This is a genomic window from Shewanella sp. ZOR0012 (assembly GCF_000798835.1).
Classification (GTDB): Bacteria; Pseudomonadota; Gammaproteobacteria; order Enterobacterales; family Shewanellaceae; genus Shewanella; species Shewanella xiamenensis.
Genome location: NZ_JTLE01000094.1, coordinates 4471701 through 4529371, shown reverse-complemented (window position 1 = coordinate 4529371; position 57671 = coordinate 4471701). Strand labels below are relative to the sequence as shown.

Here is a 57671-nt window from a genome sequence, read left to right as displayed (position 1 = left end):
AATGCACGCCCGCATAAGGAACGAGATCCCCAAAGCCAAGATTAATGGGATGGTAATAGGTAATATCAGCCTGAAAACCATTATAAACATTTGTCACATCGTGTTGGAATTTGGTTGATAGCGTACCCACACCTAAATGAATGTCGGCGTTTAACCCTAAATCGCCGCTGAATTTGCGATCCTTCATGCCAGTTAAAATATCGGCATCATCGGCATCAAACCCTGGGTTAGCAACCGCAAATACGCTGAAATTGATAGCACTATCATTTGTTCCTAAAAAGCGATAGTTAATACCGGACAGATCGGCGTTGAAGTCCTCACCATGGTAGCCTCCATTGAGGTAGGCACCCGTTTGGTGATCTTGTCCTTTGTAAAACTTGCTGCCAGTTGCGACACCAACTCCTGCAAAAAACTGATTTTGATGACTATAGACATTACCGTTACGAATGTAAGTATTGCTTTCTGCAAAAGCATGGCTGGAGATCAAAATACTTGTGATGACAATGCAGAATTTTTTCATTTTCTATCCTTAAAATAGCTGTCTAGTGACTGTGGGGTCACTATATTTCAGTTCTTAAAAGGACTTTGTATCCGAATGTAACCTAGGATTGGGGATTGCGTTGAGGGTGTGGCTTGGGAGGTTAATGACGCAGCGTCAGTGAGAGAGGAATAAGGTTTCAATTAAGCTATATCCAGATAGGTACAGCGAGAAAAGGAATGCATAACGGCTTAGAGTCTATTGCTATTAAATCAATGGCATCAGGTGTATTTACCTGATGCCATCGTTCCATTATTTAACCCGCTTATCGACTAAGGGCAAGGTAATCTAAATTGATCGGATAGTTGGTTTAGTCGTACGAGTAACTCGGGCGATAGGGTGACTTTTAAGCTGTCGATATTTTCTTTCAGTTGGTATAAATCTGTTGCACCAATAATGTTTGAGCCAACAAATTTACGTGAATTAACAAAGGCTAGCGCCATTTGCGCGGGGGATAAATTAAACTCGCGGGCTAAGTCTACGTAGGCCGCTGTGGCATCGAGTGCCATTTGCGAACCAGTATAACGGGCGAAGCGTTTAAACAGGGTTAAGCGCGCGCCTTCGGGCCATTGGTTGTTACAATATTTGCCGCTCAGGGCGCCAAAGGCTAAGGGCGAGTAGGCCAGTAGTGGTAACTCTTCGCGGTGGCTGATTTCACTCATGCCCACCTCAAAACTGCGGTTGAGCAGGTTATAGGGATTTTGCACTGTGACTATGCGCGGCAGGCCGTGCTTTTCCGCCAGTTGCAGATACTTCATCAGTCCCCAAGGGGTTTCGTTCGACACGCCGATATAGCGCACTTTACCTTGGCGAATGACTTCGGCGAGGGCTTCGAGGGTTTCGAGGATCGGCGTTTGCTGCTCAATCTCTTGCTCGTCGTAAAATAATTCCCCGAAAAAGTTGGTATTGCGATCCGGCCAATGAACTTGATAGAGATCGATAGTATCGATTTGCAGGCGTTCGAGCGAGGCATCAACTGCTTGGTGAATGTTGTTCCAGTCTAGCGCCATATTTTTGCGAATATAGTCACTCTTGCCACCTGGCGCGGCAATCTTAGTGGCGATCACTAGGTCATCACGGTTGCCACGGGCCTTGATATATTGGCCCAAAATGCGTTCGGTTTCGCCTTGGGTTTCCGGCTTTGGCGGCACAGGGTACATTTCCGCAGTATCAATAAAGTTGATGCCACTGCCTATGGCGTAGTCTAGCTGTGCAAAGGCCTCGGCTTGGGTATTTTGTTCGCCCCAAGTCATGGTGCCTAAACAGATTTTGCTCACCTCGAGATTAGAATGCGGTATGCGTCTGTATTCCATCTATTTCTCCTACGGAAACTATCTTAGTTCGAGGCTATCAAGCTTTTGCTGTAAAGCAAAGGTTAATGCGGCGCTAAGAATGTTAGTGGGTTAAAAATAACCAATGCCTTGTGGGGATTTTGCTAGGTTTATTGCGACATATTGTGCACTAACTCGCCACTGACTCTGGGTTTTGTGCCTTTGCCCCGATTCGGGGTCTAAGAGGGGGATTTTTGTCTGTTTTTATATAGTTAAGTTATTTCTAAAACAGTTATGACGTAATTATTAATTATTTGTTATAAAACTACATTTGAAGTTTTTGTTCAGAATCTGACTCGATCTTCATCACAAAATAATGCAATTTTACGTATATTACTTACGAAATTGCGGCGGAATGTGACGCCACTATCGGATTATCTGTTAACAAACATCTACCCTAAATTTATCTAAAAATTTTCATGGTTGATATTTGTGATGGCAGATTTTTCAAACCAAGTTATAACGATCAAAAAAGGCCTCGACTTGCCGATTTCGGGTGAGCCTAGGCCGATCATCGAACCCGGTAATAGGCCATCCCAAGTGGCCCTGTTGGGTGAGGAGTATGCTGGCTTAAAACCGACGATGTTGGTGGAAGTCGGCGATAAGGTCAAAAAAGGCCAACCTTTGTTTGAAGATAAAAAAACAAAGGGCGTGCTGTTTACCGCTCCCGCCAGTGGCGAGATTGTGGCGATTAACCGTGGCGAGCGTCGAGTCTTACAATCCGTGGTGATCCGCTGCAATGGCTTAGACGCCGATGAGCAGATCCGTTTCGATATCCACACCGATTTACAGGCACTTTCTGCCGAGGTGGTTCAGGCGCAATTGGTTAACAGTGGTCTGTGGACTGCGCTGCGTACCCGTCCTTTCTCCCGTGTTCCCGCGTTAGATAGCAAACCCGCAGGTATTTTCGTGACGGCTATGGATACCAATCCACTCGCTGCCGATCCTAGGTTGATTATTGCCGAGCAGCGCGATGCCTTTAAGGCAGGCTTAGCGGTACTGAGTCATTTAACTGAGGGCAAGGTTTACCTTTGCCAAGATAAGGGCGAAGCCTTAGTCGGTACTGATTTACCAAAGGTTGAAGTGCGCCGTTTTGCTGGCGTGCATCCAGCCGGATTAGCCGGAACTCATATCCACTTTACCTTGCCCGTGAGCATTGAGCGTCAGGTATGGCACATCGGCTATCAAGATGTGATCGCTTACGGCAAGCTGTTCCAAACAGGTGAACTCTATACCGACCGCGTGGTGGCTTTAGGTGGTCCAAGTGTGCTTAATCCACGTTTACTGCGCACTCAGTTAGGGGCAGAGCTGAGCGCCTTAGTGGCCGATGAGATTAAACCCGGTAATAACCGTGTGGTGTCAGGCTCAGTGTTATCGGGCCATACCGCCCAAGGCGTACATGACTTTTTAGGCCGCTTCCACAACCAGGTATCGGTTCTCGCCGAAGATGCACAGCACCAAGTATTGCCTTGGGTGCGTGGCGGTTCGGACAAATTCTCTATCACCCGTGCGGTAACCTCCCGTTTATTTGGCCTGACTAAATCCTTCGAATTTACCACCCATCAGGGCGGCTCTCAGCGCGCCATGATGGCCTTTGGTCAGCTCGATCGCGTAATGCCATTAGATATTTTACCCACTCTGCTAGTGCGTGACTTAGTGGTGCGAGATACCGATGAGGCGCAGGCGTTAGGCGCATTGGAGTTAGATGAAGAAGATTTGGCCCTGTGTACCTTTGTGTGCCCTGGCAAGTATGACTTCGGTAAAGAGCTACGTGCTTGTCTAGATGTTATCGAGAGGGAAGGTTAATGACGACACAACCTAAAAAACCTGATTTACAGGACGACTACTACGCCACGGGTAAATCGATGAAGGGCTTTGTGCGCTCATTGGTGATCGCCAGTGGTCGTAGCACTAAGGGACAAGTGCACGTGCGTGACGCCATTGACGTAAAACGTACCATGACCTTAGTGGGCCTTTGTTTATTACCTGCCATTTTATTTGGCTTATATAACGTAGGCTTACAGGCTCAGCTCGCACTAGCAAGCGGCTTAACTACGCCAGAAACCTGGAAACTCGCGCTGTTTAACGCTTTAAGCGGTGGCTTAAGTGCCGAGACGGGCGTAATTGGTTTATTCCTCTACGGCTTAAGTTTTTATCTGCCGATTTACTTAACTGCATTGCTGACAGGCCTGTTTTGGGAAGTGGTGTTTGCCAAGGTGCGTCGCCAAGAGCTGCACGAAGGCTTCTTCGTCACAGCCTTGTTATTTACGCTGATTTTACCTGTTTCGATTCCGCTTTGGCTGGTGGTAATGGGGATTAGCTTTGGGGTGGTAATTGCCAAAGAGCTGTTTGGTGGTATGGGATATAACTTCCTTAACCCCGCATTAGCTGGCTTGGCCTTTATCTATTTTGCCTATCCCTCAGAAGTCACGACCGTTAAGCAACTGGTTGCCGTGGATGGTTTTTCTGGCGCGACAGCCCTAGCGCAAGCCGCTGCCGGTAAGCTGCAATTTGCCGATTACGCTTGGTACAGTGCCTTTAGCGATCCTAACTGGTGGAATAATTTCTTCGGTTTTACCGTGGGCGCGATTGGTGAAACCAGCACGCTTGCTGTGTTGCTCGGTGGGCTATTACTGCTTATCACCCGTTTAGCCGACTGGCGTATTGTGGTGGGCGTGATGCTAGGCATGATTGCCACTGCAACCTTGTTCAATCTGATCGGTTCGAGCACTAACCAGATGATGGCAATGCCTTGGACATGGCACTTAGTCACGGGTGGTTTTGCTATCGCAATGATGTTTATGGCGACCGATCCTGTCACGACCTCTTATACCCGCCAAGGCAAGTTCGCCTACGGCGCCTTGATTGGTTTTATGACAATCCTTATCCGTGTGGCTAACCCCAAAATGCCAGAAGGCGTGATGTTAGCCATCCTGTTCGCCAACCTGTGGGCGCCGCTGTTCGATTATCTGGTGGCCCGTGCCAACATCAAACGGAGAGTAAAACGTCATGGTATTTAAGAAAGATACTGTGGTGGGGACCATGATCTTCACCATTACGCTCTGCCTTTTGTGCTCCTTTATGATCACCGGCACCGCAGGCGTGTTGAAAGAGCGTAAGCTCGCAAAAAAACGCGATGAGTTACAACGTTATGTGTTGATGGCGGCCGATGTGAATATTGGCCAAGGCAATGAGTTTAGAGAGATTTTTGCTAAATCCGTTAAGCCATTATTGATTAATCTCGACACAGGCAAAGTGGACTCTGATGCCAATGTACTCGACTTTGACGAGCGCATGGCAGCGATTAACCCTGAAACCTCAAGCGCCCCTAAAAAGGATATCGCTAAGATTAAAACCCGTGCCAACGATGCCCGTGTGTTTAAGGTGTTCGATGATAGCGGCAAATTAACCAGCGTCGTAGTGCCTTTCTACGGTAAAGGGCTATGGTCGATGATCTACGGTTACGTGGCCGTTGAGCCTGACTTTAACACCATTAAAGGCATGGTGGTTTACGAGCACGGTGAAACCCCTGGTATCGGTGACTTTGTGACTGACCCACATTGGTTATCCTTGTGGAAGGGTAAACAACTCTTTGATGAAAAAGGCAAGTTTGCGATGCGCCTCGTGAAAGGCGGTGCCAAAGAGGGTGATATCCACGGTGTTGATGCTGTGAGTGGTGCGACCATGACCGGCCGTGGCGTACAGCGCGCAATGGAGTTTTGGTTTGGCGTCGAGGGTTTCCAAACCTTCTTCAACCAATTAAAGGCATCGGCTGAACAAGGTGAGTTGGGAGGTGCAAAATGAGCAACAGTTTATCCATGCGGGACATGCTAGCAGGCCCTGTATTTGCCAATAACCCAGTGGCGATGCAAGTGCTGGGCGTATGTTCGGCGCTGGCGGTGAGTAACTCCATGCAGACGGCCGTGGTGATGACACTGGCGGTGACCTTCGTACTGGTGTTCTCTAACCTGATTATCTCCGCCATTCGCAACTTTATCCCTAACAGTGTGCGGATTATTGCCCAGATGACGGTGATTGCCTCCTTGGTGATTATTGTCGACATGGTATTGCAGGATGTGGCTTACGAGCTATCTAAGCAACTCTCTGTATTCGTTGGGTTAATCATCACTAACTGTATCATCATGGGCCGCGCAGAAGCCTTTGCGATGAAGTATCCACCGCACTTAGCTGTGGTCGATGCCGTGGGTAACGCGGCGGGTTATGGCTTGGTGCTGATCAGTGTGGCCTTTGTGCGCGAGTTGTTAGGCACGGGCAATCTGTTTGGGCATAGCGTGTTGACTACGGTTGAAAACGGCGGCTGGTACTTACCCAATGAGATGTTTAAGTTGCCCCCAAGCGCCTTCTTCCTGATTGGCCTGCTGATCTGGACCATTAACGTGATCCAGCGTAAACGCGGTTAAGGAGCGGATATGGAACACTATATTAATCTGTTTATACAGGCCACTTTCTTAGACAACATGGCGCTGTCGTTCTTCCTCGGTATGTGTACCTTCTTAGCCGTGTCTAAAAAGGTGTCGACCGCTTTCGGCTTAGGCGTTGCGGTTATCGTGGTGATGACCTTAGCCGTGCCCTTAAACCAACTGATCTATGCAAAGGTATTAGCACCGGGCGCATTGGCGTGGGCGGGTATGCCTGGCATCGACTTAAGTTACCTGCAACTGATCACCTTTATCGGTGTGATTGCGGCCTTAGTGCAAATCCTTGAAATGTTTTTAGATAAATACATTCCAAGCCTGTATGACTCCCTCGGGATCTTCCTGCCACTGCTCACCGTAAACTGCGCGATTTTTGCCGGGGTGATTTTTATGGCTAACCGTGATTACAACTTTGCCGAATCGGCGGTGTTTGCCATGGGTTCGGGCACGGGTTGGGCGTTGGCGATTGTGATGCTGGCAGGGCTGCGTGAGCGGATGAAGTTTCATGCGATTCCCGAAGGCTTACAGGGGATTGGTATCACCTTTATTACCACAGGGTTGATGGCACTTGGCTTTATGTCTTTCTCGGGGATCTCGCTGTAACGCGTGGCTGAGAAAGTGAAACCGCATTCTGTTTAGAAAAAGGGTTATCGAATGGAAATGGCAATAGGCATAGGCATGTTCACCCTAGTGGTGTGCCTACTGGTGATAGTAATCCTTATCGCCAAAAAGAAATTAGTGACTACCGGTGAGATCACTATCGGAATTAACGACGATGCTGAGAAAAGCATTAAAGTTGCCGCAGGCGACAAACTGCTTGGCGCCTTAGCGAGCAAGAATATTTTTATTCCCTCGGCCTGTGGCGGCGGCGGTACCTGCGGCCAGTGTCGGGTGAAAGTCAAATCGGGCGGTGGTGATATTCTGCCCACAGAACAAGGGCATATCACTAAAAAAGAAGCCAAAGAAGGTTGTCGTCTCGCCTGCCAAGTCGCGGTGAAAACCGATATGGAACTTGAGCTAGAGGAAGAAATCTTCGGCGTGAAGAAGTGGCAATGTGAGGTGATCTCAAACGATAACAAGGCCACCTTTATCAAAGAGTTACTGCTAAAACTGCCCGAAGGTGAAGACGTGCGCTTTAAGGCGGGGGGCTATATTCAAATTGAAGCGCCTGCCCATGTGGTGAAATACGCCGACTTTGATATTCCGGCTAAGTACCGCGACGATTGGGAAAAATACGGTCTGTTCGACTTAGTCTCCACTGTTAATGAAGATGTGCTGCGCGCCTATTCAATGGCGAACTATCCCGATGAAAAGGGCCGCATTATGCTTAACGTGCGGATTGCCACGCCACCATCGGCCAATGTGCCACCGGGTAAGATGTCTTCTTACATCTTTAACCTTAAGGCGGGGGATAAGGTGACTATTTCTGGCCCATTCGGTGAGTTCTTTGTGAAGGATACTGATGCAGAAATGGTATTTATCGGCGGTGGTGCGGGCATGGCACCGATGCGCTCACATATTTTCGATCAGCTAAAGAGTAAAAAGACCAAGCGTAAGATGAGTTTTTGGTACGGTGCCCGTTCGACCCGTGAGGTGTTTTACCAACATGATTTCGATGCATTAGCGGCTGAGAATGACAACTTTGTTTGGCATGTGGCGCTGTCGGAGCCGTTACCAGAGGATAACTGGACGGGTTACACTGGCTTTATCCATAATGTGATTTACGAAAATTACCTTAAACATCATAAGGCACCAGAGGATTGCGAGTACTACATGTGTGGCCCTCCAATCATGAACTCCTCGGTGATCCGTATGCTTGAAAGCCTAGGGGTCGAGCCTGAAAATATCCTGCTCGATGACTTTGGTGATTAAGCGGTAAGTGGTAAGTGGAATAGAAAATCGCGTTAGGCAAAGCTAGAACAGCGGAGCCTAACGCGATTTTTGTTTATAGGGCTTTTAGTTGGCTTTGATATCTAGCTAAAGGATTTACCGCCATGGTGGCTTAAATAGCTCACCATACGCAGACTTTCAGTGGTATAGCATCCCATGCGAAACTCTCCTTGCCAGTAAGCAATATCGAGCGGACGATACCCCAGCGCATTTGGATGATTCACATCGGCACCCGCATCCACTAATAGTTTGAGCAGTTCAAAAGACTGTAGATCACAGGCATGCAACAGTGCCGTCATCCCATTCTTATCAACGCCTTCAAGATCAGCGCCATTAGCAATAATGCGCTTAACCGCAAGTGTATCCTTGGCTTTAACTGCATGGATAAGTTCAGTGCTCATAGGGATATTTAACCTGTTCCTGTGAAGCAAATTTAAAGGAGATCAATCAGAAACGCCCAAGTGAAGCAATACAACTCCTTTCTTGCCCTCGATAGCAAAATCAACCCATTCCATCTCGTACCATTCATCCGTTATCAATGAAACAGCTAAAACCCTTTTGACCTCTAGCAGCGCATCAAGTTGATCACTTATCTGTTTGATAAATTCGTCTCTAAAGCTTTTTATGGACATTGAAAAGGCGTTATCGACATCCTTAACAGAAGCAAAAGCTGAGCCGCAACCGCTCGGTGTTGTAGGTAGGATATAGGAAAAAAGCCAATCATGAAGTGCTGCATTGATCTCACTACGCCAGTCTATGACTTCACTAAAGCTAACCGTGGCATCCTTATAAAAACCCTTAAGATAATTTTCCGTTGCAATCTCTAATGGTTTTGGTGCATCAATTTTAATGATTTCAAACGTATAGCCGTGATTCGTTTTATTGTTTACATAGGATAGCCCTGTGAGTATCCCGTTTATCGTACCCAATTTATAGTCAAAGTTGTCCATTTCAGTTACTACACGCCTTAGCCATTGAAAACGGCAACCAATAATTCTATCTGCCATTTTAAATCAACAACATAATCTGCTTTCGGCTTCCCCTCAAGCGAATAGTGATTGAGATTGCTTTAAAGACGTGGCAAAAGTGGCTGTTAACATTAGTCAATGTGAATAGGCTCGCCATGGCATTGACTCACCGACACGCAGCAAGTCCGTCCTTGGATGCTCGACCGCCCCGTCTGATGTGAATGGATTCACGAATGCCGCGATGGCATGGATGCCAAAAAGCGGCCATGGGGGCGGACGGTCGTCTCGCTAATCACCATGGCTCACCTGTTTAACATCGGTGTCGCCTGTTTATTTTAAAGCAGATATGTTGCTTGTTTTGGGACAAAGCCTTGTTAGATAATTCACCTTTCTTAGCCAGATTCGGATTAGCTCTTCTAATAGCAACGCTTCGTTTGGCTACAAACCAACCAACACTCGATATCTCCAGTCGAAATAGGCATAACAGGGGCATGAACCAGTATTGATTCATCTTAAAGGAAAAAAACGCCCCAAAATAGCTGCAAATGGCGGCCTAGGACTGGTTTTTGGGGTGGCGTGAATCAGTCTGATGTAGAGTGATTCAAAGATGGATTACGAGCAAACAATTATAAGGAAATTTATGGATAATGCCGAAATCAGCCGCAAATAAAATGTGGATATGTTTTTAAGGTACTTTGTAAAAATAGGCGACGTTGCGAACGTAGTAAGAATACTTTGGTTAACTCTTCTGCTCAAAATAATTGATTTTTTCTATTGAAATCGCGCTTCTTTTTAGCCACATGCATACTACCGCAAACAATAAATTGAATGTATGCCTAGAGCCAAATCCGTCCAGTAAGTTCTTCTCAAAGCTTTTGTCACACTTAGTTCCACCTTGAATAACTATGCTATTCAAAGCTTGTGGAATGCCAGGTTCCGACCTCAAAATTGCCAGCATTCTGTCTTTATTTGCTTCATCATCTAACTTTGCAGAATCTAGATTGTGAGCAAAGTCATTTCGAATAGCCTTGAACTTGTTCAGTTGAGAACGAACACCGACACTAATAATTCCTAACCTATAACACATCTCAATTTTCGATGAAAATGTACCCAATGGAGCACCTCGCCCAGAAAATAATTCATCGTTCTTATTAACTGGACTTAGTAAAAATGCCTTTAGGTTATCTTCCAATGCAGAATCGAGTAAAGATGCAGAAAGAATAACAGCACCACGATCACTTTCTGCAGATAACTTCTCGTGGTTTTCTAGAAATACTTTCTCCGCATCGGGACCTAAAAAATACTCCATAATCTTCCTCTGATAATACTGCTGACAGCATGATTTATTAATAATGAGTTACTTGGCTACAATATGCTTGAACTTATAACGAGTTATAAACACCATGAATAAACCGACTATAAACAAAATTGATCCAGGAGCAGCTTGTGCAATTTTAGACTCAGCACCTAGGAGTTTTATATCCCAGTCAGAAGCTCCGCTAACACCTTGAACAAAGAGATATATACCGCCAATAATAGCTGCCAGACCCAAAAATAAACCCGTAACAGAGTACATTAATTGATATTTAGCTAATGTTGCTTGAGTTTCTGGTGCTGTATTTTTATTCACCTGTGAACCATTGACAACAAAGGTTCGATTATTGTTAGAAGAGTTTGACATGTTGACATTAATTCCTTTCTGCGGGCTTCCCGAATTCAGCTGTGATTTTATCCAAGATGGAGTTTTCGGCATTAAAGCTAAGTTTTCCATCTTTTAAAATAATTTCAGTCTTGGAAATTTCTTCTTCGGTTAGAAATATTGCGAGCTTAGTTTTCGTAGAAGCCAAAATTCCTGATGCTAAGTCGAAGTTTCCTGTTTGTTTGATCGGCATACGACCAGACCTCCTTTACTCGTGATTTTTTAACCTTTAACACACGCCTAATAAAGACAAAAAACTCATCTCTTTTACAAAATAGCACTATCTATGCTTGCACGCAAATGTCATAACTTATTGTATAACAAAAACATATTGCAACATCTTTCGATATTTCATTCGCTCATTATCCAACAGAATTTAACGAGCCACCCATTGTTAAATTTTCTAAAAATTATGGTAAGCGTTACTCGGTTTGCTTTGCATGACGAGCAGGCAGCACTAAAGCTACTGGAGTTCACTATCCCCTAGGAGTTGCCGCAGGGCAGTCGAATCAGGGGGAGCGTCTGATGCGATAACATAAGGGACGCTAAATGCCCAAGGGGTTTTCAACTCCGTCAGGGGCGTCTTGGCTGATGTGAAAACGATAGGCAAGGAGGATAGGACGAGCAGTTCTCTTTGGTCGACTCTTTATTAAAAATCAATGGGGGTGAAGCCCCACGACTTTGACTTTGCTTTTAAAAACTCAATCCATACTTTAATTGCTCATCTCAAACGCCGCAACACTATGAAAACTTATGATAAGCTGGCCGCTTTCTAATCAGGCAATATTTGCTAATTAAGTTAAGGATAACCCATGCGTTTGAGTGTTATCGGCTCCCTGCTATCGGGGTTGTTATTATTCCCAAGTGCCAATAGTGTTGGCGAGTCGTTTGAAACTGCGATTGTGTCGGAAAGCGCGCAAGGCGGTCAGTCAGTTAAGCTTGAAAGCCAAACAGCATCCTCTGTCTCAAAGACTGCGGAGATTAAGAGCTTAATCCAAGCCGCGATCAAGGATTCGCCGCAGCCATTTAGTGGCAGTGTCATTCTGCTTGAAGAGGGGAAACCACTGTTTGAATTGCAAAAGGGTGAAGGTATTAGTAAAGATTCGCGCTTTGTGATGGCATCGCTCTCTAAACAAATCACTGCAACCTTGATATTACAGGCGGTTGATGCGGGGAAACTCGATTTAACTCAAACGCTTAATCATTACCTTTTGGGTGATGCGAAGGGAGATAACAAGGTACTAAAAGCCGTTGTGGCGGGCACAAATTCAAGTGCAAACGCTTTAAATCCCAGTCGATATGATGAGCGGATTACGCTGCATCAACTACTGACGCATACATCGGGCGTCGATAAACTGGGTAAGGCCAATCGATTTGAGCCTGGTCGCCAATTTGAATACTCGAACTTTGGTTATTCACTGCTTGGGCAAGTGCTTGAGAAGGTTAATCACCAATCCTTTGCCGAGCAAGTGGCGCAGTTTGCAACGCGATACCAGCTTCATGGTTTGAGTGCAGAGCTTGGCAGTATTGCGGCTATTCACAGCAAAGTGCCTTCACTCGCTGTAGGTTTACAGGAAAGCGAGGTGATTGCCCCCTCTGATTTAGTGCTTGATGAAGCTTTGTTGCCCGCTGGCGGACTTATTGCCTCGGCGGCCACTTATGCCGACTTTCAGCAGCAATTACATGCTGGCAAGTTGTTGAGTCCAGAGAGTTATCAAAGGATGACCACTGCGTATATCGAGTTGCCATTTTTGTGGCCGAATATGCGTTATGGTTATGGAATAAGGATCAATAAGGACGATGGCCTCGTCGAATACAGTCATACGGGTTATTTAACCGGTTATATGTCGATGACGCTGCATTATCCCGAATTTAATATGGATTTGGTGATGCTGGAAAATCTATCGCTAAATCTCAATGATCGCGCTCGAGTATTTGAACTGCATAATCAGATCCGCCAAATTATCCGTAGCCAGTTGCTGCTTGCAAAAGCTTCTAATGTTTAAGCCTCTGATGTTTAATTAAACCTTAGCTTTCGCCATTATGTTGGCGAATAGACTGCTAAGTCTGCTGATCCGCGGTTAGGCTTAAACTCGAAAGTATAAAGCCCCTTTAAGTGACGATATAAAAGGGGCTTTATCTTGGGTTGCTAGCTAAGGTGCTCACTGCTACCAAAAGCGCTTTCTTAGTGCGGTTTCGATTTCAATTTCTACCCTAAAGTATTGCAAAATTGTCCAAACAGAATCGACTAAGGCTTCGGTAAGTGCGGGATAATCATCCCCGATAACCTTGTTGATTTCATCAACCATTTCATCGAGATAGTCCTGAACCCCTTCTTCAAATTCGGCTTTTGTCGCTTGATTGCGGAAAAAGCTAAAGTTGTCGAGCTTTTCAATCAATAGTTCCACCAGTTCTTTAACCGAGTTTAACTGTTGAGCCGTGATGCTTGGATCGCTGGCTATCGGCTTAAAGAAATGCAGCACTTTGTTTTTGAGATCAAATAGCGTCGGGATTTGGCTTCTATCCACCGCCGCATCACTGACCTCTAATCTGGCTTTATGAGTATGTGCAGGTTTTGGCGCCTCCACATGGGTTGTGCCACATTCAAGCGTAAGCGATGCGACTTCTGGCTTCGCTACGTGATGGTCGATAACTGTGGGGGTGGGGGGTATTTCACGCCCTAGCTTCTGTAATAGCCGACGTTGGAAATAACTTTGTGGCAGGGCTTTACTCAGAGCTTGCTCAAGTTGGGACTCACTGTAGGGGACGATTTGCAGTAGTACTTCGAAAATCTCTTTATATTCCTGCTCCATAGTCACGCTTAGCGGGTTATTACCGATACTATTAGTTACGGTTAAGTCAGCGCCATATTGCTGCAATAGTCTTAAGATCCGCACCGCCGTTGATTCAAAGCGAGGAAACTCATTCGAGCTGCCGCCCATCACGGCGCAAAGGGCGGGGGTGGTGTCTTCGGCATTGATGGCATTGGGGTTGGCGCCATGTTCGAGTAACACCTCAACGCAGGACTGCGCGCCGTAATAGCAGGCGCACATCAGTGGTGTAAATTGTTCATCTACTGAGAATTCTTCAATTTTGGCTCCGTGGCTTAGTAATAGTTCCACTGTATTACGCCGCATCGGGCCAGTAATCTGATCCCACCAGTAGGTCGAAATCGCCTTGTGCAGAATAGGCGAATTATCATGGCCGCAATGGGTAAAAATATCCCCGCCTTGGTTAATCAGCCATTCAAGTACTTGGGTTCGACAGGCGATGGCCGCAGCGGACACATAGTTAGTGTTGTAGATATTGGTGAGACTTAAATCGAGTCCCTTGGTGAGCAGATATTCCATCACTTGGATAAGTGTGGCTTGATCTTCTTTACCCGAACCACGTTGGCAGATAGTCAGCAAGCTTGGTTCATCCACCGCACCAAATTTTTTATTGATATCCATACCATATTTTATGAAGAGGTCGAGAAACTCCGGTAGAAAGGTTTTCTTCTCGACCATTGGATAAACCAATAGTCGCAAGTTCGACCAGGCCAACATTTCGTAGGGTTTACCCGCATTCATAAATACAGAATTGGGATCCGCGCCATATTTGAGCAACAGCTCTAGTACTTGATAGATATATTCCCGTTGATTCACATCGGTAAATTGGGCGTTATTAATAAATTGGTTGAGCACGGGGGAATGGTCGGCGTCAGGCGGTGTCATCCTATAGATGCGATTGATATCGACGGTCGCCTTAATCAATTTTTCGATAATTCTGAGGTCAAATTCTGAGGTCAATGCCGCATAGAGCAAACTTTTAGCGTGGGAGTCGGCTTTGAGCTGCGGATAATGATCTAGCAGATATTCAGTGTATTGTTGTGATTTAGCGTAGACACAGAGTTCGAGTAAATTGGCGTCATCCCAAAAGCTGCTATCGTTGGCCATAATATAACGGGACTTTTTAAACTCAGGATAGCGTTTTACTAATGGCGCGAAGGCTTCAACTCCCCAAAAGTCGCTGGAAAAAATAATCTCTTCAATCAGGCTTAATTGGCCAATGTCCAAATAAAGATCTTTATTAATGAGATGTAAAAAGACATCTTTACTGCGCTCAGCATAAAGGATTTCTAAGGGATGATTTAACTCGCCATTGGTCCAAAAACTTACTGAATGATTGATATCCAGCCCCAGTTCAAGCAAGTGATCGAGCATGATAATCCGCTGATTATCTTGGTAGATATACTGAGGATTTGGATGAAATAAGTAGTTTAACCAGCAGTTATTAAATTGATTTTGATAGTAAACGTTAGCACCAGCCTTGAGGTAGAGCTTTACCAACTCAGGATTATTAAACTCAATTGCTGCGTGCAGGGCACTAAAGCCATTGCATTCAATTTGAGCGCCATTATCCAGCAGATATTGTATCAATTCGAGGTCGGATTCAGGGCTACGAGAAAGCGGGACTAACACATTACAGGGGGAAATATCGGGATCAATAAAATTAATATCACCGCCATTGGCGAGGTACTTATTAATTTTTTGAATTTTCTTGGCTGTAGACAGCTCGTTATTAACACATATTTCCCGCAGGGTGAGATTATTATCACCAAAAATCCAATTTAGCATGGGCTTCCCTATTTAATGCTTTAACAATAATGCAGCAAAATCATTTCAAATAAACATCATTTAACTGAGTGATTTTGTGTGTATTTTAATATGGTTAGCCACTAAAACTCTATGCTAATAAGGAGAATTAAAGACTGATTTTAGTTGAATAAGTGATTAACTGTGTTGGTTGGCATTGATTGCCGCTTATTATCAGGCAGGATGTTTAGCGAAGAATATAGCGGGGATTTACTCGGTTGGCAGACCATCCGTGGCCTGCTAAATGGAATTATTTAGGTTGCAATGGTAATAACATCGGGATCTCACAGGCATCGTGGCCAGTATTTCCTAGTGGTGCGCTCAGAGAGTAAAAACCTAAGTGTTCATAGAGCTTGAGTGCTTCTTTTAATATCGCAGTCGTTTCTAAGTAGCAGCTTTGGTAACCCGTTTGACGGGCAAAGTCGAGAGCGAGTAATGCTAAACGTTTAGCTAAGCCTTTACCGCGGATTTCGGGCATAAAGTACATTTTTTGTAGTTCACAAATGCCTGCATTATTGGCAAGTGGGGCAATGCCTGCACCACCAACGACTCTACCTTCATATTCAACAACCCAATATTGAGCACCCGCTTGCGAATAAATTTGACTTAAACAATCTAAGGTCGGGTCGGCCACGCTATAGCCTTTATCTGCGGTCAAACCATATTCGGCAGATACATCGCGGATAACTTGGGCTATGGCGGCATCATCGGTGGCAGAGGCTGCACGAATAATATAGCCCGATTGCTGTTTGGCTTTATCTATTGCTTGGTTGTACTGCATCAGCGCCTGCTCAATATGGTGTATTTGATCAGGGGTGAGTTGCGCTAATATTTCTTGAAACAGCTGATTTTGTTGGTTATCGAGTTTTGCGAGTAGCTTTTTACCCGCGCTCGTCAGTTGTACGACAAGGCAGCGATTATCCTTTGGATGCATTTGGCTCTGGGCGAGATGCTTATCGATTAAGTGCTTTATTGCTCGGCTAGCATTGGATTTATCAATACTTAGTTTGCAGGCGAGATCTTTAATGGTTTGCGGTTGATTACCGATCTCAAGCAAAGCATGGGCTTGCACGGGGGAGAGAGGTAAATCACCGACTGCTGCGTTAAGCATGCCTAAATGCCTCACCATATAGCGAGAGAGCTGCCGGAGTTGGCTAGATGAGTCTAAATCATTTGCCATAGTTTAATTAAACGCCTTTACGTTATGCAACGTTGAGCCTGACGAGTACTGCAAGCCGGTGGGCTAGCTAGGCTTATATCGCATAATTTAGTTGCAAGTTACAACTAAATTAGCGGGATTTGCGTTGTTTTGCAATATTTTATTAACAAATTTATGGGTAAATCTCGGGATTTAAAAACGGCGCCATCGCGAGGATGATTGCTTGGGTATAATTGCTTTCACGAGTAGCGTGGCCGTGGGTGAGCAGGCCTATTGCGCCACCTTTTTGCTTGATATTAACAGTGTTAAATAATCTATCCATTACATGGCCTAATTCTTCACCCGCTTCAAGTGCTTGATAAACCTGCATCGGCAGCGGTAACAGTGCGCCACGGCCAATGCTTAAGCGTTGCTGGTGAGCAATCGCAATATAGGCAAAGGTTGCTGGGCCAAACTCGAAATGGTCGACGCCGCCTTCCATCGCAAAATAATAATCAGCTTCGGTATGCCGTTGGCAATAGTTAACGCGATTCACTGCACCTTGGCGGGTATCGCTATCTGTCATGGGTTGGGCGGGGACGCCAGAAGGTGCGTCCATGCTGAGGGTTTCAATCTGGGATTCAGGAAACAGCAGCTTCATCGCATTGGTCGCAGCATTCACTTTGACGGGGTTTTTCGACCCAACGATTACCTTGATAATATTTTGTTGCATATAAGTTATTTATTTTGATTTTTAAAGTGGACGCTCATATGGATCATTGCTTAAATGGTCGGAGGTGTCTCGCCTATGGGTTTTCTATTCTGCCATATTCATTGCTATGACTCAGTAAAAACAGCTCAGTAAAAGCAAATGTTTGGGGAGCAAATAGCCATAGCCGAGCATCAGGAAGCGACATGCCATTATTGCTCCTTCAGTAAGTTAGCTGATTTAAGCAGTAAAGCGATGTCATTGAAGGAACCAAAATTAAGAGATAATAATAATGAAATTCAACAAACTCATGATCGCGATGGGGATGGCCTGCGGGGTGATGCTCACAGGCTGTAACGATAGCGAAGATAGTACTCCACCTACCGAACCTGAAACCCAACTGCAAACCTTTGCCCCTAATGGCTTACTCAAAGCCAATATCCGACGAACCACCTACGGCGTACCCCATATCCAAGCCGACAATTTAGAAAGCCTAGGTTTTGGTAGCGGTTACGCACAAGCGCAGGACAACCTCTGTGTACTCGCCGATGGTTTTATTAAGGCGAATTCCCAGCGCTCTATGTACTTCGGCCCCCATGCGTCGATAGATTTCACCACAGGGCTACCTACCGCCGAAGATAATGGCAACTTAATCTCCGACTTTGCCTACAAAGCCTTAAAAATCCGTGCGCAAGCCGAAGCTAAGTGGCCGCAGTTTAGTGAACGCTCTCGTGCATTAATCCAAGGTTTTACCGCGGGTTATAACCAGTATCTTGCGGATGTGGAGGCGGGTAAACAAACAGCAGAACCTTTCTGTGGCGGCCAACCTTGGGTAAAACCTATCGTGCCTGAAGATGTGGTCACTTATTTGTTTTCCATTGCATTGTTACCCGGAGCGGCTAACTTCCTCGATTTGATTTTCTACGCTAATCCTGGGGATGCGCAGGAATATATGCCACGTATCGTGGGGCCTGCGCCAAGCCAAGAGCAGACCGCGTTTGTTAGCGATATGCAGTCTAAATTGATAGCCCGTGCAGCCCGTATTACCACGCCAGAAACCAATCCTCGGGATTTAGGATCTAACGGCTGGGGACTGGGTAAAGATAAGACCGAAAATGGTCGCGGTATGGTGCTGGGCAACCCGCATTTCCCGCACACGGGTAACCTGCGTTTTTGGCAATCCCATATTACCATCCCTGGGCATTTAGATATGATGGGTGGCTCGCTGGTGGGGATGCCTGGCCCGATCAATATAGGTTTTAACAAAGACTTAGCTTGGACTCATACCTTCTCAACTGCTGAGCATTTTGTGATGTACAACCTTGAGTTGGTCTCGGGCGATAGATTGCAATATCTGTTTGATGGTAAGCCCATGCCGATCAATAAAGAGACGGTTTCTATCATAGTGAACGCCGGTCCTGCGGGCATGTTAGTGGCTGAAAAGGATATTTACACCACGGCCAAAGGCCCTATGGTTGAGGCGCCACCTACGCTTGCGCCTTTTGGTTGGGATGATGGCAGTGCCTTTATGATCCAAGATGCCAATATGGCGACAATGGATCCTGTCGATCACTGGCTCGCCATGAACTTAGCGACCAATAAAGATGAATTTCAACAAGCCTTTAAAGATTACGACGGGGTTATTTTCAACAACACTATGTATGCCGATAAAGAGGGTAATGCCTTCTATATCGACGACTCGACAGTACCCGGTTTGTCCGAGTCTGCCGTTGTGCTGTTAAAGACTTCGCCCGATATTAAGGCGGCAAAAGAGAAAGCAGGCTTTACTATTTTGCCGGGTAATACTTCCTTGTTTAGCTTTAGTGGCCCCACGCCCTATGAACGTGCGCCTAAGCTGGAGCGTAGTGACTTTGTGCAAAACTCCAATGACTCCTTCTGGTCAACAAACTTGAATGAGCCCCTGACGTACTTCTCGCCTATGTATGGCCCAGAAGCAGGGCAATTATCACTGCGTACCCGTATGGGATTAACGCTAATGCAGGATGCAGCAGGGAGCGATGGTAAGTTCAATCTCCAAGAGTTGGAGGCTGCCGTATTATCAAATCGTAGTTACTTGGCTGAACTGGTCTTGCCGGCATTAATTGCCCAATGTGAGGCACAAGGCAGTACGCCTGTGGTAGTGTCTGCCAGTTTATCAAAAGATCTCACCTCAGCTTGTGCGGCGTTAAAAGCCTGGAATGGTAAGCAAGATAATGACAGCAAAGGCGGCGCCTTACTGCGCGAATTTGCCCATCAGTTTAATCAAAAGACGATGCTGACCAAGAGATTTGATCCCGCGAATGCGGCGACCACTCCGAATACACTGGCTACCGACGGCAGTGCATTAGTGGCGCTTGCTCATGCGGCGCTGAATTTAGAAGCCGCAGGTTTTGCTTTAGATGCACCGCTAGGTGATGTGCAGTTTGTCGAGAAGTCTCTTCCCGATGGTACTGCCAGCGGAGCGCGTTTGCCTTGGCCAGGGAGTCACAACGCTGAGGGTGGTTTTAACGTGTTTTCAACTAGCTTGTCAGGCGACGATACGTTAATTCCACAACATAAATATGCGCCTCTGATGGACGTCGTTACAGGCAAAGCCATGGGTTCTGGCTTAACGGCGAAGGGATATCAAATACGTTATGGTTCAAGTTGGATGATGGCGGTGAGCTTTACCGATGAGGGCCCTGTTGCGCGCGGCATGCTCACTTATTCTGAGTCGAGCAATTTACTGTCGCCTTCGTTTACCGACCAAAGCAATCTGTATTCCAGCAGTAAGAGTTTCCGTCCTTTACTGTTTAAGGAAGCTGATATTGCGCCAGCCGTAGTCTCAACCACTGAGTTGGTGCTGCAAAAAGCCCAATAATGCTGCGCTAGTCGGGTGGTGATTCATTGGCCCACTTAGGTGGGCCTTTTTATTGGGTGGGCTTTTTATAGGTTGTTCAACGTTACAAAATGTAAAAATTTAACAATGCCGCTAGTGATCTAGTTCAAGTTTTTATAGTGGTTGTTTGAGCTTTGTTGTATTTATCGGTTTTTTGCGATTTAACACGTTTTTGTGGCTTTTATCGACGACAGAGTAATGTCGCCATTTAGGCTTAAGGGTAAATTTACTGTACTTTCTTGGTGATTAATTGTGATCACTTTGATGCGCTATTGAAAATTTATTACATAAATTCATAGATCTAGATCTCAATCCCAGCTTTATTTGAAATTCCATTACTTAAAATGGTTTTAGATCAACTTTTGCTTAAGCTTTTTCGCTATCCTTACGCCGAATTTTTTATGCGGTTTCACCGTAAGGTAATTTTACTATGCAAAAAGATGCGATCAGTGTTTTAGAAACACCTCAAAGCACGCAAGAAAGCACAACAAGACGCTTACCTTGGACGCGCCAAGATACTACTTGGATGCTGAGTTTATTTGGTACCGCTGTGGGGGCGGGCATTCTCTTTCTACCTATCAATGCGGGTATGGGTGGTTTTTGGCCCTTAGTCTTGATGGCCATTATCATCGGACCTATGACCTATTTGGCCCACCGTGGTCTTTCACGCTTTGTTTGTTCATCGAGCATTCCTGGCAGTGACATTACCCAAGTGGTTGAAGAACACTTTGGGATTGGCGCGGGCAAGGCGATTACGCTGCTCTATTTTTTAGCGATCTATCCGATTGTGCTGATCTATGGCGTGGGGATCACCAATACTGTTGATAGTTTTATCGTCAACCAATTGGGCATGGCATCACCGCCGCGTTTTCTGCTTTCTGGTATCTTGATTTTCGGCATGATGGCCGTGATGGTAGCCGGTGAGCAATTTATGTTGAAGGTGACTCAACTGCTGGTGTATCCGCTGGTAGGGATTTTGGCCTTTATGTCTTTGTATCTTATTCCTGAATGGAAAATGGATGCACTGCAAGTTGTGCCTGAAACTGGCGCCTTTTTAGGCACAGTATGGCTAACCATCCCTGTACTGGTGTTTGCCTTTAACCATTCTCCGGCGATTTCGCAATTTTCGGTTTCCCTTAAGCGCGACCATGGCGGCAATGCCGCACGTAAGGCCGATGTGATCCTGCGTAATACGTCGATGATGTTAGTCGGCTTTGTGATGCTATTTGTGTTCTCCTGCGTGTTGTCATTGTCGCCTGAACAATTGGCCGAAGCGAAGGCAAAGAACCTGCCGATTTTGTCCTATTTAGCAAACGTGCATGATAGCGGTTTTGTCAGTTATTTCGGGCCTTTCATTGCCTTTATCGCGATTGTTTCTTCCTTCTTTGGTCACTATATGGGCGCAACTGAAGGTATGAAGGGCATTATTGTTAAGCAATTACGCTCAAGCAATAAGCAAGTCTGTGACAATAAACTGAACAAGTTTATCCTCGTGTTTATGTTTGCCACCATTTGGGGCGTTGCGATTAAAAACCCAAGTATTCTGGGAATGATTGAGGCGCTAGGCGGCCCAGTGATTGCGGCGATTTTGTACTTAATGCCAATGTATGCTGTGTATAAAGTGCCGGCACTAAAAGCTTATCGTCACCGTATCAGCAATGTGTTTGTGGTGATTGCGGGTTTACTGGCGATGACGGCGATTCTATTTGGTCTACTCAGTTAAGACTGAGATACATAAGCGGTTTAAATGAAAGGATCGAGCATTGCTCGATCCTTTTTTATTACTTTTCTTCGTACATTAGATAGTAACTTTGCTTCATCCCTAAGGCTTGGTAGGTTTGCTGGGCTGCGAGGTTTTCCTGCTCGACATATAAACGGAAGCTGGCGGCGCCACCATTGGCCTCGGCCAATTGTTTTACCTCAGCATAGAGCTTGCCATAAATCCCCTGACGGCGATTTTGCGGGCGAATATATACGCTCTGGATCCAGTAGTAATCTTTGGCTCGCCAGTCGCTCCACTCGAAGGTAACCATCAGCGAGCCGACAATTTCGGCATCGATTTCAGCCACCAGATAAAAGCCTTTTTCGGGATGATTAAGTAGGGTATTGACGCCTTTGATAAGCGTGGTTTCATCTAAGGCAAGACCTTCAGTCTCTTGCGCCATTGCCTGATTAAATTGGACTAGGGCGCTAAGATCTTGCACTTTAGCTTTACGGATCAACATTTAACAACTCCTCGGCGGTTAATGGCATTTACCGCTCTTGTGTTTGGGATGACGCTGATGTATCGGGATGAGTTAGGCATACACTGTAGCACGGAACCCCCCATCAGAACGAGTGAGCACAGATCCCTATTGCCCTTTAATTGCGGCTAAATTTTGTACGACTAAAGTCTAATCTGCTAGGCTTGAATAAGGTTTTCACTAGCAGAAGTGGCGCGATTATGGGATTCGTTAAATCAACTCGTCGGTTTAAACCAATATTCTTACAACCTTATGATGCTCATAAAGATCTTCAAGTTAACCATGGGATGCACTTTATGCTAACTTTAGTTACCTTTGGCTTATGGGGGCTGGTTTGGTGGTATTTGATCCTAAAATCTCAGGGGGAAAATCAGTCACTCTTTAGCGGTTTCGATGATGACTATTGGAGCTACCTTATTGAGCGGGAGCAGCCGCCTGCATCGTTGTATCGTCAACGTTTTGCTCCGTCAGACAATACGGCGCAATTCGAGGCCTAAGCCATGCTTTAGCTGGATTTTGCCGCGGTTGATATCAACGTGATATAGATCATCCTTAAAGTTTTATTGCTTATGGTAGACTCGGCGGCTGGCTAATTGAAGGTTAGTCCCGCCAAGGATAAGGCTTTGCCCTATCATCATTTCAAATTCAAGGTTATAAACATGTCAAAACAAAGGTCATCAGCCTTAGGCCGGATCTGGTCTGCTTGGATGTCAGTGCCCCTGTGGCTACAAATTTTCGTTGGTATGGTGCTCGGGATTCTGGTGGGGGTCACTTTAGGCGAGCAAGCTTCCTACCTAAAACCTATTGGCACGCTGTTTGTGAATACCATCAAAATGCTGATTGTGCCTTTAGTCTTTTGTTCCTTGATTGTTGGTGTCACCTCAATGGAAGATACCGCCAAAATGGGCCGGATTGGTTTTAAATCCTTTGCGTTTTATCTCTGTACGACGGCGATTGCGATAAGCCTAGGCTTAGTGGTGGGCTATGTGATTCAACCTGGTGCGGGTGTTCCTTTGTTGCAACACGAGGCGGTAAGTACGGCCAAAGAAGTACCCTCGGTGATGCAAACGCTGATTGATATAGTGCCCACCAACCCTGTCGCTGCATTGGCGAGTGGCCAGATCCTACAAGTCATTGTGTTTGCCGTGGCACTTGGGATTGCATTGGTATTGATTGGCGACCATGGCAAACCTGCGATTAAGGTGTTTGAGAGCCTTGCTGAGGCCATGTACAAGTTGACCGATATGGTGATGAAGCTTGCGCCCTATGGTGTGTTTGGTCTGATGGCATGGGTTGCGGGTGAGTATGGCATCGACATGCTATGGCCACTGATTAAAGTCATTATTGCCGTTTATATTGGCTGTATTATCCATGTGTTAGGTTTCTACAGCATAGTGCTGCGCCTATTTGCCAAGCTTAATCCGTTGCATTTTTTCAAGGGGATCAGCAATGCGATGGCGGTGGCATTTACCACCTCAAGTTCGGCAGGCACTTTACCTGCAAGTATGAAATGTGCGAGCGAATATCTTGGGGTAAACAAGAAGATCTCCAGTTTCGTATTGCCCTTAGGCACCACCATCAATATGGATGGTACAGCCCTATACCAAGGCGTGACCGCGCTTTTTGTGGCGCAGGCCTTTGGGATTGATTTAACGTGGGTCGACTATCTAACGATTATTTTAACCGCGACGTTAGCCTCAATCGGCACCGCGGGGGTACCGGGCGCAGGCTTAGTGATGTTGACTCTAGTGCTCTCGACAGTGGGCTTACCCTTAGAAGGTGTAGCCTTGATTGCGGGGATTGACCGCATTTTGGATATGGCGCGAACTGTTGTGAACGTCTCTGGTGACTTAGTGGCGACGACCGTAATTGCCAAATCAGAAGATGAGCTTGACGTTGAGCATTACAATGCTGATATGGTGCAAAGCGCCGTGATTGCAGAGCAAAATGCCGCAAACGAAAGTGCTGCGACTAAGAGTTAATCGATCGAGTTAAGATTTGATTCGAATAAAAAACCGCCAATCGGCGGTTTTTTATTATCGATACACTTTTATTTCAGTTGGGTTAACACTAAAACAGGTTTATCGTCGCTGCTGAGTAATGTCAGACGTCCTTGCACTAATTTGGCTTTAGCGACCAGTGGTAGTGCTTGCATGACTTTATGCTCTTGCTGCATCAATGAATCGACACAGGCTTTCATGGTGCTGCCACCAGGGATGATTTTCAACTCCTGTCCTTGCTGGTTATATTGGCCAAAAAAGTTATTGCAGCTGTTATTGCCTGAAAGCTTACCTTCAGCATCGAAGGTGATTTGAGCTGGGCTGTAATCAACAGTCGGTTGTCCTTGGACTGCTTCAATATGCCAGCTTCCCTGTAATGACACTGTGTCTTGATGGGCGACGTCAGTACTCTGACAAGCCGTTAAGCCAAAAAGTAATGCGCTTAATAGAAATGTTTGTTTTAACATTGTCTCAGTTCCTTTTTCGATATTCATGGCAATAGTGTACAAGTTTAGCGAGAGATAAAAAGAGGTTTATATGCAAGATAGCATTAAAAGCACTATGAATTTGTTGAAGTTTTTACATTGGTTAGGGGTTTTGATGTTAGTTTGTGGACTTGGGCTTTATATGTTGACTCAATGGAGTCTAGAAATCAGTGGGATGTTATTGATCGCAAGCTTAATTGGCTTAGGCTTAGTGTTGATGTCACCTTATCCTGTGGTGTTATTTATCCAATGGGCGAAGCGTCAGGATGAGTTGCCAAAATAATAGCGTTTGCGACTTTTACAACTCGGCCGAGTCTGCAGCGGGGTTGTTATAAAGCTCGGCATTGATCCCTTTTGCCTGATTACTGCTCGATTGTGTTGGCTCTTACAACATAGATTTTAGTTTACAGCGAGCATCTTCCATCATGGGCGCTAACTTAGCCGTCGATTCAGGGGTAAAGAAACTGTAACTGGAATCGAGTTTAAGGTGATGATTTTGCTGTTCTAATTGTTTTTCGACCCGCTTTATAATGTGCAATATATCGCGTTCGCTATCGACAAAGGCTAACACCACAAACTGAGTCGCGCTGAAATGGGCTGCAACATCGGCTGTGCGAATGGTATCTTGAACCAAATTACCGAGGAGCCTGTGATGTTTCTCTTCTAAGCGTTTTTCCGGCGAGTCAGCTTCAATCAATTCGAAGAAAAGAATCCCCGCATGGGCGCCAAAGCGTCGTCCAAGATTGAGTTGCCTAGGAGCCATCATCATAAAGCCGTAATGGTTGAGCATGCCGGTCTCTTGATCGCGCATTGATAGCGATTCGATTCTATGGTTTTGACATAACAGGGATAATTCCTGCTGAAGCAGGATTTGGAAAGGTTCAAGCATGGCGCTGTTGCTTAAAGGATCGGCCATATGGGGATTTAACACGCATAGTGAACCAAATTGACTGCCATCTGGCCATGCAATGGGGCGGGACAGAATGTATTGAATTCCGTCAAAATCTCTTGGAAGTTCATCGAGCATAAAGCGGCTTAAATTGAGATAATCTCCGTCTATGTTGCTATTTTTTAATGCTTCAAAGAGCGGGAAGTTATTTGGAAAAAGCGTGCCAGAAGTAAAAAGCGGCGTTTCGCTGACAGAACTGACGATCACTTCAAAACCCGATTGCGTTATCTGTAATACAAACACGTGGGTAGCGCTGTAGTAACTTTTTATTAATTCGCATTGTTGCATCCAACGACCTAAATTGACTTGAAGTAGATCGTTGTCAAGCACACTGATTTGGGAATTGATAGTCTCTGGCAGCATAAAATGGCGAGTGAATGACCTACAATTCAATAAGTGTGGGAAACAATAGCGTTATTAGCAAATTTTTTCCTAAAAAATAAAGTCTTTAGCATTTATTTAAGTATACTGACGCGCTTAAAATCTAGTGATAAGCTCAACTTGGACATACCTCTGATGCAAACGCGATTAGCAACTAAACAAGATGTTGATATATTGGCCGCGTTAGAGCGCCAGCATCTCAATGATGAGTTAATGTCTAATGGTGTCAATTTGGAAGGGCAAGCATTTAATCGTAATGAATTAACTCAGCTAATTGATAAGCATTGGATTGTGGTCGCTGAAATTAACGGACGCATTATAGGTTATGTGATTGCGGGACGTTGGTCGTTTTTTGAGATCTGGCCAATTTATCGCAATTTGTTGAAAAGATTGAATCGAATCAATGGCGATGGTCCTCAATTAACGGTGCAAAACAGCTGCCAATACGGTCCTATCTGGGTTGATAAAGCATATCGTGGCCAAGGCGTTTTTGAGGCACTTGTTACTCGCATTTACCGAGAAGTTGCGCCTAGTTTTACTTATCTGGTGACGTTTATAGCTGATGAAAATGAGCGTTCTTTGGCGGCGCATACTCGTAAAGCTAAAATGCAAGTTGCAGATTTTTTTACTTTTTCTGATAGGGATTATTATATTATGAGCGTTGATATTCGCTCATATGCACTCGCTCATCGTTAACTCGTTTTCCCGCCATATGTTACGTTGTTCTGCTTTCAAAAATCAGTATTTTTTAGGTTGATTGTGTCCTAAAAGATTGATCGACTATGTTTTATTAAATAGTTGTCAATAATAACCCTGATATCATGTTTGAACTTCGAAATTTTCTGGACAGAAGTTTTCTTATCTCTGTACGTGAGTCCTTCATCGCGTTATTGCCGTTTATTCTTGTAAACTCACTACTATCACTGGTTATAGCGTTATTAAGTAGTTGGATCCCGGAATGGCAAACAACGGCATTTTTTTATGGCTTAACATTTTTTTCTGTGCAGCTTGCAAAGATATTTCCGTTGCTTGCGCTTATTTCTCTTTCCTTCCATTTTGCCAAATATCTTCAGCTTTCAGCGATTGTTGTGTGCTCAATCTCCTTTAGCATCTTACTGGCTTTGCATGTGCCAACCACAGAGGAAGTACTTAGCATTGATTATGTTGATGTGGTTTTAGGTGATCCTCGGGTGGTTTTATTACCGATTTTAACGGCATATCTATTGCGCATATTGGTTACTTGGCGATGGCTAGACTTAGTAAAAGGAAAAGCATTGAGTCGATACTTAAAACAGCATCTGAATATTTTTTTGCCAGTAGTTATTTGTTTTATGGTTATATTGATGCTTGTTACTGAAGCATCTGCCTTACTTAGCTGGTTTTTTTCGCCACTAATTGATACTTTGCAAACCGCTAGTATTGGGATCCAATTGTTTATCCGTATTTTATTAACCCATGTGCTCTGGAGCTTCGGAGTGCACGGTGATAATGCATATCTACTATTAATTGGTGTCGATAATGGCTTGACTGAGGTTGTACCTAATCTAACTGCTAGTCAATTTATGGATTTGTTTATTCTTTACGGTGGCAGCGGGGCAACTTTATCGCTCATTATTGCTATTTTCATTAGTTCTAAAGACAGTGCAACACGCCATATTGCTAAGATTGCAACACCCTTTGCATTTTTCAATATCAATGAAATATTAATTTATGGTTTACCTATTATTTTCAACCCTAGATTATTATTGCCATTTATACTCTCGCCCATAGTGAATTTTATATTGGCCTATAGCGCCATCAGTATAGGTATTCTAGAATTTGATGCTCATAGCTTTCCTTGGATAACACCTCCATTTATTAATGCTTATATGGCGAGTGGGCATTTTAGTGCTGTAATATTTCAATGCTTTTTGATAGCTATCGGTGTGTTGATTTATCTACCATTTGTACAGCGATTTTCTTTAATGAGTGAACACTATGAGTTCGATCGTGAGCTTATCAAAAGGATTCAATTTCAAGCAGATATTGAGCTGATGAATGAAACACATTATCTAAAAAAACAGTCAGAGTCTTTAAAGGCTGAAATTAATTTAGAGAAAACCATCAAAGAGGTGTTAGCCGGTGAATTACAGCTTCACTATCAACCTAAGATTGCTTTAATTGATGGTAAAGTGGTTGGATTTGAGGCGCTTATTCGTCTTCGGGATGAGTATGGGGCCTTAAAAGGCCCTTATTTTATTGATGCGTTTCAACGTGCGGGCTATTCCCACATTATTGATCGTTTTGTAATTAATACCGTTGCAGAAGATCTTGCTCGTTGGGCATTAGAGGGCTTTTTTCCTAAGGTCAGTATCAATATTGACCCCAATAACATCACTGATAGTCAATTATTAGCGATTATGAATGATAGATTAGGTAGTGTTGCTCATCAGGTCGAAATTGAGATGTTAGAATCGGCATTCATGTTGGATCTAAGCCGCATTGATAGCTGTATCAAACAGCTTAAGCAGTGTGGTTTCCGTTTTTGGTTGGATGATTTTGGTACTGGGTTTTCGAGTTTAAGTCTACTGAGTCGAATCAATGTCGATGGTATTAAGCTAGATCGCAGTATTCTCGCCAATGCCAGTGAGCCTAAAGGTCGTACTTTATATCTGCAAATTTGCAAACTTTGTAGTAGTTTAGGTTTTAGCTTAACAGCTGAGGGTGTTGAAACCTGTGTTGAAGCCGAGTTTGTAAAAGAAGCTGGTGTTGCTTATGTGCAAGGTTGGTTATATGCCAAGGCAATGCCAGGACCCGATGCTAAAGCCTTTTGGTTGGAGATAAATGGTGAGTAAATCCTTGGTCAATATCTTGTTGACTAACTATGCCCAGACTAGTTTATCGGCGTGGGACAACCTGCGCGTATTATTATCCGAGTGTGCCTTGCAGCAATGTGAGGCCCGAGGATTTGAAGTCGATTGCGAAGATAGTCGCCCCCATTATTGGTTACAGATTGAAGATTGTTGGCTCGATTGCGGCCGCACCAATGCTTACAGTGCGGCTATAGTATGTTTAACGCCTGAGGTCGTTCAAGGTGCAAGGATAATTGGCGAACAAGAGTGTGCACTGTTATCCGCCGCGCAGATAAACCTGCTGTGTATGCAAAACGCTCATTTTGACCACTGCTAAAACATAAACAATTCTGATATTCCTTAGAATAATAAATTCTGCAGTGGCTTTGTGTTTCTTATTTCGCCAAACGAGGGATTACGACACGTCATGCACTTTGCACAGCATAACATCGCGCCTAATTGTTATAAAAGTGGAAACGTCAACACGCCCTAATAATGGTAAACTTAGTTACTTAGTGTTCTTGATAATAACTTGCTCATTTGTTCATTAGTATTAAGTTATTTAGTACCTCTTTTTGAGTATTTATTCTTGGCGTATTGGGATTTGGCTGCTTTACTTAACCTACTTATTTATCAAATTTGTATTGTTTTTAGCGCGGGATGTACACTGCCATGGTGGATGATGATTGGTGTGATGGATCGTATTTTATCGAACATGCCAAATTTCTGGCTGCTCTTCTAGATTCTCTGGAGGATCAAATTTCGGTAATTGATAGTACAGGTGTCATACAATTTACCAATCTTTCATGGAATCGGTTTGCCGAGCAAAATGGTATGCCGAAGGGCTATAATTGGATTGGGACAAACTATATGAATGTGTGTGCAGGTTCTGATGAGCCGCTTGCACTAACCGCATTTGAGGGTATTCGCCGAGTTATTCAGCATGACCAAGAGCGATTTTCTATGGAGTACCCTTGCCATAGTCCTGATATCTTAAGATATTTTCTGATGCGAGTCGTCTCAGTTCAAGGCCAAGGCGTTGAACCCGGTTATTACGTTATTTCCCATGCCAATATTACTGAGCGTAAACTACTGGAGCTAGAGATAGCGGATTTATCTGAACACGATGCATTAACTGGCTTAGCTAATAGGCGGTTATTTAGTCGTTTTTTGCACAACGAGTGGCGTCGAAGTCAGCGAGAGCAAACCCCGCTTTCCCTTCTTATGCTGGATTTGGATAATTTCAAGGCATGTAATGATCACCTTGGCCATCAGATGGGGGATGATTCGTTACAGATGGTGGGAAGAGTGTTGAAGTCTTTCTGCCAACGTCCTGCTGACTTACCTTGCCGGTTTGGGGGAGACGAGTTTGCGTTAATCCTAGGCAATACGGATAGAGAAAATGCTCAACAGATTGCTGAGAAGATCTGTCAAGCAATTAAAGCATTGGATATTGTTATCGAGGGAGATACTCGATTGAGTGCGAGTGTTGGGGTTGCGACTCTCTGTGCAGGAATTCGTGATTCTGAAACTCTGTTACTTAGTGCAGCCGATGCGGCGTTATATGTTGCTAAGCGGGCTGGTAAAGACTGTTGCCATGGTGTGCATTTAGAGCCTTGTTTTACGGAATAATAGGAAGATAGTCTCAATACTAGACTCGTCACCTAATATTCGATTGTACTTATCATTTTAAAAAGTTAAAGGTTGTAACCTTTGTCATTGGTAACAAAAAACCGCCGTTAGGCGGTTTTTTTACAAGCGAAAGCATGGGGATAATGTAGATTATAGACCTGCATCGGCGCGCAGTGCGTCAGCTTTATCCGTCGCTTCCCATGGGAATTCACTGCGACCAAAGTGACCATAAGCGGCAGTCGCTTGATAAATTGGACGAGCTAAGTTCAACATTTCAGTTAGGCCGTATGGGCGCAGGTCGAAGTGTTGACGGACTAACTTGATTAAGACTTCTTCAGATACTTTACCCGTACCGAAAGTCTCAACACTGATAGAAGTCGGTTCAGCTACACCGATAGCGTAAGACACTTGGATCTCACAACGGTCTGCCAGACCTGCTGCTACGATGTTTTTCGCAACGTAACGGGCAGCGTAAGCAGCACTACGGTCAACTTTTGATGGGTCTTTACCAGAGAATGCACCACCACCGTGACGCGCCATACCACCGTAGGTATCCACGATGATCTTACGACCGGTTAAACCACAGTCACCCATTGGACCACCGATAACGAAACGGCCAGTTGGGTTAATGAAGTATTTAGTGTCCTTGCTCAGCCATTGTGCTGGCAGAACTGGTTTGATGATGGTTTCCATCACGCCTTCAATCAAATCCGCTTGGGCGATATCAGGGCTGTGTTGGGTAGACAGTACGATCGCATCGATACCAACAATCTTGTTGTCTTCGTAAGCGAAGGTAACTTGGCTTTTCGCATCTGGGCGTAACCATGGCAGAGTGCCGTTTTTACGCACTTCAGATTGACGCTTCACTAATGCGTGGGCATAAGTAATAGGCGCAGGCATCAGAATGTCAGTTTCGTTGCTGGCATAACCAAACATTAAACCTTGGTCGCCGGCACCTTGCTCTTTTGGATCGGCGCGGTCGACACCTTGGTTGATGTCTGGAGACTGTTTACCAATCGCGTTTAATACGGCGCAAGAATCGGCATCGAAGCCCATATCTGAATGGATATAACCAATTTCACGAACCGTTTTACGGGTCAGCTCTTCAATATCAACCCAGGCAGAGGTGGTCACTTCGCCACCTACTAATACCATGCCAGTTTTGACATACGTTTCGCACGCGACACGTGCTTTGGGATCTTGGGCCAGAATCGCGTCTAGCACAGCATCAGAAATCTGATCTGCAATTTTATCGGGATGACCTTCTGAGACCGACTCAGAAGTAAACAAGTGCTTTGCCATAGTAGGAAAATCTCGTTGTTAGCAATCAAACGTGTAGAAGCATCTACATCTAGACGGCTATTTTAGTGGAATTTCATCGCCATGACACCCCCAAAGCTAAATATTTCTGTACTTAGTGAGGTAAATCTCAGCTTTAAAATTTGAACTAAAAAGCATGTTAGTCATTTAACTGATTGAAAATAATTAATTAAAAGTGTTTAAAATCCATCTAATTCCGTTAAGGATACGCGGCGGCATTTCCTCTTTTCCACCGAGACGAGCTTTGGGGGAAATTGTACAGAGTATTGTCATAGCGACTTAAACTACGAATCATTGGCTTGAATAGTTCATCCTTAAGCCATTTTTTATCGCAAAAAGTTCTATTGGCGATGGTAAGGCGAGATTGTGATGAATTTTCGTTTGCGTCGCTTCGCTATGTAGGGGAAAATATGCGTCCAAATTGCCCGCTAGACCCCACAAATTAAGCAGGAGAGAGCATGTCTTCCCGTAAAGTACTCGCCAACGCAATCCGTGCGTTAAGTATGGATGCAGTTCAAAAAGCAAACTCAGGCCACCCAGGCGCCCCAATGGGCATGGCAGATATTGCTGAAGTGCTGTGGAATGATTTCCTTAAGCACAACCCGAACAATCCGAAATGGGTAGATAGAGACCGCTTTATCCTCTCTAACGGTCACGGCTCTATGCTGATCTACTCTTTATTACACCTCACTGGCTACGATCTGCCAATGGATGAGCTGAAGCAATTCCGCCAGTTACATTCTAAAACCCCAGGTCACCCAGAATATGGTTACACCCCAGGTGTTGAAACCACCACGGGTCCATTAGGTGCGGGGATCAGCAACGCTGTGGGTATGGCGATTGCAGAAAAAACCTTAGCGGCACAGTTTAACCGTGAAGGTCACGAGATTGTTGACCACTACACTTACTGCTTCCTCGGCGATGGCTGCTTGATGGAAGGTATTTCCCACGAAGCGTGTTCTCTGGCTGGTACCTTAGGTTTAGGCAAACTGATCGCATTTTGGGATGACAACGGCATCTCTATCGACGGTCATGTTGAAGGCTGGTTTACCGATGACACGCCAAAACGTTTCGAATCATACGGCTGGCACGTGATTGCTAACGTAGATGGTCACGATAGCGATGCGATTCGCGCTGCTATCGAAGCGGCTAAAGCGGTCACCGACAAACCAACCATGATCTGCTGCAAAACCATTATCGGTTTTGGTTCGCCAAACAAATCTGGCAGCCACGATTGCCACGGCGCGCCATTAGGTGATGCGGAAATCGCCGCAGCCCGTGAATTCTTAGGCTGGCCACATGCGCCATTCGAAATCCCTGCCGATGTATACGCTGGTTGGGATGCTAAAGAAGTGGGAGCTGCCCGTGAAGCGGCATGGAACGATAAGTTTGCCGCTTACGCGAAAGCTTACCCAGAACTGGCAAGCGAATACGAGCGCCGTGTACTGAAAGGTGAATTACCAGCCGATTTCGAAGCCAAAGCACAAGCCTTTATCCAAGAATGCCAAGCCAAAGGCGAAGGTATTGCGAGCCGTAAAGCGTCACAAAACGCGATTGCAGCCTTTGGCGCTATGCTGCCTGAACTGTTAGGCGGCTCAGCAGACTTAGCGGGTTCTAACCTCACCTTGTGGGCAGGTTCTAAAGGGATTCAAGACGATCCAGCGGGTAACTACGTGTACTACGGTGTGCGTGAATTCGGTATGAGCGGCATCATGAACGGTGTGTCTCTGCACGGTGGTTTCATCAACTACGGCGCGACTTTCATGATGTTCATGGAATACGCACGCAACGCTGTACGTATGTCTGCACTGATGGGAATTCAAAACATCTTCGTTTACACCCATGACTCTATCGGTCAAGGTGAAGACGGCCCAACTCACCAACCCGTTGAGCAATTAGCTAACCTGCGTATGACGCCAAACATGGCGGTATGGCGCCCATGTGACGCGGCTGAAACCGCAGTAGCGTGGAAAGCGGCTATCGAACGTCGCCATGCTCCAACATCACTGATCTTCAGCCGTCAAAACCTGAAGGCTCAAGCACGTACTGCTGAGCAATTAGCCAATGTGGCAAAAGGCGCTTACGTACTGCAAGACTGTGCAGGTACACCTGAGTACATTCTGATCGCTACTGGTAGTGAAGTGCAATTGGCGGTAGAAGCTGCTGCGGCCCTGACTGAACAAGGCAAACAAGTTCGCGTGGTATCTATGCCATCAAACACTGAGTTTGATAAGCAAGATGCTGCTTACAAAGAATCTGTACTGCCAAAAGCCGTAACTAAACGTATTGCTATCGAAGCGGCCCATACTGACTTCTGGTACAAGTATGTTGGTTTCGAAGGCACAGTTGTGGGCATGACTACTTTTGGTGAGTCTGCGCCAGGCAACGTGCTGCTGAAGCACTTCGGTTTCACCGTTGAAAATGTGCTGAACGCTGCAAAATCACTAGGCTAATTGTTTAGGTGATGGGATTACCGACAAAAGGTTAAACTTTTGAAAGGTTAATCTGTATAATGCGGCCTGCAATCGTTTGCAGGCCGTTTTTGTATATGCAGTATTGTTAAGAGGAAATAAAGACCTCAATGATCCGAGTCGCAATCAATGGTTATGGTCGTATTGGCCGCTCAATCCTTCGTGCTTTATATGAGTCCGGAAAACGCCAGCAAATCCAAATTGTCGCAATCAATGAGTTGGCTAAGCCTGAAGCCATTGTCCATTTGACCCAGTACGATACTACCCACGGTCGATTTCAGCCCAGAGTCAAATTAGTCGATGATCAGATGCTGATCGGCGATGACGCCATCAAAATTCTCCATGAACCTGATCCAGCCAAGCTACCTTGGCGCGAGATGGACATCGATATCGTCTATGAAGCGACAGGTGCCATTTTAGATCGACAAAGCTGCGAGGCCCATATCCACGCGGGTGCCAAACAAGTCTTAATCAGTCATCCTTCATCGGCCGATGTCGACGGCACAATCGTTTACGGTGTGAATCAAGAATTACTGCGCGCCGAGCATACCGTGGTCTCTAATGCTTCTTGTACCACCAACTGTATCGTGCCTGTGATTGATGTACTGGATAAACACTTTGGCGTGAAAAGTGGCGCGATTACCACCATTCATTCGGCGATGAACGATCAGCAAGTGATTGATGCCTATCATGATGACTTACGCCGCACCCGAGCGGCGGGTCAGTCAATTATCCCTGTTGATACTAAACTTGCCCGCGGTATTGAGCGGATTTTGCCGCACATGAAGGACAAATTTGAGGCGATTTCGGTGCGTGTTCCCACGATCAACGTAACAGCTATCGATCTTTCGGTAACATTAGATAAAACAGTGGATATTGCGACCGTCAATCAAGTGTTAGAATTGGCCGCCAATGGACGATTTAACGGCATCTTAGGCTATACTGACGAGCCGCTGGTATCCTGTGATTTTAACCATGATCCGCGCTCCAGTATTGTCGATGGCACCCAGACTCGAGTAAGCGCTGGGCAGTTAGTCAAATTGCTGCTGTGGTGCGATAACGAGTGGGGCTTTGCCAATCGCATGTTAGATACCAGTTTGGCGATGATTGCAGCTAAACAAAGCTGAAGATAAGAATTGATACCAATGGGTTAAAGCGTAGTGGTCAATTCGACGGGATGTCGAGTGCCGAATCGCCATCTACACTAACCGATTGATGAAAAACCAGTTTGTTTTTTGATTATAAAAGGAAGCGTTACCATGGCAATTATCAATATGTCAGATTTAGATCTCCAAGGTAAGCGAGTGCTTATTCGTGAAGATCTCAATGTGCCTGTCAGCAACGGCGTCGTCACCAGTGATGCACGTCTGCGTGCCTCACTCCCTACTATCGAGTTAGCCCTTGCTAAAGGCGCGGCGGTAATGGTGATGTCTCACTTAGGTCGTCCAACCGAAGGTGAGTACAACAGTGAATTCTCCATGCAACCTGTAGTCGATTACTTGGCCAAAGCCCTGTCTTGCACCGTCCGTTTAGCGACCGACTATTTAGACGGCGTTGAAGTTGCGGTAGGCGAAGTGGTTGTGTTTGAAAACGTTCGCTTTAACAAAGGCGAGAAGAAAAACGATGAAGTGCTGTCAAAGAAAATGGCAGCCTTATGTGATGTGTATGTGATGGATGCTTTTGGCACGGCTCACCGCGCAGAAGCCTCAACCAATGGCGTTGGTTTATACGCGCCAATCGCCTGTGCTGGTCCATTACTGGCCCAAGAGTTAGATGCTTTAGGTAAGGCGTTAGATAATCCAGCGCGTCCATTAGTGGCAATTGTTGGCGGCTCTAAAGTGTCAACTAAGCTGACTGTGCTAGAAAGTTTATCCGGTATTGTGGATCAATTAGTGGTTGGCGGTGGTATCGCCAATACCTTTATCGCTGCGGCGGGCCACAATGTAGGTAAATCCTTATACGAAGCGGATTTAATTGATGAAGCTAAGCGCTTAGTGGCGAACGCCCAAAGCCGCGGTGGCGACATTCCTGTGCCTACTGATGTGGTTGTTGCGGGTGAGTTTAGCCCTACAGCTGCTGCGACCTTAAAAGCGGTCAATGAAGTAGGCGATAGCGACATGATTTTCGACATCGGTCCCGACAGCGCCGAAGCCTTAGCGAAAATCATTGAGTCTGCTGGCACTATCGTATGGAACGGCCCTGTGGGCGTGTTCGAGTTCGACCAATTCGGTGAAGGCACTAAGCGTATCGCGCAAGCTATCGCTGATTCTAAAGCCTTCTCTATCGCTGGCGGTGGTGACACCTTAGCGGCGGTCGATAAATACGGTATCGCCGATAAAGTCTCTTACATCTCTACTGGTGGTGGTGCTTTCCTCGAGTTCCTCGAAGGTAAAGAGTTACCCGCTGTAGCTATGTTGAAAAAACGCGGTGCCTAACATTGAGTTAGGTATTGCGCTGTCGCGGCACTGCGCCGCGACAGCACAAAAATGATAAAAAATTATAAAAAAACCGCTCCTTCTCTAAAGGGATTTACACATCACTAGAGCGATTGAGCATAAAAATCCATCCAAACGATAGCGACCTCGGTGACCCAGCGTTAATGTGAAGTCACCCTATTATTGGAGTTAAAAAAATGGCGTTAATTTCCCTACGACAACTACTCGATCACGCGGCAGAGCATGGATACGGTGTGCCAGCGTTCAACGTAAACAACCTTGAGCAAATGCGCGCCATCATGCAGGCCGCAGAAGCCACCGACAGCCCTGTTATCGTGCAAGCCTCTGCGGGTGCGCGTAAATATGCGCGTCCACAATTCTTAAAATACCTGATGACGGCTGCACTTGAGCAGTATCCCGATATCCCAGTCTGTATTCACCAAGACCATGGTACTGACCCTGATATCTGTCAGCGTTCTATCCAATTAGGTATGTCATCAGTAATGATGGACGGCTCATTAATGGCCGATGGTAAAACCCCTGCTTCTTACGAGTACAACGTTGATGTAACTCGCAGAACCGTAGCATTCGCCCACGCGTGTGGTGTGTCTGTTGAGGGCGAAATCGGTTGTTTAGGCAGCTTAGAAACCGGTACAGCCGGTGAAGAAGACGGTGTGGGCGCAGAAGGAGTATTGAGCCACGATCAACTGCTGACCAGCCCAGAAGAAGCGGCACGCTTTGTTGCCGATACCCATGTTGATGCGCTAGCGATTGCAATTGGTACTAGCCACGGTGCATACAAGTTCAGCCGTAAACCAACGGGTGATGTACTGCGTATCGACCGCATCAAAGAAATCCATGCCCGCATTCCTAACACTCACTTAGTGATGCACGGTTCATCTTCAGTGCCGCAAGAATGGCTTAAAATCATCAACCAATACGGTGGTCAAATTCCTGAAACTTACGGTGTGCCATTAGAAGAAATCGTTGAAGGTATCAAACACGGCGTGCGTAAAGTGAACATCGATACCGACCTGCGCTTAGCGTCTACTGGTGCAGTACGTAAATACTTGGCCGAACACCCAAGCGAGTTCGACCCACGTAAGTTCCTGAAAGCCTCTATGGAAGCGATGGCAGACATCTGTACCGTTCGCTACGAAGCCTTTGGTTGTGCGGGTCAAGCTTCTAAGATTAAGCCTTTGTCTTTACAAGCAATGTACAAAGCGTATCAATCAGGTGCCTTAGATCCTAAGATCAATCTGTAAGCTTTAAATCACTTTTCAAAGCCCGCTGATTAGCGGGCTTTTTTATTTTACTTTAATAAGTTAGCTACTTTTTATTATAACTTGAATGCGTTTTTTTCTGATACTTATGTTGGCTTTGGGTTTTGTATGTTAAGTATCTTTGGTGGGGTTATGTGATTTTGATCGAGTCAATTGGATTGCCAATAGTCGAAAAATCTTCACAATAACCGAGCTAAATTATCGATTTGTTGAATGGAATGTCTGGAGAAGTACTGTTGTCCTCATTTTTTGGGTTTCTGTTGCTGTTAAGCATCTTGGTTTTTTGTGTTTATCTAGTCAAACTCACGATAACTTACCAAGCAAAGGTGAAGTCATTTCAGACTGAACTTACTCAGGCTAATCAAATAATACAATCGCTTAGGCAACAACGTGAATGTGAACAGCGCACCTTTAGTCAGCTATTTACTGAAATAACAAAAAATGTCACTTGGTTAGCACCCTATATTGCCAACACTCAGACCCATACTGATGAGATGAATGTACTATTGCTGCGAATCAATCAGTTACTCGAGAGTACAAAGCAGTGGAATGAGTCATCTCGCCAGATGTTATCCTCACCATTTTTGTTGCAACCTTGGCTAAAAAATCAGTTAAGTTTCGAAAAGGCAAAAAGCCAACAACCTTTACCCATTCATATCAGTGAAATCCCCGATCTGCTTGTTCAAACCCATCTCGAACTGTTAGAAAAAGTCTTTAATAAGTTTTGTCAGGACGTCAGACAATCGACAGGCTTAGCTGGCTATGTACTTGAGATAGAGTCACAGCAAGGGCTTCGCTTAACCTTAACGGGTAACGTCGAGGCTAAGCGGGAAGAATATGCCGATGACAGCTACCTGCTGCTAAAAAAACAGGTGGAAGAAAATGGAGGGGAACTCTGTTGCCTGCATAGCTCACAATCAATAGCGCAATATACGCTATGCCTACCAGCGACTGTCTATGAATTACCGCTATTTACGCCGGATTTCAGATATCTAAAGCACCATATTGCCGATGAAAGCAAAGCTAAAATATTGATCGTCGAGAGCGAACCAGAGTTTATGGATTGGCTTTATTACCACTTAGCGGCGGATTTTCGGCTCACTCTTTGCCAAACATGGCAAGGAGCGCAATATGAGTTAGATGAACAGGGCGCAGAATTAATCCTGTGCGATACCCAGTTAAGTGATGGCGATGCGGCCAGTTGGTTATCAACACTCAAACATCAGCCTGAATATGCCGCTATTCCGTTTGTGATGTTAACTGCGGTTGATGATCCGCAGCAGCGCTTACAGGCATGGCAGTGTTATGCTGATGATTATGTCAGCAAAAACAGCGATCCCGCATTATTGGTGGTGAGGTTAAATGCTTTAATTGAAAATAGGCGCCTTGTGCAGCAGCAAATGTTATCGCTTTCCTTAGCCACAAATTCTGTGCAAGAACCCTCTTCTGCACCTGTGCTAAGCACAACAGAAAGCCTCGATGAACAATTCGCTAAACGTTTAAGATGGGTGATTGATCTGCACATTACCACACAGGAATTGACGGTTGAGTTTGTTGCACAGCAGTTTCATACCAGTAGCCGCTCATTGCAGCGGCGGGTACAAAGCGTATTTGGCTTGTCATATTCTCAATATTTAAAGCAAACCCAATTACAAATCGCTAAGGATGCTTTAGTCGCAGGGCACAGCGTTAAAGAAGCGGCCTACTATGCAGGTTTTACCAGTCAAAATTACTTTGGCCGCGTCTTTAGAGCGGAATATGGGGTAACGCCCAGCCAATTTAAAAAGGATGCCAGTACTAAACCGCCAAACTTGGCTTAAGTTTTTTTAATTGCATGGCCTCACCTAAGAGGCGATCAATAACTTGTCGATCGCTTTCTTCAGAGAGGTGTTGAACACAAAAAGTGCTGATAGCAAGTGAGGTCAGTTGTTTGGCTTTATCTGCTAGTTGCAGCGCGAGTTGATTGGCATCCTCTAACCAATAGCGGGGTAAAATAATAATAAAAATATCGCCAATATAACGAGTTAATATGGCATCACTGGGTAAGTGATGACTGAGGATATGGCTTAGCTGTTTTAGGCGCATATCGCCAACAGTATAGCCGTGAACTTCATTCACTTTACGAAAGCCGACAATATCCAATACAACAATAGAAAGCGGCGTTAACTGGTGGCGACTTTCAATAATTTGTTGTTTAAGTCGGCAATGTAATGCATGGCGGTTATGGCAGCCCGTTAATGAGTCGGTATTGGCGATTCTTTCCATTTCTTCGAGCAGTTGCTCTTTTTCGGTGACATCGGACAGCATAATCACACTGCCAATCGCCATGGCGGCGTCTTTTCCCATGAGTGAACGCTGTATTTGGACTCTTTTACCATCGTTTAATCTGATCACCTTAGTTTGGTTATCAGCCACTAGCGATGGGTCAATAAAACTACTTAATGGTTGACCTATTTTCCCCGTCGATAGTGCTGGCAAGAAGATTTTTGCCTTTGGGTTATAGTCAATTAAGCGCGATTGCTCATCAATCACGATATAACCTTGTTCAACTTGGTGAAATATTTGATCCCGTGCAATGGGGGTGAGTTTAATTAAGTCATAACGAAACACGCTTATCGCAAAGGCGATAGTACAAAAGATAAAACCAAAAGTACCTATATCAAGGCCGTAGGGAGTATTGCCAAAAAGCGTCCAAATATAGTTCAGCCAAGTTAAAGTAATGCCGACCAGAATGAGTAAAATCTGTGGTCTTAATACTGGATGTGTATTTTGCATGCAGCGGATAAAAATAATCACACTCACGATAACGGCCAAATGAATATAGAGCGAATAAGCTAAGTACAGCCATCCTAAATGATTGGTCGTGACAGTGATGTTATCCACTTTTTCTAGCCCGACAATATTAAAGCCTAGCCCATGCAAATCATTGGTTAATTGGCCTAATAGCACTATGGCACTGATCGAAAGCAAACTGCTCACTAACCATAAAGGTGGCGAGGTTCGGGTCTGATAACTCACCGCAAACAAGACTACACAGGTAGGAATAAAGCAGGCACCTACAAATTCAATATTGAGCCAAAATTTAATTGAATCTAGCTCATGGCTTGTCAGTTCAAAAGCATAACCAAAGGCTTGAATCGCGTAAGCCAGCAGCAGCCCAATAAACCAAATCGTGACCGCTTGATAACGGATTTTAAGTGTTGCCCCGGCAAGGATGAGGCATAGCGCGGAGATAACGAACAATACCCAACTGAAAACCGTAAAATCAGCAAACATGCTAACGCCTTCTCAATACGCCGTAACCCATACATCAATCACACGCGGCTAACTGACGCATATCCGCTCAGTATCCATTTTTCTACAAATGCGCGCCTATCTTAACGTCATCAATACAAGAAAGAAATAAGCATAAAACAAAAGGCTGACACCTAAACCGCATTATTTATTCGCACTTTTACGCCAACTATTCGGACTAATACGCCAAGGTGATTGCGTTCAATCCCCCGCTGAGTTCACATACAAGTTCTTTATTTTTCAGTCGTTAATCTGTTATCGCGAGAGACCGCTATTTCAATACTCAATGTCAATGGGCTGTTGAGTATCACGATAGCACTTGGTGGACTTTGGCTTGGCAATAACAGATAAAGCAGAAAAGGGAATAACCGTGATTCGAGCGAAAAAACCAATTACACAGGCATTTTCAATAGCCTTGTTTGCCATGTTCAGTGGCGTACTTTCTGGCTGTGGCGGAGATGACGCAGGGGCTAATCCTTCACCAGAGCAACCGGATAATGGTGGTGGCGTTACTCGGGTCACTATCAGTTCGGTCGCCTCAGAGGGCGGCTCGATACTGCCCGTACAGCTTGAACTCAACAAAGGCGGTTCAGCCAGCTTTGTGATTAGCGCCAATCCTGGCTATTCCATTGACCAGATCACTGGCTGTGATGGTGAGCGACAAGGCGATATTTACCAGGTTAAAAATGTGCAGCAAAGTTGCCAAATTACCCCCACTTTTACGCGTAATCGCTATCAAATAGATACAAAGATCACGGGCAACGGCCAGATTATTCCGACGCAATTGCAACTAGAGTATGGTCAGCAAGGGCAATTTACTCTCACCCCACAAACGGGTTTTATCATCGCCAATGTGACGGGATGTGAGGGAAACTTAAGCGGCAATACCTATACCAGCTCACCAGTGACGAGTGCTTGTACGGTTAACGCTAGCTTTACCCCTGTTGCTTATACCGTTACCGCCAGTGCGAGTGAGGGAGGGATTATTTCGCCTGAAAGCCAACTGGTAAACCATGGTCAAAGCGCATCTTTTACCCTTACGCCTAATCCAGGTTATCGAGTCGATACAGTGAGTGGCTGCGATGGCACCTTAAAGGAGAATACCTATGTTATCCAAAGTGGCTCGGCTGATTGCAGCATAAAAGCCCATTTTGCATTAGCGGCAAATTTCACCAATGTACAGATAGGTACTCAAGCCTTAAGCCCTGAGCAACAGCAACAACCCTTGTTTTTAGTAAACGATGCCTACGCCAAATCCCTCGATAACAACCTAGCCGAAGCAAGTATCGCCACGTTACCCGAGCAAAATCAATTGTTAACGCTAATTGATCACACTGGCGAGCCTTTAATGCTAGGGCTAAAACTCGCCAATCAACCAACCACTGAGGTGACGGTAGAAAGCAGCGCAGTGGTATTTGTTTTAAGCAGCAACCATTTTTACGGTGCTGATTTTACCGACCGAGCTGAACTCAACCGCCGTATACGCGCGCATCAAACCTTCCCGCAATTAGTGAGTGAGCTTAGCGAGCAGTTACAAAACGGTAATCCTTGCCCAATGGATAGAAGCTGTAGCGCAGTGGCGGCGATCATTTCTGAGCGCATTGCCAGTTCTTTAAATGTTGATGGTTTATTGGTGGCGGGAGAATAAGGATGAAAGGGTTTAAACTCAAAGTCGCAGCCAGTATCGGTATGTTTGCCATCACCATGGCAATGGGAAGTGCACAAGCGCAAACGCAGTACCGTTTAAATGACAATATTAATTTCACCTTAGATGATTCAGGCAAATTGACCGTTAATAGCGGTTACCTCACCTATTATTTATTGCGCGGTTACGATCCTAAAACCGAATACCAAACGGGGCGTCATTTAGTGAGTGCTTCTAGTCAACGTATCGACTTTGATGTGGCCGATCTTGAACTCGATGGTTTTTTCCCTAAGGTTGAGTTAAAGCTGCCGCAGCGGAAATACGAAAGCACTGAGCTTGAATTACCTAAGGTACTGCCAACGGCTAACGGTTGGCAAAATGCTGAGCTGACCCTCAAAGGCATTAGTTTAGTGGGCTTGGTGAATGAGTATAATGATAATGAAAGCATGGAAGGAGAAGACTTTGCCGATATGGTCGCGCTATTGGCATTAAATACGTTAGTGGTTGTTGATATTGCCGCCAATACCGTCACTGGGGGGCCAATATCTACAGCTAAAAAACGCAACCAGTTTCAACAATCATTGGATAGGTTTGCCCATTTTGCCGATTATGTCAGAAATGCAAGAGATCAAAAGTTTTGGAATAAATACGCTGATTTTATTGACTATGTAAAACTTTCACGGGATATCCTTAGCAACTTTGTTGATGCTGCTAATATTAATGCGGCCGATTACCCTTGGCTGGAATATACCCTACACGACAGTGAAATCATTTTCACGGGACTCGAAAAACTGCAAGTTATTACCGGTGAGGTGGATGATGACTCACCAATAAAAGGCACCTTAAAGCAGCAATACCAGCGATTATTAAAAGCCGACATTGATGCAGGTAAAGTGTCAGGTGATTCCTATGATGAGTTAATCAAATTTGGCGCTAAAAAATTCACCGAAAGCCTCAAAGGTGCTGATCCGAAGACGGCCGAAATCATTATTGCTAAATATATTATGGAGCCAGTCGGGCAAGCATTAGCCGCTTATCAAAAGGGATTACGGCAACAATTAATGATCGCGCAAGCAAAGGGGCAAAAGGAGATCATTACATCCCTTGAAGCTCAAATTAAGGACCTAAACCAAGCGCGAGTCGTGATTTTGCTTTCCTCGTTAGTACTAAATTCGAGCGATATTTATCAAGATCTTAAAGCCGAACCGCAAAAAATGATCAGCACGATTTTTGAGCTTGGCGTAGAAGCCAGCGCCGAAATGGCGGAGCAAGTTTTTGACGGGGCCGACGGTGCAACCATATTAGCTAAATACGCACTGCAACGCATGACGGGAAGTGATGGCCGAGCACATATTTATCATGTCACTGGCAAACTTAGCCAAGGGGTCTCCATTGGTAACAGCATTGCCAACAAGCTATTGCCTTTTCTTTGGGATTTAGCTTGGGCACCGGGCAAAATGTCAGTTGCTTTGGTCGACGGCAAATTAAACCCGCTAGGAGCAATGCAAAGCCGTGTGGATATCTATCGTGTGGCAAATAATGGCGCGCGTGAATTAGTTAAGCAACTCAGTAATACCAATGTGATTAAAGATACGGTTATTGCTTTAGAACACCTTGAGCAGTTGGATATTGAGGTTGCACTCTCACGCCCAAATATGTTCGATACCACTCGTTCACCTTGGTTAATGAGTGGTAATGTGCCGCCTCAATCTCTCTATGAAGCCAAGATTATTGACACCAATCAGCGTGGCTATGCCAGCCGCTTTTTATGTACTCGCACCCTATTAAACGACTTGAAATATGTCGATTACCAAATAGCCAATACATCAATGGCTGACGCCTACGATACAAGATGTGGCGCTGGCGATTGGTATGCTAATACTTGGTTTAATGGCACTAAGTCAGGTGCAACCATTTATGAAGACAATGATAAATTAGCAAATAGCCTCAAGTTAAAACCCGAGCTAAGTGATGCTCAGGCGCTGATCAGCTACCAACATATTTATCGTGAGGGCGATAAACCCGTATTGGTTCTAATTGATGGCCACTCCACTAACGCGATTACCCACAAAATTAGTTTTGTGCCAGCCGTAAGCAATGTCGGTTTTGGCACAGTGCAAATGCCCGTCGATAACGGTGGCTATGTGATTGGGTTTGATGTCTCCCAAATAGTGCAGTCCAATCTTGACCCGATTGTCACCTATCGTTGGGACTTTGGTGATGGCTCAGCGGTGTTAGAAACCAGTTCTACCTTGGTCGAACATGTCTATGCCGAAGGTAGCTTTACCGTTACCTTAACCGTTGTCACCCAAGCGGGGATTGAAACCACGGTCAGCCAAACAGTTGCGGTGGGTGAGCGCCTACGTACGCCAATGCTTGAGCAACCGCGTTATCAAATTGAAACCGATGGCAGCGCCAGCATTACCCTCAATTGGCGCAATATTGAACAGAGCAGCGCAGTCAATCTGTATCTCGCCGAAGAAAGCTTTACCGACTTAAACGATATTGCCAACTACGCCAGTTTAAAAGGGGCAAGGCGCACATCGGTAAAAGGCGCAGTTGAGTACCGCTTTACCGGTTTAACGGCAGATACCGAGTATTTTATGGTCGCCACCACCCAAGGCGCACATAAAGAAAGCCCCTTAAGTAATCAAGTGCAACTCGTTACCCGCAGAGTGGCCCAGCCCACCGGCAAACTTAATGATACTGGCATCGACTGGTGCGCCGATGGTAGCAATAACTACTTGGATTGCCCTGTACAAGGTTATGAGGGCCAAGATGCCGAGTATGGCCGCGATGCGCTTGCGCGCAACGGCCAGTTGCAAAAAGTCGGTGGTGGCGCGGCAGGCTTTGATTTTACCAAGCTCGATAACAGCGGTAACGCATTACCCGAAAGCGCCAGCGAATGGAGTTGCGTGCGCGATAACCACACAGGTTTAATTTGGGAAGTCAAACAACCCGCGGGCAGCGGCGGCCTACGCGATGCCAACTATACCTACAGCTGGTATAACCCCGATAACAGCACTAATGGTGGTAATGCTGGCACGCAAAACGGTGGCACCTGCCAAGGCAGTGATTGTGATACTCAAGCCTTTGTTAATGCGGTTAATAGCCAAGGCTTATGTGGTGCCAGCGATTGGCGTATGCCGTCGGTCAATGAGTTACTTAGCATTGTCCATAATGGGCGCATTGAACCTGCGATAGAGCAAAGCTATTTTCCACATGGGAGTTCGAGTCGGTATTGGTCGTCATCGCCCGATGCCGACAATGGTAACATCGCGTGGAGCGTCAACTTCGGCTATGGTCGCGTCGGCAACGGCATTAAGTTCTACGACTTCCACGTTCGTTTGGTGCGAGCCGGACAGTAATAGGTTTTTGGCAAATAAGGAGAGGTGATGCGTTATTTGGCTCAGTTGTCTCACGGGCGTTGCGCATCCTCTTCCATTGTGCGGCTGCTATTGCCCGCCGCCGTGAAATGTTTTGTGATAAAGGATAGATATTATGCGGACAATCAATCATTACTGGCCACGGGCTTGGGTATTATTGGCGCTGCTGCTGGGCGTGAACGCCCATGCCAGCAGCTTATGTGAAGGTCGCGAAAACACGGCTATCGCAGCCACTACGCCAAGCACGGATTTTAGCGATAACGGTGATGGTACCGTTACTCACCATACCACCGGGCTTATCTGGCAGCGCTGCAGCCTCGGGCAAAGCTGGGATGGCACCGATTGCACTGGCGAGGCAAGAACCTACACTTGGGAACAGGCCTTAGTGGCCGCCGCGCAACATAGCTTGGCAGGATTCAGAGATTGGCGCTTACCGAATAAAAATGAGCTTGCCTCGATTGTCGAATACCGCTGCGTGGCTGCGATTAATAAACAAGCGTTTCCCAATACGCCATCAGCTGAGTATTGGTCGTCTTCGCCCAGTACATACACATACAGTAGTAGCTACGCGTGGTACGTCAACTTCGCCAGTGGTGGCGTCAGCTTCAACCATAAGGGCAGCAGCAGCCTCGTCCGTTTGGTGCGAGCCGGACAGTGATTGGTTTTTGGTGCTTTTGCCCTTATCGCCAGCCACTAAAGCCCTGTGGTGATTGCTATGACTAAAACGGCAAGCTTAGCTGAGCTACTTAAGCCGCCTAAACGCTCCCCGCGCTACCTAGGTTTTACCCAAACCCAGTGGCGCGGGGCGATTAAGGCGTGGTTGCGGTTGCTGCCATCGCTGACCTTTGGGGAGATTTATGGAGTGTTTTCGCTTAGCCGCTATACCCAAACGATTTGGCGTTGCTGGTGGTAGATATTGCGGATTATTTCACCAGCTAAAAGGTAGCCAAAACCTAATTAATAACAAGGATCGCTTATGAGTAGTCAACGAACCCTGACCGTATTATTTTTCTTATCTCTGTGCGGTTTTTTGTGTTTATCAAAACCGGTGCAGGCCAGTGATTATGTTAGTTGTTTAGCCGAAAAATTGCAGGGCATTACCCATGATGCCGCCGTAAAAGCGATCACTGAGGCATGCCAAGCCCAATATGCTAATAATACTGCCCCCAAGCCTGCCAGCGCTCCAGCTAAAGCCCTTATTGATGGACGCTATCGAGATAACGGCAATGGCACCATTACCGATACCCAAACCAACCTTATCTGGATGCGTTGCAGTCTTGGGCAGCAATGGACAGGCAGCACCTGTGCAGGTTTGTCCATGGAAATGTCTTGGAATGAGGCACTGAAAACCGCGCAAAGTTTTAGCTATGCTGGCCACAGCGACTGGCGAGTACCAACTGTCGATGAGTTGGATACTCTGGTGCAATGCCCAGCAGGGCGTAAGCCTTCTGTACGCCCCAATGGTGAGTATGTTACTGATACAAATGGCTTCTGCAATGGCAGTGAATATAACAATCCCAAAATCAATATCATTGCCTTTCCAAACACCCCTAGCCGTGTTTTCTGGTCGTCTTCGCCCTATGCAGGCTATAGTGACCGTGCGTGGTACGTTGGCTTCAGTGATGGTTACGTCTACTACAGTAAGTACAACGGCCCCCGCGTCCGTTTGGTGCGTGTTGGACAGTGATTGGCTTTGGCTGTGCGTCTTTGTAGCGCATTTTAAGGGGTAAAAAGGCAGAGTAGATGCGGATGCTGCGAGTGAAACTAACAATACAGCTTGGATTGGTGTTACTTGGCGTATTGCTGCTTGGCGCTGTGGTTTACGCGCTGAGCATGCTAGAGCGTGGTGCGGTAATAGTGGGGGATAGTGATCCACTATCTCCCATGCCAGTGCCTTATTATTTAAACCTTAAAGAGGGCGAGTACGCCCGTCTCATCCCTCGGGCGCAGAAACAGTATGCGCTGGCACTGTGCCAAGGTGAAGACTATTGGCCCTTGCCTTATCTCGCTTACGATAACCTGTTATTGCAAGAAGTGCTGCAAAATCAAAATGAGTTTTCACAGCAGGACTATCTTAAAAGTCGCCTTGCATTACTGAACGAACGCTTTCGTTTTAAGCAGGATCGGCCTTTTTTACGTGGCGAGTTGCAAACGCTATTGCAAAGCAGCACTGCAGAGCAAAGCATCACCTTCAGTGCTTGGCTGAAAAACCGGATGGCAAAACAGCTTGAGCAGTTTCAGCAGTTGGATCATCAGCTAAAAGCGAGCCAGCCTTGGTGGCCGTGGGCGGATTGGCCAAGCGATAATCACTGCTTGCAATGGGCGATGCGGGTCAAGAATGATGACTCCCTCGATGCTGTGCCGATTTACCTTACCGACAATGGTGGTGGCAAAGGCATTGTGATTGATGACTTTTTTGCTCTGCTGCTAGAGCATCAAATCGATCAATACCTTGCGCGCGGTGATGTGCAAAGTGCCGCCAAGGTGTGGCCGCAGGTGTTCCGATTTGAACTGCTCGATGCCCGCATATGGCAAGACAACATCATTGCGCATATCGATGAGTATTTGGGCTTTATTACGCTGTTTGGTTTAGATAAAACCGAGGCCGTGGCGTACGCCGAAACGCGGTTGCAGCAAATCGACGATATTGATTACTACCCTGACGATAAAGCCATCATGCAGCGCAGCCTAGCCTACTTACAGCAGAAGACGCGTGAATCACAGCCAGTGCCAATTTCTGCCAAAAATCAACATCGCTTGCGCTGTTATCAAGGTAAAGCGCCTTGCCTAACACTATGGCAGTTATATGAACAAAGTGATTTGCAGCGTTAGGTTTTTCAGCGTGGTGTGCCTACATATCCTAAAAAGATGACAACTCATCACTATTAATAATCCGTTTTAAGGCGGGAACACATGTACAAAAATATCTTTTTAATTTTTACTTTGATGCTAAGTGGGTGCTCTAGTCAGCATTCAATGGACGGGGTAACACAGCAAGATAAGCAAGCTGATGTTATTAATTTGCATGAAGATATTTTGGTGAGTGATGATGTTGAAGCATTAAGTAATATTCTTTTAAAATATCCTGATTCTCATCAGGCAGAAGAAATAAAGCACCGTTTGATTCATATTTATCGACAACAAAACTCTGCAAGTGGCTACCGTAATGCCTATAAATGGTCAAGTGATGAAGCTGATTTGCATGCTGCACTTAAATTACTGGATACTGAGTCTGGGTTGGCTTTTTTTATAAAAGAATGCATAAAAGATAAAGATATAAAAATGGCTAATTTAGCCTCTGTGAAGTTGCTTGTTATGTATAGAGTTAATCCTGTGTTAATCAGTAAGGGAAAAGTAATTGATGCGAATTATGATGCTGATGCTAGTAAAGCAAGAATAATGGATCATGATATTGTTTCAATTGTATCGGGTGAAAAAGAAATGATTGATTCAATTGATAGGCTGTTTGATTCTAATCTGATTGATAATGCATATCTTCATCGTGGTGGGCTAGATTACTTTTCATATGCATACAGTTATTTTTTACTGCTACAAGAGCTTAGTGAAAGTGAAAGTAAACTTAGTGAGTTGGAAAATATTCAGCTTGCATTAGTGATTAGAATCTTCTTGAATAGCAATTTGCTTAATGGAAAATATTCTCCAATAGAAACAGAACTGGAAATAGTGCCTATGGTTGTCAATTTCTATATTAGGCGAGACGATGAAATTAGAAAAGAGCAGGCTAGACGAGAAATAAAAGAAAAGCAATTTGAATTGGCCTTTTTAATTGGTGCAGGATTAGTTAAACATTCAATTAATAGTATGAGGCAAACACTAGGCGAGATTAACAGTCAGAATGAAGCTCAACGGACTATATCGAGAAATAAGGGGCCTTGGTTTTTAAAAGAGTTGTCATATTGTTCAGATGCATATAGTGGTAATATGCATAGTTATTTTTGTGATACCGTTTGTACAAATGCTAATGGTGATACTGTCAAATTGCAGTCAATTAGTGCACACAATTTTGAAAATACTGGGTGGTCAGGGTCTGATGCAAGCGGGACATTTGGATCGACATTGCAATATTATCAAAAAGTTTGTTCAAGTTTATGATTCAATATAGTGCCAGAGTATTGGAATCATATTGACTAAGAGCCACTATATACAGGGATTTTCGGTGTGATAAAGAGGTGTAATGCACTTTGGCAGGAATTAAGGTTTGGCTTGCTCCTGCTTGTGGGCTTATATGGATTTACCTATGCCGCAAAAGCCACGGAAGATCCCTTGCCAGCCGTACAGACAGAAGCTATTTTTCCGTCTGTGCTCGATAGAAATACGCCTACATTTAAGCAGGCTTTTAGCTTATTGCAACAACAGGGTGCTAGCTTGGATATTGCGTTATTTGGGCACCATCCAGTGGAATATCAAGCGTATTTGCTCGGCAGTTACAGTGCGCAGGCGCAGCATTACCCGTTAGCGATTGAATGGTTTAATCGAGCCTATGCGGATGTAGATAAACTGAACGAGTTCAGTCAGCAGAGCTTGCTCTATCAGTTAGGATACAGCTATGCGCAGCTTGGTGAGTTGGCTGAGAGTGAAACTTGGTATCGCCGTGCGATAGCCAAAGGCAGTGCCGATGCGTGTGTTAACTTAGGTGCGAGTTATGAGCAGCGCCAGCAATATCAACAAGCCGAGGCTCAGTATTTAAGCTGTCTTCCTGACAACGAAAGTGCCTTGCTTTACCTTAATCTCGGTACGCTTTATTACAATGGGTTAGTTAAGCAAAATAAAAACTTAGGCGGCCGTTATTGGCAGTTATCCGCTAAGCTCGATCCCTACGATAGCGATATTCAATATAACCTTGGCGTGTATTACCTCAATACCGAGCGCGACTTAGACAAAGCCCGCTACTACTTTAGCCAATGCAGTTGGCAAGAAAGCGAATGTGCCAGCGTGTTATCACATCCCTTACTAATTGGTCGCAGTGCGGAACAAGCGCATTGGCAAGCACTGCGCCAAGGCAGCGCGGTTGAGCAACGTCATCGTTTAGAAGACAGAGCCAAGCACTTGTTGCCCGTGCCTGTGTATTTTGACGATGAAACAGCAGAGATTTTGCTGCAAGTACAATTGAGCGATAACGGGTGGCAGAGTATTACCGCCACGACTCAAAGCCGAGAGCCGTTAGAAAAAGCCTGCACTTGGTTAAATCGCCTGATTTGGGTCGATACCTTTTCGGGGGCGAATGCGCAAACTTATCTGAAGCTAAATAGTGGTACGTCAATGTTACCCTTGGAGTGGCAATATCAGGGCTTGCGTTATCAAGTCCTTGAGCAAAATGGACGGTGGCAGTGCTCAGCGTATCTCCTTAAATCTAATGAGTAATTGGTATTAATATCAAGAGAGCTGCAAATAATAGTGGCGTTGTTTTTAGACCTCAAGTTTCGATAAAAACATATGATTTTGCTTATTCTGTTAAGGTTTAATGATGATGGACATTCCATGACATATTTTTAAACTGCTTATGTGGATTTGGTGATACATAAGGGATTTATTGATGCCTTGGCTTTAATAGAAAAATCGATGAATTTTTATTTTTCAATCGTAAATGTTAGTATTACGCAGATTTTTAGGGGATTAAACGGAACAGGAACGGATAAACATGAAGAAAGTACTGACCGCTGCACTATTGATGACGGCGCCATTTATGGCGAATGCGGGAGCCGATTTTGTTAAAGGCGATAAAACATTCGCAGGCGAAGCCGAGCTAGGTGCAACCTTAACCACAGGCAACACAGATACCTCATCTTACAAAGGTCGCTTAAACTTCAAACACGAATTAGGTGATTGGGAAAACCAATATCTTTTAGAAGGTTTATATAAAGAGGATACTGGCGAGGTCACGGCTAAGCGCTATTTAGCGGGGGCACAAGGCAACTATAAGATGACTGACCGCAGCTATCTATTTGCTAACGCTAACTACGAAGTTGATCCTTTTACCGGTTATGACTACACAGTATCTGGCGCGACGGGTTATGGTCATAGACTCTATGACACCAGCAAGACTTTCTTAGATGTTGAAATCGGTCCCGGTTATATCTATCAACGCCTCGATTCAGAGCAAGCTCTGTTAGAAGGCACAGATTCCAATGACAGTGTGGTTGCCCACGGTGTGATTAACTTCGAAACTGAAATCACAGAAACCTCTAAATTCCAACAGCGTTTTGTCGCCGACTATGGTGATAAATTAGATGCGCGGTCGGAAACCTCACTCACTGCGAATATTATTGGCGCCTTGGCAATGAAGTTTGCCATTATCGTGCGTTATAACAGCGAGCCGCTGGACAATAAAAAGAGCACCGATACCGAAACCAACATGACCTTGCTCTATTCGTTCTAATCAATGTGATTGATATCAACATAAAAGCACCGAGAGGTGCTTTTTTATTGGCTGTTTTTAGACTAACTTGAAATAAAGTTAGTTAAATCTTTATTAGTTTCGTCTGTAGTTATACAAAAATTAATGTTCTAAGTGCCTTTGGTTATCGGGAAATGCATAGAAAGTTGCGTTTTATCAAAATTTACAGAACCCGAGCTATGGTAATTTGCGAACTGATTTCCCTTGCAGAGATGAATTTAGATGAAATTACAGCGGTGGTTTAGAAACAGTGGAATGGCATTATTTAGCCTATTCTGTGTTGCAATATTGAGCGGATTCTCACCAGCAGTTTGGGCAATGACCGAAGGAACAGAACGGCTCGATTTAACCGCTGCATCAGTGGGGTATATTGCCGTATGCGTCTTCGTACTTGCCTATATTTTGGTGATGGCCGAAGAGGCGCTGCACCTGCGTAAATCCAAACCCGTATTGGTCGCAGCCGGCATTATTTGGGGCATGATAGGTTTTGTGTATGTGCAAAATGGTATGTCAGAGGTCTCTGAAGCAGCCTTTAAGCATAATTTATTGGAATATGCCGAGTTATTACTCTTCCTATTGGTGGCGATGACCTATATCAACGCCATGGAAGAACGTAATTTATTCGATGCCATTCGCGGTTGGTTAGTGGGACGTGGTTTTAGCTTACGAACCGTTTTCTGGTTGACAGGCTTTATGGCTTTCTTTATTTCGCCCGTGGCTGATAATTTAACTACCGCATTATTAATGTGCGCTGTGGTCATGAAAGTTGGGGCTGGACAGCGAAAATTTATTACCCTCGCTTGTATCAATATCGTGGTGGCGGCCAATGCGGGCGGCGCATTTAGTCCATTTGGTGATATCACGACCTTGATGGTATGGCAAAAAGGGTTAGTGCACTTTGCCGATTTTTTCCATCTATTTATTCCTGCATTAGTCAACTTTGTCGTGCCAGCGGCAATTATGAGTATATTTATTCCGCATTATATCCCTGAGCCTGAAAAAGAGCAGGTTTACACTAAACCTGGCGCTAAACGTATTGTGGCGCTCTTTCTGCTGACGATTGCTACTGCAGTATGTGCTCACTCTTTCCTTGGTATGCCACCGGTACTGGGGATGATGACAGGTCTTGGCTTCTTGCAATTCTTTGGTTATTACCTGCGTAAAACCTTTGATCGCTCCGTTGCTCGTGAACGGGCAAAGGCGGAGTTACGTCAGGATAAACAGCGTCTTCAACAGTTAGGTAGTGTCGTGCCGTTCGATGTGTTTAATCGGATCTCCCGTGCTGAGTGGGATACATTGCTGTTTTTCTACGGGGTAGTGTTATGCGTAGGTGGTCTTGGTTTTATGGGGTATTTAAGTCTTGTTTCTGAGGCCTTGTATTCCCATTGGGATGCGACCTTTGCCAACGTAGCCATCGGTTTGTTGTCTTCAGTCGTGGATAATATTCCGGTGATGTTTGCGGTGTTGACTATGAATCCAGATATGGCCTTAGGTCAGTGGTTACTGGTGACGTTAACCGCAGGGGTGGGTGGCAGTTTATTGTCCATCGGCAGTGCGGCAGGGGTAGCATTAATGGGTCAGGCGAGGGGGATTTACACCTTCGGATCACATTTACGTTGGACTCCTGTCATTGCGTTGGGATATGTGGCGAGTATTTTAGTACATATGTGGCTCAATGCTGCAATGTTCTAAAAACAAATGAAACATAATGTATCCTTGTTTGTTTTTAGCATTAAATTTTTTATTGATGTAATTCACAGATTATTCATCTGATGCGGGGAGATGTCCTCGGATTACTGCGTTATTAAAGTTCAAATTGTATACTCGGCTTCAAGTTAGGTAATGCTAGGAGCCGAGATGCAAATTGGTGATTGTTGGTTTGATGCCCAAGAACATTTGTTAGTCGATGCCTCTGGCTGTCGCTGGATACTGAGTAGCGATGAATATCAAGTACTGAGCGTATTGGCTAAGCATCGAGGTAAGGTGGTTTCCCGCTTTGAATTAACGCAGTTATTGTCATCCTATGTTAAGGGGGCCCGTCGGTGTGATGATACTCTCGATGATGTTATCAAGCGGTTGCGTTCTATATTAGGAAAAAAGCCATATTCTTTACTCGATACGGTACGGGGTGAGGGGTTTATTTTATATCCTTCATCAGTGTCGATTAATCATAAGCTACTTGACTCCCCAACATATCAAATCAATCCGTTACAGTTCGCATTGATCATACTTGTTACCCTGATAGCTCTATGTGGGATTGGGGCGCATATTAGCCATCCAACGCAAATTGCACCGAATTATAGCCAGCAGATCCAGAAGCCAAATGGTTTGGCGTCAGAAGTTAAATTCTACACTGGGCAATACTATTGTACGGAGATGAAGTCCCTCGTCGAACAAATGATGGGGCAAATTGAAGCGTGTGCCGTGTTTCCTTGGCAATCTGTGGCGGCGAATATTTCTATTGATCGCAAGTTAATCAGCTTTATTTTACGGGATAACCGTGAGAATGGGCTTAAGTTTCAGACGATAAAATTAATGTCTGACAATTTTATGAGTGATACATCGCAACCTGATTGGTTAACACTTGCGGGGATATGTAGCTAAGATGGCATCCAGCATTTTTGCGTTAAGCCGTTTAAAACCATGGCAACTCCTGTTAATCATTATGCTCGGATTGGGGGGGCTGCTATATGGATATGGGCAGAGTGTTAGCCATAAAAGTTTACACTTAGATTGTCATGCTCAGTTATTCCAGCCACCATTTTCCGATGCATCTTCGTCATTATTGCGCCATTCTTTATCGCTTTCGGTCCAAGTGCAGGGGCAAAAGGCCACTTTAGATTATAGTTATGGCATTGATAATAAGGATCTTGCGTCCATCAACTATTCTGGTGAGGTTAAACATTTTGACATTGGCACTATGACCTATCAATTTGATTTAGCTCAAGCGAATATCAAAATGGATCTGCTGCAAACAGAGCTCCCTGAGCCGATTCGAGAAGATGTGCAGCGCTCAAGGGCTGCATTAATCGCGCTGGGAACTATGAGCTTTAATATGCAGATTGTGGATATTAATCGTATTGATGACTATACCCTGATTAAATTTATGCCCAGTGGTAATTTATGGGCGTGTAGTAGTCGCTAATTACAAAATAGGCATCCAAACCTAGAGGTGGATGCCTATTTGATAAGGTGTCGATGAAAAGGATTACAACGGAACGACTGGAACTAAGGTCAGTTCATTATTGGCTTTGGTACCATAAATTTGAATCGCGACTTTAATTTGCGCCACGGCGCCACTTGGGTCCTGTTGCTGCCAATCAAGTCCTGCTATTTCAAACTGATATTGACCATTTTTTACCTCGGTTAATTTACCGCTGCATTCACCTTTGCTTTGGCAACGATAGCTTTGAGTGACATGCCAACGTTTCCATGCTTTAGCATTTGACGACGATTTATTCTTGTCAGGAAAGCCAAAATAGTAAATATCGTAGTTTTTAGCCGCAGTGATTGCCGCTTGTGACGCATCAGCCAATGTAAATAACAACGTGCCGGTATTGGGATCAAATTGCTTTACTGCCAGATTAATTTGCGTCGCCTCGTCAATACTCACGGTTTTTTCGACGGGCGGAGGTGGTGGCGGAGGTGTGATTTCCTCTGAGTTGTTATCGTCACTACCACAGCCAGCAAGGGCAAACGAAGCTAGGGTTAACGCAAGTAATGGGTATTTCATCACTGCCTCCTTAATTAAAATGTCCAGTGTGGCAAGTGGTACATTCCATATCCGTTTTAACGCTTGCTGCTGAGCCTAATGTTCCTGTGCTGCCATGACAAACTTGGCAATCCTGAGCCTCAAGTGAAGGTTTGCTACCTGGTAAGGCACCGATATTCTCTCCTTGATGGGCACGGTTTAGCAGTTCGACCAGGTAATACGCCATGGAAGCTGATAGGCGATAACAGCGTTCACCTTTTTTAGCAAAGGGTAGGCCCGATGCCCTAGACCAGTTACTAATAGAAGAGTGGCACAATACGCTCATGGCTTTTGATGAACTACCAACCAGAGCCGTTTTTTCTGCGGTTGAGCCTATGCCTGCAATAAATTCAGGGGAAGATAAAGGTAACGTTGTATTTTCATAATAACGGAATGTGTTGGCAATCACTGCGCTGTTTTGACCATTAATATCATCTAAGATATTGACTAACATACCGATAGCGTTGAGGTTTCCACATAAGGTGCCTTGGCCTGTAACCCCTGCAAAACCATAACCAGCAAGCGCGGTTGGGATAGTTTTAAACTTATCAGCATCGGCACTATTAGATTGCGCTAGCATAGTGACGACAGAGTGAAAGACTTGGTGCATACAGCCACCACCTGTCTCGTAGGCGAGTTTAGCGGTTGCCATGGGGTCTAGTGGTGCGTATTTGAGTTTTTCGCCGAGTGCTAATTGATATTGACCGTCGGCATTGGTCGCCGCAAAGGCTGACGTACCCATTAATGTTGCGCCCGCTGCCGCTGTGCTGATACCGATAATACGAGTTAATGCTTGGCGTCGATTAATGCTCATCATAAATTCCTCTTTAGTAATTGCTTTTATTTATCAATCAGAAAACTGGTTTGATGAAAGCCATTCTAGGGAGCTAAAAGATAAATAATGTGATTTGCCAGAGAGGATATTT

At 45.1% G+C, this 57671-nt stretch carries 49 protein-coding genes and 1 pseudogene (1 of these 50 only partly in view); 33 read left to right on the top strand and 17 right to left on the bottom strand.

Annotation, left to right across the window (positions count from 1 at the left end; genetic code table 11):
• Positions 1–520, bottom strand: the 5' portion of a protein-coding gene (ompV, locus tag L976_RS21505; protein ID WP_047539902.1) for an outer membrane protein OmpV. Its footprint begins 254 nt before the window's first position; 520 of the gene's 774 nt are visible here — the first part of the coding sequence; the start codon lies at positions 518–520; its stop codon lies beyond the left edge, outside the window.
• Positions 521–810: 290 nt separating this feature from the next.
• Positions 811–1851, bottom strand: coding sequence for an NADP(H)-dependent aldo-keto reductase (locus L976_RS21500; RefSeq protein ID WP_047539900.1), 1041 nt, complete (start codon positions 1849–1851; stop codon positions 811–813).
• Between the two features lie 453 nt (positions 1852–2304).
• Between L976_RS21500 and L976_RS21495 the strand changes: the two genes are divergently transcribed.
• From L976_RS21495 to nqrF, 6 genes are read left to right on the top strand one after another with little or no spacing between them, the layout of a single operon-like run.
• A complete protein-coding gene (locus L976_RS21495; RefSeq protein WP_047539899.1) occupies positions 2305–3675 on the top strand; it encodes a Na(+)-translocating NADH-quinone reductase subunit A in 1371 nt (456 codons plus the stop codon).
• The gene (locus tag L976_RS21490) at positions 3675–4889 is read left to right on the top strand and encodes an NADH:ubiquinone reductase (Na(+)-transporting) subunit B (RefSeq protein WP_037414592.1); all 1215 of its coding nucleotides are present in this window, start codon (positions 3675–3677) and stop codon (positions 4887–4889) included. Before L976_RS21495 ends, L976_RS21490 begins: the two co-directional genes overlap by 1 nt.
• On the top strand, positions 4879–5673 hold the full coding sequence (locus L976_RS21485) for a Na(+)-translocating NADH-quinone reductase subunit C (protein ID WP_047539897.1): 795 nt from the start codon (positions 4879–4881) through the stop codon (positions 5671–5673). The genes L976_RS21490 and L976_RS21485 overlap by 11 nt, the downstream gene beginning before the upstream one ends.
• Positions 5670–6290, top strand: coding sequence for an NADH:ubiquinone reductase (Na(+)-transporting) subunit D (locus L976_RS21480; RefSeq protein WP_011621547.1), 621 nt, complete (start codon positions 5670–5672; stop codon positions 6288–6290). The genes L976_RS21485 and L976_RS21480 overlap by 4 nt, the downstream gene beginning before the upstream one ends.
• Positions 6291–6299: 9 nt before the next feature.
• Positions 6300–6908 carry an NADH:ubiquinone reductase (Na(+)-transporting) subunit E gene (nqrE, locus tag L976_RS21475; protein WP_011071187.1) on the top strand — a complete coding sequence of 203 codons (609 nt, stop codon included), beginning with the start codon at positions 6300–6302 and terminating at the stop codon, positions 6906–6908.
• Between the two features lie 51 nt (positions 6909–6959).
• The gene (gene nqrF / locus L976_RS21470; protein WP_037414599.1) at positions 6960–8177 is read left to right on the top strand and encodes an NADH:ubiquinone reductase (Na(+)-transporting) subunit F; all 1218 of its coding nucleotides are present in this window, start codon (positions 6960–6962) and stop codon (positions 8175–8177) included.
• 101 nt (positions 8178–8278) lie between these two features.
• Here nqrF and L976_RS21465 read toward each other — a convergent pair whose 3' ends face one another.
• The 5 genes from L976_RS21465 to L976_RS21445 all read right to left on the bottom strand — a co-directional run bounded on the left by L976_RS21465 (position 8279) and on the right by L976_RS21445 (position 11055).
• A complete protein-coding gene (locus tag L976_RS21465; protein WP_047539895.1) occupies positions 8279–8596 on the bottom strand; it encodes an ankyrin repeat domain-containing protein in 318 nt (105 codons plus the stop codon).
• Between the two features lie 42 nt (positions 8597–8638).
• Positions 8639–9202 (bottom strand): hypothetical protein, encoded by a 564-nt coding sequence (locus L976_RS21460; RefSeq protein WP_047539893.1) that lies wholly within the window; start codon positions 9200–9202, stop codon positions 8639–8641.
• A gap of 700 nt (positions 9203–9902) precedes the next feature.
• A complete protein-coding gene (locus L976_RS22535) occupies positions 9903–10472 on the bottom strand; it encodes a hypothetical protein (RefSeq protein WP_052184049.1) in 570 nt (189 codons plus the stop codon).
• Positions 10473–10520: 48 nt separating this feature from the next.
• Positions 10521–10844, bottom strand: a complete 324-nt coding sequence (locus L976_RS21450) for a hypothetical protein (RefSeq protein WP_047539891.1) — start codon at positions 10842–10844, stop codon at positions 10521–10523.
• A 7-nt stretch (positions 10845–10851) separates the two neighbouring features.
• Positions 10852–11055 carry a hypothetical protein gene (locus L976_RS21445; protein ID WP_047539890.1) on the bottom strand — a complete coding sequence of 68 codons (204 nt, stop codon included), beginning with the start codon at positions 11053–11055 and terminating at the stop codon, positions 10852–10854.
• A 619-nt stretch (positions 11056–11674) separates the two neighbouring features.
• On the opposite strand from L976_RS21445, the gene L976_RS21440 reads away from it, so the two are divergent.
• A complete protein-coding gene (locus L976_RS21440; protein WP_047539888.1) occupies positions 11675–12868 on the top strand; it encodes a serine hydrolase domain-containing protein in 1194 nt (397 codons plus the stop codon).
• Positions 12869–13030: 162 nt separating this feature from the next.
• On the opposite strand, the gene L976_RS21435 is transcribed toward L976_RS21440, so the two are convergent.
• The 3 genes from L976_RS21435 to yjjX all read right to left on the bottom strand — a co-directional run bounded on the left by L976_RS21435 (position 13031) and on the right by yjjX (position 17370).
• Positions 13031–15481 (bottom strand): ankyrin repeat domain-containing protein, encoded by a 2451-nt coding sequence (locus tag L976_RS21435; protein ID WP_047539886.1) that lies wholly within the window; start codon positions 15479–15481, stop codon positions 13031–13033.
• Positions 15482–15749: 268 nt separating this feature from the next.
• Complete coding sequence (locus L976_RS23000; RefSeq protein ID WP_047539883.1) at positions 15750–16679, bottom strand: bifunctional helix-turn-helix transcriptional regulator/GNAT family N-acetyltransferase; 930 nt, start codon at positions 16677–16679, stop codon at positions 15750–15752.
• Between the two features lie 151 nt (positions 16680–16830).
• Positions 16831–17370: an inosine/xanthosine triphosphatase gene (yjjX, locus tag L976_RS21425; RefSeq protein WP_037414615.1), complete on the bottom strand. Its 540-nt coding sequence runs from the start codon at positions 17368–17370 to the stop codon at positions 16831–16833.
• 268 nt (positions 17371–17638) lie between these two features.
• On the opposite strand from yjjX, the gene L976_RS21420 reads away from it, so the two are divergent.
• Positions 17639–20206: an acylase gene (locus L976_RS21420; RefSeq protein ID WP_047539881.1), complete on the top strand. Its 2568-nt coding sequence runs from the start codon at positions 17639–17641 to the stop codon at positions 20204–20206.
• Positions 20207–20654: 448 nt separating this feature from the next.
• Positions 20655–21947, top strand: coding sequence for an HAAAP family serine/threonine permease (locus L976_RS21415; RefSeq protein WP_037414617.1), 1293 nt, complete (start codon positions 20655–20657; stop codon positions 21945–21947).
• Positions 21948–22005: 58 nt separating this feature from the next.
• Here the strand turns inward: L976_RS21415 and L976_RS21410 are convergent, their stop codons facing one another.
• On the bottom strand, positions 22006–22449 hold the full coding sequence (locus tag L976_RS21410; protein ID WP_047539879.1) for a GNAT family N-acetyltransferase: 444 nt from the start codon (positions 22447–22449) through the stop codon (positions 22006–22008).
• Positions 22450–22667: 218 nt separating this feature from the next.
• Between L976_RS21410 and L976_RS21405 the strand changes: the two genes are divergently transcribed.
• Together L976_RS21405 and L976_RS21400 are read left to right on the top strand one after the other, a co-directional pair.
• Positions 22668–22964 (top strand): DUF4234 domain-containing protein, encoded by a 297-nt coding sequence (locus L976_RS21405; protein WP_047539877.1) that lies wholly within the window; start codon positions 22668–22670, stop codon positions 22962–22964.
• Positions 22965–23126: 162 nt separating this feature from the next.
• Positions 23127–24449: a dicarboxylate/amino acid:cation symporter gene (locus tag L976_RS21400; protein ID WP_037414623.1), complete on the top strand. Its 1323-nt coding sequence runs from the start codon at positions 23127–23129 to the stop codon at positions 24447–24449.
• A 68-nt stretch (positions 24450–24517) separates the two neighbouring features.
• Here the strand turns inward: L976_RS21400 and L976_RS21395 are convergent, their stop codons facing one another.
• Entirely contained in the window at positions 24518–24934 is a 417-nt protein-coding gene (locus tag L976_RS21395) for an META domain-containing protein (RefSeq protein WP_047539874.1), read from the bottom strand.
• Between the two features lie 70 nt (positions 24935–25004).
• On the opposite strand from L976_RS21395, the gene L976_RS21390 reads away from it, so the two are divergent.
• Entirely contained in the window at positions 25005–25235 is a 231-nt protein-coding gene (locus L976_RS21390) for a hypothetical protein (RefSeq protein ID WP_047539871.1), read from the top strand.
• A gap of 15 nt (positions 25236–25250) precedes the next feature.
• Here the strand turns inward: L976_RS21390 and L976_RS21385 are convergent.
• A pseudogene (locus tag L976_RS21385) lies at positions 25251–26264 on the bottom strand (GGDEF domain-containing protein).
• 153 nt (positions 26265–26417) lie between these two features.
• Here L976_RS21385 and L976_RS21380 point away from each other — a divergent pair.
• The 4 genes from L976_RS21380 (at position 26418) to L976_RS21365 (ending at position 30745) form a co-directional block, all read left to right on the top strand.
• A complete protein-coding gene (locus L976_RS21380; protein WP_047540875.1) occupies positions 26418–26978 on the top strand; it encodes a GNAT family N-acetyltransferase in 561 nt (186 codons plus the stop codon).
• Between the two features lie 125 nt (positions 26979–27103).
• Positions 27104–29116 (top strand): EAL domain-containing protein, encoded by a 2013-nt coding sequence (locus L976_RS21375; RefSeq protein ID WP_231570533.1) that lies wholly within the window; start codon positions 27104–27106, stop codon positions 29114–29116.
• A complete protein-coding gene (locus L976_RS21370; protein ID WP_081990974.1) occupies positions 29109–29450 on the top strand; it encodes a hypothetical protein in 342 nt (113 codons plus the stop codon). Before L976_RS21375 ends, L976_RS21370 begins: the two co-directional genes overlap by 8 nt.
• A 323-nt stretch (positions 29451–29773) precedes the next feature.
• Entirely contained in the window at positions 29774–30745 is a 972-nt protein-coding gene (locus tag L976_RS21365) for a GGDEF domain-containing protein (RefSeq protein ID WP_231570532.1), read from the top strand.
• Positions 30746–30895: 150 nt separating this feature from the next.
• Here the strand turns inward: L976_RS21365 and metK are convergent, their stop codons facing one another.
• A complete protein-coding gene (metK, locus tag L976_RS21360; RefSeq protein ID WP_037414745.1) occupies positions 30896–32047 on the bottom strand; it encodes a methionine adenosyltransferase in 1152 nt (383 codons plus the stop codon).
• A gap of 476 nt (positions 32048–32523) precedes the next feature.
• Here metK and tkt point away from each other — a divergent pair, with 476 nt between their 5' ends.
• The 5 genes from tkt (at position 32524) to L976_RS21335 (ending at position 40074) form a co-directional block, all read left to right on the top strand.
• Positions 32524–34518 (top strand): transketolase, encoded by a 1995-nt coding sequence (tkt, locus tag L976_RS21355; RefSeq protein WP_047539865.1) that lies wholly within the window; start codon positions 32524–32526, stop codon positions 34516–34518.
• A gap of 128 nt (positions 34519–34646) precedes the next feature.
• Positions 34647–35663: an erythrose-4-phosphate dehydrogenase gene (gene epd, locus L976_RS21350; protein WP_037429458.1), complete on the top strand. Its 1017-nt coding sequence runs from the start codon at positions 34647–34649 to the stop codon at positions 35661–35663.
• A 132-nt stretch (positions 35664–35795) separates the two neighbouring features.
• On the top strand, positions 35796–36971 hold the full coding sequence (locus tag L976_RS21345; protein ID WP_047539863.1) for a phosphoglycerate kinase: 1176 nt from the start codon (positions 35796–35798) through the stop codon (positions 36969–36971).
• Between the two features lie 197 nt (positions 36972–37168).
• The gene (gene fba / locus L976_RS21340) at positions 37169–38236 is read left to right on the top strand and encodes a class II fructose-bisphosphate aldolase (protein ID WP_011071213.1); all 1068 of its coding nucleotides are present in this window, start codon (positions 37169–37171) and stop codon (positions 38234–38236) included.
• A 344-nt stretch (positions 38237–38580) separates the two neighbouring features.
• Positions 38581–40074 carry a response regulator transcription factor gene (locus tag L976_RS21335; RefSeq protein ID WP_231570531.1) on the top strand — a complete coding sequence of 498 codons (1494 nt, stop codon included), beginning with the start codon at positions 38581–38583 and terminating at the stop codon, positions 40072–40074.
• Here L976_RS21335 and L976_RS21330 read toward each other — a convergent pair.
• Positions 40052–41530, bottom strand: coding sequence for a histidine kinase N-terminal 7TM domain-containing diguanylate cyclase (locus L976_RS21330; protein WP_047539859.1), 1479 nt, complete (start codon positions 41528–41530; stop codon positions 40052–40054). The genes L976_RS21335 and L976_RS21330 overlap by 23 nt on opposite strands.
• A gap of 388 nt (positions 41531–41918) precedes the next feature.
• On the opposite strand from L976_RS21330, the gene L976_RS21325 reads away from it, so the two are divergent.
• From L976_RS21325 to L976_RS21270, 12 genes are all read left to right on the top strand, one after another.
• A complete protein-coding gene (locus L976_RS21325) occupies positions 41919–43196 on the top strand; it encodes an InlB B-repeat-containing protein (protein ID WP_047539857.1) in 1278 nt (425 codons plus the stop codon).
• Positions 43197–43198: 2 nt separating this feature from the next.
• Positions 43199–46561 (top strand): Lcl domain-containing protein, encoded by a 3363-nt coding sequence (locus L976_RS21320; protein WP_047539855.1) that lies wholly within the window; start codon positions 43199–43201, stop codon positions 46559–46561.
• A 133-nt stretch (positions 46562–46694) separates the two neighbouring features.
• On the top strand, positions 46695–47237 hold the full coding sequence (locus L976_RS21315; RefSeq protein WP_047539853.1) for an Lcl C-terminal domain-containing protein: 543 nt from the start codon (positions 46695–46697) through the stop codon (positions 47235–47237).
• Between the two features lie 57 nt (positions 47238–47294).
• A complete protein-coding gene (locus tag L976_RS21310) occupies positions 47295–47492 on the top strand; it encodes a hypothetical protein (protein ID WP_047539851.1) in 198 nt (65 codons plus the stop codon).
• Positions 47493–47555: 63 nt separating this feature from the next.
• Entirely contained in the window at positions 47556–48266 is a 711-nt protein-coding gene (locus tag L976_RS21305; protein ID WP_047539849.1) for an Lcl C-terminal domain-containing protein, read from the top strand.
• Positions 48267–48337: 71 nt separating this feature from the next.
• A complete protein-coding gene (locus L976_RS21300; RefSeq protein ID WP_047540870.1) occupies positions 48338–49411 on the top strand; it encodes a hypothetical protein in 1074 nt (357 codons plus the stop codon).
• Between the two features lie 81 nt (positions 49412–49492).
• The gene (locus L976_RS21295) at positions 49493–50692 is read left to right on the top strand and encodes a hypothetical protein (protein WP_047539847.1); all 1200 of its coding nucleotides are present in this window, start codon (positions 49493–49495) and stop codon (positions 50690–50692) included.
• Between the two features lie 66 nt (positions 50693–50758).
• Positions 50759–51961, top strand: coding sequence for a tetratricopeptide repeat protein (locus L976_RS21290; protein WP_231570530.1), 1203 nt, complete (start codon positions 50759–50761; stop codon positions 51959–51961).
• Between the two features lie 277 nt (positions 51962–52238).
• Positions 52239–52976, top strand: coding sequence for a DUF481 domain-containing protein (locus L976_RS21285; RefSeq protein WP_037414718.1), 738 nt, complete (start codon positions 52239–52241; stop codon positions 52974–52976).
• A gap of 240 nt (positions 52977–53216) precedes the next feature.
• Entirely contained in the window at positions 53217–54686 is a 1470-nt protein-coding gene (gene nhaD / locus L976_RS21280) for a sodium:proton antiporter NhaD (RefSeq protein WP_047539845.1), read from the top strand.
• Positions 54687–54851: 165 nt separating this feature from the next.
• Positions 54852–55598: a winged helix-turn-helix domain-containing protein gene (locus L976_RS21275; protein WP_047539842.1), complete on the top strand. Its 747-nt coding sequence runs from the start codon at positions 54852–54854 to the stop codon at positions 55596–55598.
• Between the two features lies 1 nt (position 55599).
• Positions 55600–56139, top strand: coding sequence for a hypothetical protein (locus L976_RS21270; RefSeq protein ID WP_047539840.1), 540 nt, complete (start codon positions 55600–55602; stop codon positions 56137–56139).
• 63 nt (positions 56140–56202) lie between these two features.
• On the opposite strand, the gene L976_RS21265 is transcribed toward L976_RS21270, so the two are convergent.
• Both L976_RS21265 and L976_RS21260 read right to left on the bottom strand, forming a co-directional pair.
• Positions 56203–56727: a hypothetical protein gene (locus L976_RS21265; RefSeq protein ID WP_047539838.1), complete on the bottom strand. Its 525-nt coding sequence runs from the start codon at positions 56725–56727 to the stop codon at positions 56203–56205.
• A gap of 10 nt (positions 56728–56737) precedes the next feature.
• The gene (locus L976_RS21260; RefSeq protein WP_037414755.1) at positions 56738–57559 is read right to left on the bottom strand and encodes a hypothetical protein; all 822 of its coding nucleotides are present in this window, start codon (positions 57557–57559) and stop codon (positions 56738–56740) included.
• Positions 57560–57671 lie beyond the last annotated feature (112 nt).

Excerpts from the sequence above, each read along its gene's own strand:
- L976_RS21485 (WP_047539897.1), top strand. The coding sequence starts at position 4,879 with ATGGTATTTAAGAAAGATACTGTGGTGGGGACCATGATCTTCACCATT.
- L976_RS21285 (WP_037414718.1), top strand. The coding sequence starts at position 52,239 with ATGAAGAAAGTACTGACCGCTGCACTATTGATGACGGCGCCATTTATG.
- L976_RS21490 (WP_037414592.1), top strand. The coding sequence starts at position 3,675 with ATGACGACACAACCTAAAAAACCTGATTTACAGGACGACTACTACGCC.
- L976_RS21275 (WP_047539842.1), top strand. The coding sequence starts at position 54,852 with ATGCAAATTGGTGATTGTTGGTTTGATGCCCAAGAACATTTGTTAGTC.
- L976_RS21450 (WP_047539891.1), bottom strand. The coding sequence starts at position 10,844 with ATGTCAAACTCTTCTAACAATAATCGAACCTTTGTTGTCAATGGTTCA.
- L976_RS21380 (WP_047540875.1), top strand. The coding sequence starts at position 26,418 with ATGCAAACGCGATTAGCAACTAAACAAGATGTTGATATATTGGCCGCG.
- L976_RS21480 (WP_011621547.1), top strand. The coding sequence starts at position 5,670 with ATGAGCAACAGTTTATCCATGCGGGACATGCTAGCAGGCCCTGTATTT.
- L976_RS21415 (WP_037414617.1), top strand. The coding sequence starts at position 20,655 with ATGCAAAAAGATGCGATCAGTGTTTTAGAAACACCTCAAAGCACGCAA.
- L976_RS21315 (WP_047539853.1), top strand. The coding sequence starts at position 46,695 with ATGCGGACAATCAATCATTACTGGCCACGGGCTTGGGTATTATTGGCG.
- L976_RS23000 (WP_047539883.1), bottom strand. The coding sequence starts at position 16,679 with ATGGCAAATGATTTAGACTCATCTAGCCAACTCCGGCAGCTCTCTCGC.
- epd (WP_037429458.1), top strand. The coding sequence starts at position 34,647 with ATGATCCGAGTCGCAATCAATGGTTATGGTCGTATTGGCCGCTCAATC.
- L976_RS22535 (WP_052184049.1), bottom strand. The coding sequence starts at position 10,472 with ATGGAGTATTTTTTAGGTCCCGATGCGGAGAAAGTATTTCTAGAAAAC.
- L976_RS21330 (WP_047539859.1), bottom strand. The coding sequence starts at position 41,530 with ATGTTTGCTGATTTTACGGTTTTCAGTTGGGTATTGTTCGTTATCTCC.
- L976_RS21320 (WP_047539855.1), top strand. The coding sequence starts at position 43,199 with ATGAAAGGGTTTAAACTCAAAGTCGCAGCCAGTATCGGTATGTTTGCC.
- L976_RS21400 (WP_037414623.1), top strand. The coding sequence starts at position 23,127 with ATGTCAAAACAAAGGTCATCAGCCTTAGGCCGGATCTGGTCTGCTTGG.
- L976_RS21310 (WP_047539851.1), top strand. The coding sequence starts at position 47,295 with ATGACTAAAACGGCAAGCTTAGCTGAGCTACTTAAGCCGCCTAAACGC.
- nhaD (WP_047539845.1), top strand. The coding sequence starts at position 53,217 with ATGAAATTACAGCGGTGGTTTAGAAACAGTGGAATGGCATTATTTAGC.
- L976_RS21405 (WP_047539877.1), top strand. The coding sequence starts at position 22,668 with ATGGGATTCGTTAAATCAACTCGTCGGTTTAAACCAATATTCTTACAA.
- L976_RS21365 (WP_231570532.1), top strand. The coding sequence starts at position 29,774 with ATGTACACTGCCATGGTGGATGATGATTGGTGTGATGGATCGTATTTT.
- L976_RS21395 (WP_047539874.1), bottom strand. The coding sequence starts at position 24,934 with ATGTTAAAACAAACATTTCTATTAAGCGCATTACTTTTTGGCTTAACG.
- yjjX (WP_037414615.1), bottom strand. The coding sequence starts at position 17,370 with ATGCAACAAAATATTATCAAGGTAATCGTTGGGTCGAAAAACCCCGTC.
- L976_RS21500 (WP_047539900.1), bottom strand. The coding sequence starts at position 1,851 with ATGGAATACAGACGCATACCGCATTCTAATCTCGAGGTGAGCAAAATC.
- L976_RS21375 (WP_231570533.1), top strand. The coding sequence starts at position 27,104 with ATGTTTGAACTTCGAAATTTTCTGGACAGAAGTTTTCTTATCTCTGTA.
- L976_RS21435 (WP_047539886.1), bottom strand. The coding sequence starts at position 15,481 with ATGCTAAATTGGATTTTTGGTGATAATAATCTCACCCTGCGGGAAATA.
- L976_RS21390 (WP_047539871.1), top strand. The coding sequence starts at position 25,005 with ATGCAAGATAGCATTAAAAGCACTATGAATTTGTTGAAGTTTTTACAT.
- L976_RS21420 (WP_047539881.1), top strand. The coding sequence starts at position 17,639 with ATGAAATTCAACAAACTCATGATCGCGATGGGGATGGCCTGCGGGGTG.
- L976_RS21440 (WP_047539888.1), top strand. The coding sequence starts at position 11,675 with ATGCGTTTGAGTGTTATCGGCTCCCTGCTATCGGGGTTGTTATTATTC.
- L976_RS21465 (WP_047539895.1), bottom strand. The coding sequence starts at position 8,596 with ATGAGCACTGAACTTATCCATGCAGTTAAAGCCAAGGATACACTTGCG.
- L976_RS21305 (WP_047539849.1), top strand. The coding sequence starts at position 47,556 with ATGAGTAGTCAACGAACCCTGACCGTATTATTTTTCTTATCTCTGTGC.
- metK (WP_037414745.1), bottom strand. The coding sequence starts at position 32,047 with ATGGCAAAGCACTTGTTTACTTCTGAGTCGGTCTCAGAAGGTCATCCC.
- L976_RS21270 (WP_047539840.1), top strand. The coding sequence starts at position 55,600 with ATGGCATCCAGCATTTTTGCGTTAAGCCGTTTAAAACCATGGCAACTC.
- fba (WP_011071213.1), top strand. The coding sequence starts at position 37,169 with ATGGCGTTAATTTCCCTACGACAACTACTCGATCACGCGGCAGAGCAT.
- L976_RS21295 (WP_047539847.1), top strand. The coding sequence starts at position 49,493 with ATGTACAAAAATATCTTTTTAATTTTTACTTTGATGCTAAGTGGGTGC.
- tkt (WP_047539865.1), top strand. The coding sequence starts at position 32,524 with ATGTCTTCCCGTAAAGTACTCGCCAACGCAATCCGTGCGTTAAGTATG.
- L976_RS21410 (WP_047539879.1), bottom strand. The coding sequence starts at position 22,449 with ATGTTGATCCGTAAAGCTAAAGTGCAAGATCTTAGCGCCCTAGTCCAA.
- L976_RS21445 (WP_047539890.1), bottom strand. The coding sequence starts at position 11,055 with ATGCCGATCAAACAAACAGGAAACTTCGACTTAGCATCAGGAATTTTG.
- L976_RS21460 (WP_047539893.1), bottom strand. The coding sequence starts at position 9,202 with ATGGCAGATAGAATTATTGGTTGCCGTTTTCAATGGCTAAGGCGTGTA.
- L976_RS21260 (WP_037414755.1), bottom strand. The coding sequence starts at position 57,559 with ATGAGCATTAATCGACGCCAAGCATTAACTCGTATTATCGGTATCAGC.
- nqrE (WP_011071187.1), top strand. The coding sequence starts at position 6,300 with ATGGAACACTATATTAATCTGTTTATACAGGCCACTTTCTTAGACAAC.
- L976_RS21345 (WP_047539863.1), top strand. The coding sequence starts at position 35,796 with ATGGCAATTATCAATATGTCAGATTTAGATCTCCAAGGTAAGCGAGTG.
- nqrF (WP_037414599.1), top strand. The coding sequence starts at position 6,960 with ATGGAAATGGCAATAGGCATAGGCATGTTCACCCTAGTGGTGTGCCTA.
- L976_RS21495 (WP_047539899.1), top strand. The coding sequence starts at position 2,305 with ATGGCAGATTTTTCAAACCAAGTTATAACGATCAAAAAAGGCCTCGAC.
- L976_RS21265 (WP_047539838.1), bottom strand. The coding sequence starts at position 56,727 with ATGAAATACCCATTACTTGCGTTAACCCTAGCTTCGTTTGCCCTTGCT.